This window comes from Sphingobium sp. OAS761, assembly GCF_024168485.1.
Lineage (GTDB): Bacteria > Pseudomonadota > Alphaproteobacteria > Sphingomonadales > Sphingomonadaceae > Sphingobium.
Map to the genome: position 1 here is coordinate 55370 of NZ_JALJVY010000008.1, position 57671 is coordinate 113040.

The 57671-nt window shown below is 64.8% G+C and carries 51 protein-coding genes and 1 tRNA gene (2 of these 52 running past the window's edge); 26 read left to right on the forward strand and 26 right to left on the reverse strand.

What is annotated here, in order from left to right; all coding sequences use genetic code 11:
* The 3 genes in view from J3E64_RS11990 to J3E64_RS12000 are tightly spaced (each overlapping or abutting the next) and all read right to left on the reverse strand, a layout consistent with a single transcriptional unit that may run on beyond the window.
* Positions 1 to 577: the 5' portion of a TadE/TadG family type IV pilus assembly protein gene (locus J3E64_RS11990; RefSeq protein ID WP_253343143.1), read on the reverse strand. 74 nt of this gene lie to the left of the window's left edge; the window shows 577 of its 651 coding nt (coding positions 1-577); its start codon is at positions 575 to 577; its stop codon lies beyond the left edge, outside the window.
* Complete coding sequence (locus J3E64_RS11995) at positions 574 to 1173, reverse strand: TadE/TadG family type IV pilus assembly protein (RefSeq protein ID WP_253343145.1); 600 nt, start codon at positions 1171 to 1173, stop codon at positions 574 to 576. The genes J3E64_RS11990 and J3E64_RS11995 overlap by 4 nt, the downstream gene beginning before the upstream one ends.
* On the reverse strand, positions 1170 to 3146 hold the full coding sequence (locus J3E64_RS12000; RefSeq protein ID WP_253343147.1) for a TadE/TadG family type IV pilus assembly protein: 1977 nt from the start codon (positions 3144 to 3146) through the stop codon (positions 1170 to 1172). Before J3E64_RS12000 ends, J3E64_RS11995 begins: the two co-directional genes overlap by 4 nt.
* A gap of 143 nt (positions 3147 to 3289) precedes the next feature.
* Here J3E64_RS12000 and J3E64_RS12005 point away from each other — a divergent pair, with 143 nt between their 5' ends.
* Entirely contained in the window at positions 3290 to 3937 is a 648-nt protein-coding gene (locus tag J3E64_RS12005; protein WP_253343149.1) for a hypothetical protein, read from the forward strand.
* Between the two features lie 47 nt (positions 3938 to 3984).
* Positions 3985 to 4449, forward strand: a complete 465-nt coding sequence (locus J3E64_RS12010) for an EF-hand domain-containing protein (protein ID WP_253343151.1) — start codon at positions 3985 to 3987, stop codon at positions 4447 to 4449.
* Between the two features lie 18 nt (positions 4450 to 4467).
* Here J3E64_RS12010 and trmFO read toward each other — a convergent pair whose 3' ends face one another.
* The 5 genes from trmFO to J3E64_RS12035 all read right to left on the reverse strand — a co-directional run bounded on the left by trmFO (position 4468) and on the right by J3E64_RS12035 (position 8749).
* Positions 4468 to 5811 carry a methylenetetrahydrofolate--tRNA-(uracil(54)-C(5))-methyltransferase (FADH(2)-oxidizing) TrmFO gene (gene trmFO / locus J3E64_RS12015; RefSeq protein WP_253343153.1) on the reverse strand — a complete coding sequence of 448 codons (1344 nt, stop codon included), beginning with the start codon at positions 5809 to 5811 and terminating at the stop codon, positions 4468 to 4470.
* Positions 5812 to 5872: 61 nt separating this feature from the next.
* On the reverse strand, positions 5873 to 6289 hold the full coding sequence (locus J3E64_RS12020; protein ID WP_253343155.1) for a hypothetical protein: 417 nt from the start codon (positions 6287 to 6289) through the stop codon (positions 5873 to 5875).
* Positions 6290 to 6345: 56 nt separating this feature from the next.
* Positions 6346 to 6717, reverse strand: coding sequence for a hypothetical protein (locus tag J3E64_RS12025; protein ID WP_253343157.1), 372 nt, complete (start codon positions 6715 to 6717; stop codon positions 6346 to 6348).
* 88 nt (positions 6718 to 6805) lie between these two features.
* Positions 6806 to 7363, reverse strand: coding sequence for a GbsR/MarR family transcriptional regulator (locus J3E64_RS12030; RefSeq protein ID WP_253343159.1), 558 nt, complete (start codon positions 7361 to 7363; stop codon positions 6806 to 6808).
* A gap of 84 nt (positions 7364 to 7447) precedes the next feature.
* The gene (locus J3E64_RS12035; RefSeq protein WP_253343161.1) at positions 7448 to 8749 is read right to left on the reverse strand and encodes a dicarboxylate/amino acid:cation symporter; all 1302 of its coding nucleotides are present in this window, start codon (positions 8747 to 8749) and stop codon (positions 7448 to 7450) included.
* Positions 8750 to 8934: 185 nt separating this feature from the next.
* Here J3E64_RS12035 and J3E64_RS12040 point away from each other — a divergent pair, with 185 nt between their 5' ends.
* The 7 genes from J3E64_RS12040 (at position 8935) to J3E64_RS12070 (ending at position 15189) form a co-directional block, all read left to right on the forward strand.
* Positions 8935 to 10296 carry a M20/M25/M40 family metallo-hydrolase gene (locus J3E64_RS12040; RefSeq protein WP_253343163.1) on the forward strand — a complete coding sequence of 454 codons (1362 nt, stop codon included), beginning with the start codon at positions 8935 to 8937 and terminating at the stop codon, positions 10294 to 10296.
* A 145-nt stretch (positions 10297 to 10441) separates the two neighbouring features.
* Entirely contained in the window at positions 10442 to 11395 is a 954-nt protein-coding gene (locus J3E64_RS12045; RefSeq protein WP_253343165.1) for a hypothetical protein, read from the forward strand.
* A complete protein-coding gene (locus J3E64_RS12050) occupies positions 11395 to 11901 on the forward strand; it encodes a DUF2141 domain-containing protein (protein ID WP_253343167.1) in 507 nt (168 codons plus the stop codon). The genes J3E64_RS12045 and J3E64_RS12050 overlap by 1 nt, the downstream gene beginning before the upstream one ends.
* A complete protein-coding gene (locus J3E64_RS12055) occupies positions 11898 to 13079 on the forward strand; it encodes a glycosyltransferase (protein ID WP_367398627.1) in 1182 nt (393 codons plus the stop codon). The genes J3E64_RS12050 and J3E64_RS12055 overlap by 4 nt, the downstream gene beginning before the upstream one ends.
* Positions 13069 to 13248 (forward strand): hypothetical protein, encoded by a 180-nt coding sequence (locus J3E64_RS12060; RefSeq protein WP_253343169.1) that lies wholly within the window; start codon positions 13069 to 13071, stop codon positions 13246 to 13248. Before J3E64_RS12055 ends, J3E64_RS12060 begins: the two co-directional genes overlap by 11 nt.
* 2 nt (positions 13249 to 13250) lie before the next feature.
* Positions 13251 to 14009 (forward strand): DUF2334 domain-containing protein, encoded by a 759-nt coding sequence (locus J3E64_RS12065; protein ID WP_253343171.1) that lies wholly within the window; start codon positions 13251 to 13253, stop codon positions 14007 to 14009.
* A gap of 10 nt (positions 14010 to 14019) precedes the next feature.
* Positions 14020 to 15189, forward strand: coding sequence for a glycosyltransferase (locus J3E64_RS12070; protein ID WP_253343173.1), 1170 nt, complete (start codon positions 14020 to 14022; stop codon positions 15187 to 15189).
* On the opposite strand, the gene leuA is transcribed toward J3E64_RS12070, so the two are convergent.
* The 7 genes from leuA to miaA all read right to left on the reverse strand — a co-directional run bounded on the left by leuA (position 15190) and on the right by miaA (position 22787).
* The gene (leuA, locus tag J3E64_RS12075) at positions 15190 to 16863 is read right to left on the reverse strand and encodes a 2-isopropylmalate synthase (RefSeq protein ID WP_253343175.1); all 1674 of its coding nucleotides are present in this window, start codon (positions 16861 to 16863) and stop codon (positions 15190 to 15192) included.
* Positions 16864 to 17274: 411 nt separating this feature from the next.
* A complete protein-coding gene (locus tag J3E64_RS12080) occupies positions 17275 to 17901 on the reverse strand; it encodes a YceI family protein (RefSeq protein WP_253343177.1) in 627 nt (208 codons plus the stop codon).
* Between the two features lie 129 nt (positions 17902 to 18030).
* Positions 18031 to 19050, reverse strand: coding sequence for a ketol-acid reductoisomerase (gene ilvC / locus J3E64_RS12085; protein ID WP_253343179.1), 1020 nt, complete (start codon positions 19048 to 19050; stop codon positions 18031 to 18033).
* 60 nt (positions 19051 to 19110) lie between these two features.
* Positions 19111 to 19626, reverse strand: coding sequence for an acetolactate synthase small subunit (gene ilvN, locus J3E64_RS12090; protein WP_253343181.1), 516 nt, complete (start codon positions 19624 to 19626; stop codon positions 19111 to 19113).
* Positions 19626 to 19973 (reverse strand): hypothetical protein, encoded by a 348-nt coding sequence (locus J3E64_RS12095; RefSeq protein WP_253343184.1) that lies wholly within the window; start codon positions 19971 to 19973, stop codon positions 19626 to 19628. Before J3E64_RS12095 ends, ilvN begins: the two co-directional genes overlap by 1 nt.
* A 14-nt stretch (positions 19974 to 19987) precedes the next feature.
* Positions 19988 to 21739, reverse strand: a complete 1752-nt coding sequence (gene ilvB / locus J3E64_RS12100; RefSeq protein WP_253343186.1) for a biosynthetic-type acetolactate synthase large subunit — start codon at positions 21737 to 21739, stop codon at positions 19988 to 19990.
* Positions 21740 to 21836: 97 nt separating this feature from the next.
* On the reverse strand, positions 21837 to 22787 hold the full coding sequence (miaA, locus tag J3E64_RS12105) for a tRNA (adenosine(37)-N6)-dimethylallyltransferase MiaA (protein WP_253343189.1): 951 nt from the start codon (positions 22785 to 22787) through the stop codon (positions 21837 to 21839).
* Between miaA and serB the strand changes: the two genes are divergently transcribed.
* From serB to J3E64_RS12120, 3 genes are all read left to right on the forward strand, one after another.
* Positions 22786 to 23661 (forward strand): phosphoserine phosphatase SerB, encoded by an 876-nt coding sequence (gene serB, locus J3E64_RS12110; RefSeq protein ID WP_253343191.1) that lies wholly within the window; start codon positions 22786 to 22788, stop codon positions 23659 to 23661. The genes miaA and serB overlap by 2 nt on opposite strands.
* A 153-nt stretch (positions 23662 to 23814) precedes the next feature.
* On the forward strand, positions 23815 to 24069 hold the full coding sequence (locus tag J3E64_RS12115; RefSeq protein WP_253343193.1) for a hypothetical protein: 255 nt from the start codon (positions 23815 to 23817) through the stop codon (positions 24067 to 24069).
* A 65-nt stretch (positions 24070 to 24134) separates the two neighbouring features.
* A complete protein-coding gene (locus J3E64_RS12120; RefSeq protein ID WP_253343195.1) occupies positions 24135 to 25625 on the forward strand; it encodes a murein L,D-transpeptidase in 1491 nt (496 codons plus the stop codon).
* Here the strand turns inward: J3E64_RS12120 and J3E64_RS12125 are convergent.
* Positions 25622 to 26371, reverse strand: coding sequence for a glutaredoxin (locus J3E64_RS12125; RefSeq protein ID WP_253343197.1), 750 nt, complete (start codon positions 26369 to 26371; stop codon positions 25622 to 25624). The genes J3E64_RS12120 and J3E64_RS12125 overlap by 4 nt on opposite strands.
* 74 nt (positions 26372 to 26445) lie before the next feature.
* Between J3E64_RS12125 and J3E64_RS12130 the strand changes: the two genes are divergently transcribed.
* Both J3E64_RS12130 and J3E64_RS12135 read left to right on the forward strand, forming a co-directional pair.
* Positions 26446 to 26871, forward strand: coding sequence for a MerR family transcriptional regulator (locus J3E64_RS12130; RefSeq protein WP_253343199.1), 426 nt, complete (start codon positions 26446 to 26448; stop codon positions 26869 to 26871).
* A 32-nt stretch (positions 26872 to 26903) separates the two neighbouring features.
* The gene (locus J3E64_RS12135) at positions 26904 to 27269 is read left to right on the forward strand and encodes a hypothetical protein (protein ID WP_253343201.1); all 366 of its coding nucleotides are present in this window, start codon (positions 26904 to 26906) and stop codon (positions 27267 to 27269) included.
* A 3-nt stretch (positions 27270 to 27272) separates the two neighbouring features.
* Here the strand turns inward: J3E64_RS12135 and ruvX are convergent, their stop codons facing one another.
* Together ruvX and J3E64_RS12145 are read right to left on the reverse strand one after the other, a co-directional pair.
* The gene (ruvX, locus tag J3E64_RS12140) at positions 27273 to 27746 is read right to left on the reverse strand and encodes a Holliday junction resolvase RuvX (protein WP_253343203.1); all 474 of its coding nucleotides are present in this window, start codon (positions 27744 to 27746) and stop codon (positions 27273 to 27275) included.
* Positions 27743 to 28864, reverse strand: coding sequence for a DUF3089 domain-containing protein (locus J3E64_RS12145; RefSeq protein ID WP_253343205.1), 1122 nt, complete (start codon positions 28862 to 28864; stop codon positions 27743 to 27745). The genes ruvX and J3E64_RS12145 overlap by 4 nt, the downstream gene beginning before the upstream one ends.
* Positions 28865 to 28989: 125 nt before the next feature.
* Here J3E64_RS12145 and gatC point away from each other — a divergent pair, with 125 nt between their 5' ends.
* The 5 genes from gatC to J3E64_RS12170 all read left to right on the forward strand — a co-directional run bounded on the left by gatC (position 28990) and on the right by J3E64_RS12170 (position 33503).
* Entirely contained in the window at positions 28990 to 29277 is a 288-nt protein-coding gene (gene gatC / locus J3E64_RS12150) for an Asp-tRNA(Asn)/Glu-tRNA(Gln) amidotransferase subunit GatC (protein ID WP_004211845.1), read from the forward strand.
* Positions 29277 to 30761 carry an Asp-tRNA(Asn)/Glu-tRNA(Gln) amidotransferase subunit GatA gene (gene gatA / locus J3E64_RS12155; RefSeq protein WP_253343207.1) on the forward strand — a complete coding sequence of 495 codons (1485 nt, stop codon included), beginning with the start codon at positions 29277 to 29279 and terminating at the stop codon, positions 30759 to 30761. The genes gatC and gatA overlap by 1 nt, the downstream gene beginning before the upstream one ends.
* A gap of 1 nt (position 30762) precedes the next feature.
* Positions 30763 to 32265 carry an Asp-tRNA(Asn)/Glu-tRNA(Gln) amidotransferase subunit GatB gene (gatB, locus tag J3E64_RS12160; protein WP_253343209.1) on the forward strand — a complete coding sequence of 501 codons (1503 nt, stop codon included), beginning with the start codon at positions 30763 to 30765 and terminating at the stop codon, positions 32263 to 32265.
* Between the two features lie 138 nt (positions 32266 to 32403).
* Positions 32404 to 32955, forward strand: a complete 552-nt coding sequence (locus J3E64_RS12165) for a hypothetical protein (RefSeq protein ID WP_253343211.1) — start codon at positions 32404 to 32406, stop codon at positions 32953 to 32955.
* Between the two features lie 32 nt (positions 32956 to 32987).
* Complete coding sequence (locus J3E64_RS12170) at positions 32988 to 33503, forward strand: DUF2846 domain-containing protein (protein ID WP_253343213.1); 516 nt, start codon at positions 32988 to 32990, stop codon at positions 33501 to 33503.
* A gap of 155 nt (positions 33504 to 33658) precedes the next feature.
* Here the strand turns inward: J3E64_RS12170 and J3E64_RS12175 are convergent, their stop codons facing one another.
* From J3E64_RS12175 to J3E64_RS12190, 4 genes are all read right to left on the reverse strand, one after another.
* A complete protein-coding gene (locus J3E64_RS12175) occupies positions 33659 to 36862 on the reverse strand; it encodes an autotransporter domain-containing protein (RefSeq protein WP_253343215.1) in 3204 nt (1067 codons plus the stop codon).
* 99 nt (positions 36863 to 36961) lie between these two features.
* Complete coding sequence (locus J3E64_RS12180) at positions 36962 to 39400, reverse strand: TonB-dependent receptor (RefSeq protein WP_253343217.1); 2439 nt, start codon at positions 39398 to 39400, stop codon at positions 36962 to 36964.
* The gene (locus J3E64_RS12185; RefSeq protein ID WP_253343219.1) at positions 39384 to 40331 is read right to left on the reverse strand and encodes a FecR domain-containing protein; all 948 of its coding nucleotides are present in this window, start codon (positions 40329 to 40331) and stop codon (positions 39384 to 39386) included. Before J3E64_RS12185 ends, J3E64_RS12180 begins: the two co-directional genes overlap by 17 nt.
* 37 nt (positions 40332 to 40368) lie before the next feature.
* Entirely contained in the window at positions 40369 to 40881 is a 513-nt protein-coding gene (locus J3E64_RS12190; RefSeq protein ID WP_253343221.1) for an RNA polymerase sigma factor, read from the reverse strand.
* Positions 40882 to 41131: 250 nt separating this feature from the next.
* Between J3E64_RS12190 and J3E64_RS12195 the strand changes: the two genes are divergently transcribed.
* The 6 genes from J3E64_RS12195 (at position 41132) to glgX (ending at position 51759) form a co-directional block, all read left to right on the forward strand.
* Positions 41132 to 42331, forward strand: a complete 1200-nt coding sequence (locus tag J3E64_RS12195) for a serine hydrolase (protein WP_253343223.1) — start codon at positions 41132 to 41134, stop codon at positions 42329 to 42331.
* Between the two features lie 112 nt (positions 42332 to 42443).
* Positions 42444 to 44912 carry a glycogen/starch/alpha-glucan phosphorylase gene (locus J3E64_RS12200; protein WP_253343225.1) on the forward strand — a complete coding sequence of 823 codons (2469 nt, stop codon included), beginning with the start codon at positions 42444 to 42446 and terminating at the stop codon, positions 44910 to 44912.
* A 22-nt stretch (positions 44913 to 44934) separates the two neighbouring features.
* Positions 44935 to 47094 carry a 1,4-alpha-glucan branching protein GlgB gene (gene glgB, locus J3E64_RS12205; protein ID WP_253343227.1) on the forward strand — a complete coding sequence of 720 codons (2160 nt, stop codon included), beginning with the start codon at positions 44935 to 44937 and terminating at the stop codon, positions 47092 to 47094.
* 33 nt (positions 47095 to 47127) lie between these two features.
* A complete protein-coding gene (glgC, locus tag J3E64_RS12210; protein WP_253343229.1) occupies positions 47128 to 48387 on the forward strand; it encodes a glucose-1-phosphate adenylyltransferase in 1260 nt (419 codons plus the stop codon).
* Between the two features lie 7 nt (positions 48388 to 48394).
* Complete coding sequence (glgA, locus tag J3E64_RS12215; RefSeq protein WP_253343231.1) at positions 48395 to 49843, forward strand: glycogen synthase GlgA; 1449 nt, start codon at positions 48395 to 48397, stop codon at positions 49841 to 49843.
* Entirely contained in the window at positions 49840 to 51759 is a 1920-nt protein-coding gene (gene glgX / locus J3E64_RS12220) for a glycogen debranching protein GlgX (RefSeq protein WP_253343233.1), read from the forward strand. Before glgA ends, glgX begins: the two co-directional genes overlap by 4 nt.
* Here glgX and J3E64_RS12225 read toward each other — a convergent pair.
* From J3E64_RS12225 to folK, 4 genes are all read right to left on the reverse strand, one after another.
* Entirely contained in the window at positions 51698 to 52267 is a 570-nt protein-coding gene (locus J3E64_RS12225) for an NUDIX hydrolase (protein ID WP_253343235.1), read from the reverse strand. The genes glgX and J3E64_RS12225 overlap by 62 nt on opposite strands.
* Before the next feature lie 66 nt (positions 52268 to 52333).
* Positions 52334 to 56353, reverse strand: coding sequence for a calcium-binding protein (locus tag J3E64_RS12230; RefSeq protein ID WP_253343237.1), 4020 nt, complete (start codon positions 56351 to 56353; stop codon positions 52334 to 52336).
* Positions 56354 to 56593: 240 nt separating this feature from the next.
* Positions 56594 to 56669 (reverse strand) — tRNA-Lys (locus J3E64_RS12235).
* 43 nt (positions 56670 to 56712) lie between these two features.
* Entirely contained in the window at positions 56713 to 57222 is a 510-nt protein-coding gene (folK, locus tag J3E64_RS12240; RefSeq protein WP_253343239.1) for a 2-amino-4-hydroxy-6-hydroxymethyldihydropteridine diphosphokinase, read from the reverse strand.
* 23 nt (positions 57223 to 57245) lie between these two features.
* Here folK and J3E64_RS12245 point away from each other — a divergent pair, with 23 nt between their 5' ends.
* A protein-coding gene (locus J3E64_RS12245; RefSeq protein ID WP_253343241.1) for a uracil-DNA glycosylase crosses the window boundary here: on the forward strand, positions 57246 to 57671 show its 5' portion. The gene runs 231 nt beyond the window's last position; the window shows 426 of its 657 coding nt (coding positions 1-426); it begins with the start codon at positions 57246 to 57248; its stop codon lies beyond the right edge, outside the window.

The following is a 57671-nucleotide window of genomic DNA, read 5'->3' on the forward strand; positions in this document are numbered from 1 at the left end:
CGTTGAAGGCGCTGGCGTAGCGGATAACCTTCGCGCCGAAGATCGAATTGGTGATCAGCGGCTGGTAATTATAGGCGACCTCGACGAACATGACCGCGGTGCCGCTCGACGCGCTCACCTTTTTACCTGTCGGTCCCATGCCGCTCGCCATGCTGGACGATGTGGCGCCGTCGCCGGCGACGCCATAGCTGGACGTGAAGCCGCCCGTGCCCCAGCAGCGCTGCCAGCGGATAAATTGGCCCGCATTCGCTCCCGTCTGACCGTTTGGCTCCAGGTCGGACAGGATGATCCGGCCGTTGGTCTTCAGATTGAGCGACGTCGATGAAAGGTCCGCGCCGGTCATGATTTCGTTGACATCGGCTTCGTCGATGGAAGTCCGGACGCGCGATGCATTGTCCGCCACCAGAAGCGCGATCTGGCTTACCCGCAGGTGGGCGAGCGAAAGATTGGCGCATTCCAGCCCGGCCATGCACAGCACTACCAGCACCGGGAGGGAGAAGGCGAACTCGATAAGCGCCAGGCCGCTATCGTCGCGGCGCAGTCGCCGAAAAAGGGTGGAAAGGGGCATATATGTCATGAGCAGCGTATCGTGGGTGTGCCCTGGTTGGCCCAGGGCTGGTTGCGGACCATGGTGGTGACGGTAATGGACTGGTTCGCGCTCCAACCCAGCATCTTGGCCATCGGGAACAGGCGCGGCTGGGTGATCGTGACTTCGTAATAGACGATATCGTCAGCGCTGCCGAGCCCGCTGGAACCGCCCGCTGCGTCGTAGCTGCCGTTGCCGTTGGCGTCTTCGTAGCAGTCGCCGCTATTATAGGTGCCCAGCGGCGCTGTGTCGGACGTGATCTTTTCCGGCTTCCCGACGCGCGAGAAATTATAATAGCTTTTTTTCACGATGGACGGCGGCGATCCGTTCTTGGCGGCGATAGCTGCCATCTGGCTCTGGATATATGCGTCGAACTGGGTTGCGTTGAGTGTGCCGACCGAGGCCGCACGCGCCGCCTTTTCCAGCGTTCCGCGCGCGACCGATCGCAGGTAGGATGTATAGGCCAGGTCGCCGATCCCCATGATGGTGAGGATCAGTGCCGGCGAGATAAGCCCGAACTCCAGCAGCGTCACGCCGCGCCGGTCGCGCCGGAGCCGATGCAGCCATGTTCGCGCGGCACGGATCATTGCGACAGCCTCAATCCGCCGATATTCTTGGCGATGTCCTTGAACTTCTGGCTGAGGGACGCGGAGGTATAGGCCATGGTCCAGTGGTTGGACGATGTCGCGCAGTTCTGAAGCGGCGTCTGGATGTCGCCTTCCGCCTGATTGCGGAACCCGATGACCCAGATGGTGATACCCTTCGACTTGATCGAGTTGCACAGCATCTGAAGCCGCGTGTTGTGGATCGCCGTCAGCCCTGCATTGTCGGTGCTGCCCGACGCCACGCGGGCGTCCAACTGCTGATAGCCATATGCGCCATAGACCTGGTCATACGCGCTCATGTCGCCGTCCGTCATGAAGACGATGTGGCGGGAGATGTTGAAGCCGTTGGGCGCGGTAGAGTTGTCGCTGGCGAAAATGCCGGTGGGGGACAGGAATCGCGCACCCCACAGCATGCCGATGTCGTGATAGGTGCCCCCTACTGCCGCCAGGCCGTTCACATAGCTGTCAAAGCTGCTCGACTGGCCGGTGGGGATCGCAGAACGGCTGCTATAGCTTGAGAGCGTGCGCGCCTGGCTCGGACAGGCCATCCACCCTCCGCTTATCCGGCTGCTGGTGTTGAGCCATGCGCCTGTGGAGGTGTTGCTGCGCGAAAATTCGACATCGGGCCAGTGGGGACGCCACTTGGTTTGCGTATTGGTCGGCAACGTGTCGATTTGCAAATCGAAAGCGTTGGTCGGAATGGCGCTGGTCGAACTGCTCGCGGTGATGCTGCTGTCGGTGTCGCGTTCCTCGATACAGCCGGCCCAGGTCGACGTCGACGATACGGTGTTGCCATAGGAATCCGTTGCCGCGCCGGCCACATAGGCCGGATTGGGTACGGCATTGCCGGTGATGTAGCCGGATACATCCAGCGGATATTTTCCGTACCTCCATGCCCATTGCGGTGTCTGGGTGACGGTATAGGTGCGGCGCTCGACATAATTACTGTATGTCGTCGACGTCCAGTCGCGCCGATAGCGACTACTGGAATAATAGCAGGAGCCGTACGAATAGTCCGTGCCCGTCGTGGTGCGCGTTTCCGTGCCGGTCGTCGTGATGACGCCGTCGCTGTCGGTCGTCGACGATGTGTTGGACGTGGTCGACGACGATGAGGTCGTATCCGACTGGACGCTGGGACAGCTATATCGGTTCGTGTCCTGGCCACTGTCGCTGCTGGTCGACCCGGAGATTTTGGACCAGCTCCCATAGCTTGTGGATGAGGCATAGCTGGCAATATAGCGCTCGCGGGTCTGATAGTCCCACTGTTCACCGCTGGTGCCGCCGACAAGGAAGCTCGCCGGCAACTGATAGCCGACATTCACGGTCGAACTGTAGGGCATGAAGCCGTAGCGGATGCGGCCGGTGCTGTCCGACCCCGCGCCAAGCGTGTCGTAGAAATCCTTGACCGCTTGCTTCAGCGCGGCGAGGCGGGTGGTCGTGCCGCCGGCGCCGTCGTCGATGGCATAGGCCATCGACCCGGTAGTATCGAGCACCAGCATGATGTCGGTGTTGCCGATGTCGAACCGGCTTTCGCAGGTGACCTCCAGCGGCAGGGTCATATATTTGAAGATCTGCATCACGGTCGTCGGCATTGTCGTCTGTGCGGAAACCTGCACCGTGGTGGTCTCGCCAGGCTTGCTCCGGATCGTCGGCGTGAAGTTGGCCGTCCCAAACGTGCCCTGCGGGAAATTGAAATCGAAGAATTTTCTGGCTTCGGTGATATTGGCTGACGTCATCGACGATGTCGTCATCGCGCGACGACCCGCCAGTGCGGCCGCGTCGCAGGCCTGCTGCATACGGGCGCGGGCCATATAGGCACGGCTCATGTCCAGCCCGCCGCCGATGAGGGCGGCCAGCGGAATGATCGCCGCTGCGACCATCGCCATGGTGTTGCCAGCCTGGTTCCTGGCAAGACGCGTCAGAAATCCCATGCCATGCTCGTTTTGCTTGCCCATTTGTTCGCCATCACCCATGTCGCGCCCGTTTCCCCCCACATCGGGCAGGGCAGCCTTTCCGCCTATGCGGGCGCAGTCGTTAGAATGCATATGAGGAACCTGGTTAAGATCATGATAATGCCGTTACGCTTCGGGACCGCGCCGTGACCTCCTCCGACCTTTCGCCGCTGGCCGGATTGCTGGCCGCCCACGCGGGAACGGCGGCGCCCCGGCATCGTGCGCTCTGGGCGTTCGACGCGCGTCTTGCGCATGTCGCGCGGACGACCAGCGAACCTGCGATCGCGCAGATGCGTCTTGCCTGGTGGAATGACGTCATTACCGACGGCGTGAAGGGCCGTGGTGAGCCTGTGGTCGATGCCATGCGGGCTACCGGCGCGATGGCTGCGCCCGGGTTGGCGGGGATGATCGACGGATGGGAAGTGCTGGCGGTCGAGCCGGAAATCGGCCCCGAAGGCTTGCGCGACTATGCGGCCGGGCGGGGCGGGGGGCTATTCCGGGCACTGGCCGACGCGCCGGTGGCGCCGGACTGGCTGGACGCTTCGGGGCAGGTCTGGGCCTTGTGGGATCTGGCCGGGCATGTGCACGACGCCGCGCTTGCGCGCGCGGCGGGCGACCTGGCCCGCACCCTTTTGCCCCAAGCGGACGCTGCGCGCTGGACGTCTGCCCTTCGTCCGCTTCGTATCGCCTACACGCTGGCGCGACAGGATGTGCTGGAGGGCCGGGGAGCGCCAACCGGCATTTCGCGCCGCTTTGCATTGCGGCTGATGCGGATCGCGCTTGTCGGGCGCTAGCCCATCGGGATAGCCTGTCGTTGCAACCCGATGAGGGAGGATATGCGATGGGGCGATTGCTGGCCGGCGGGTTGATGGCGCTGCTGCTTGTGGCGGCGGGCCTGTTCTGGTGGCAGGGAAGGGCGCGCAACGAACCGGTGCCTGAACTTGCCGTCGCGCCTGCGCCGCCGCCATCGGTCGAGCCATTGCCGCAAGGGGACGAGGATGCCGTGGGCGACGCCCCGCCCATGCCGCCGGAGGCCAGCCCGCAGACCCGGGAGCAGAAACGCTTTGCCCGCTACGACCGCAACCGCGACGGCGTCATCACCCGGATCGAGATGATGGGCAGCCGCACCAGAGCGTTCAAGGCGCTGGACAAGGATGGCGACAACCTCCTGTCCTTCGAGGAATGGGCCGTCGCCACATCGGATCGTTTCGGCGCGGCGGATACGGACAGGGACGGCAAGCTCACGCCCGCCGAATTTGCCGCGACCGCGCCGAAGCGGTCCGCGAAACCGAAATGCAAATGCTGACGCGCCCTGCGGCGTGGCTCAGGCGATGGCCATGTCCCGCATCCACAGGCCCAACGACGCGCGGGCGCGGGCGGTATAGGCCTCCTTGCGGCTCTTCTTCTTGACGTCCTCCAAGGTCGGGAAGAGTCCGAAATTGACGTTCATCGGCTGATAGTCCGCGGTTTGCACATTGCCCGTCACATGGCCCAGCAGCGCGCCCAGCGCGGTGTCGGCCGGCGGCGGGCCGAAGGCGTGGCCCAGCAATTCCGCCGCCGCGAAACGTCCCGCGAGCAGGCCGATGGCCGCGCTCTCGACATAGCCTTCGCACCCGGTCATCTGGCCGGCGAAGCGGATATGCGGCATTGCGTTCATGCGCAGCGTCGCATCCAGCAGCTTGGGGCTCTGGATGAAAGTGTTGCGATGCAGCCCGCCCAGCCGCGCGAATTCCGCCTTCTCAAGGCCGGGGATGGTGCGGAACAGGTCCACCTGCGCGCCATGTTTCAGCTTGGTCTGAAACCCGACCATGTTCCACAGCGTGCCGCTGGCATTGTCCTGCCGCAACTGAACCACGGCATAGGGCCAGCGGCCGGTGCGCGGATTATCGAGCCCCATCGGCTTCATCGGTCCATGGCGCAGCGTTTCCGGGCCGCGAGAGGCCATGACCTCGATCGGCATGCAGCCTTCGAAATAGGGGGTGCTGGCCTCCCATTCCTTGAATTCCGTCTTTTCGCCATCCAGCAGCCCCTGGACGAAGGCCTGATACTGGTCCCTGTCCATCGGGCAGTTGATATAATCCTTGCCCTCGCCGCCGCCCGGACCGATCTTGTCCCAGCGATTGGCCATCCAGCACTGTTCCATGTCGATGCTGTCGCGATGGATGACCGGGGCGATTGCGTCGAAAAAGGCCAGATGCTCCATGCCCGCCGCCGCGCCGATGCTGCGCGCAAGGGTTTCGGCGGTCAACGGCCCGGTGGCGACGATGGTCATGCCCTGTGCCGGCAGCGTGTCGATGCGCTCCCGCACGATCTCGACATTGGGATGTCCGGCCAGCGTGCGGGTGACGCCATCCGAAAAGACATGACGGTCGACCGCCAGCGCCGATCCCGCCGGAACCTTCGCCGGTTCCGCCTGCGCCATGATCAGCGACCCAAGTTGACGCATTTCCTGATGCAGCAGGCCCACGGCATTCTTGTCCGCGTCATCGGACCGGAAGCTGTTGGAACAGACGAGTTCGGCAAGGCCGTCGGTCTGGTGCGCGGGGGTCATGTCACCTGATCCGCGCATTTCCGACAGGCGGACGCGGACGCCCGCCTGCGCGAGCTGCCATGCCGCCTCCGACCCGGCCAGCCCGCCGCCGATGATATGCACCTGATGATCCGTCACATTATGTCCCAAGTCTGTATGGAAAGCGGGCGCTCTACCACGGTGCGGGACGGCTGTCAGGTCATTGCCACCGCCCGCACAGCCATCCGCACAGGGTCGAAGTGACAATTAACGCGAAGCAGAGCGGCCCTCCCATTTCTCCGGCCGGAAAGGCGATAAGCGGCAGTGCGCCGATCATCCCGCCGGCCAATGCCCAGAAAATGGACGACCGGAAACCGGCGTGCCATGCGGACAGGCCCTGCATCAGCACCAGACCCGTCAGTATCGGCATGATGGAGAGGGGCACGCCGACCACGACGGACAGGCCGAGCAGCAGCAACGCGTTGCCGAAATGGCCGGGAAGGTCCGTCAGTCGAAACGCAAGGGCATCGGGTAGTCTGAGATACAGGTCGGCAAGGAAATAGCAGCTGATGAAGACCGGACCGGCGGCGACGATGGCAATGGGGATGCCACGACCCCTGCGATTGTCGGCATACATGAGATGTCTCCCTGGAAAGGGTGCGGGCGGCGTCGTGGCCGCCCGCGCTTCGATCGTCAGGCTGCTCGGGGATGTCCATCGGTCAGCCAGCCATTCACCTTTCGCCCGAAATGCGAGATGGCGCCCATGTTGAAGAAGTGCATGCCACCCAGCACGAGCACGGCAAGGCCGATCTTGGCACTGAGAAAGCGGATGGTTTCCGCATAGGTCGCCGGTTCCCGCCCCAGGCTCAATGTCAGGGTGATGAACCCGATGTTGACCAGATAGAAGCCGACCACCAGCAGATGATTGGTCGATGCCGCCAGTTGTTCGTTGTGACCGAAGCACTGGATCAGGAAGACTTCGCCGTTCTTCGACAGGGTCCGGGCGACCCAAATGGTGATGGCGAGGGTGACGAGCAGATAGAGCGCATAGGCAGTTTCAACCATTTTCGTCTCCTTTGGTAAATTCCGTTATTTCGGTAAAAACAGAAATTAATTAGCGAATCAAAACGGCGCATTGCGGTGCGAGAGGTCTCTAATCCTGCTTGGAGGCCTCCGCCTTTCCGCCCGGCAGGAAGCGGGCGATCCCGCCGCCCAGCTTCATCAGCGTTACCAGCGTGGGCTTGGGCAGGACACGGACCTGATCGTACCAGCGGCCGATCCGTGCCATGAAATTATGCATGTGCAATATGCGGTCGCGCACATGGGACGGTGCGCTGTTGTCATGCGCCAGCCGCTGGGCCAGTTCGTCCAGCAGTGCAATGGTAGGGTCGATTTCCCGTCGCTTGCGTTCCGCCACGATACGCGTCAGCATTTCCCACAAATCCAGTTCCGCGACGAAATGATCGCGCCGGTCGCCCTCCATGTGGACGCGGCGGACGATCTGATACCCCTGCAACTCCTTGAGCGCGGTCGACACGTTGGACCGGGCCAGCCCCAGCTGATCGACGATCTCGTCGGCGGGCAGGGGGCGGTCGGACAGATAGAGCATGGCGTGAACCTGGCTGACGGACCGGTTGACACCCCATTGCGTGCCCATCTCGCCCCAGTGCAGTACGAAGGCCTTGGCATCGGGATGGTCGAGCAGCGGCATGACGTTCCTTTCTGTAAAGACAGAAATAACAGTAAGGAATGAGTCGCGCAAGGTTCTAATGCCAGGATTGCGTCGGACGAACGGTCAGGCCGGGGCCGCTTCCGCATCGCCATGATAGGCCGCCTCGTCCAATATGCCCTCGCGCTTGGCGACGATGGTCGCGACCAGGACCTGCCCGGTAACGTTGATCGCGGTGCGGCCCATGTCGAGGATCGGGTCGATCGCCAGCAAGAGGCCCGCGCCTTCCAGCGGCAGGCCCAGCGTCGACAGGGTCAGGGTCAGCATCACGATCGCACCCGTCAGACCGGCCGTTGCGGCCGATCCCACCACCGACACGAAGACGATCAGGGCATAGTCGATGAGGTGCAGCGGCACGCCGTAGAAATTGGCGACGAAGATCGCGGCCAGCGCCGGGTAGATGGAGGCGCACCCGTCCATCTTCGTCGTCGAAGCCAGCGGGATGACGAAGGCGGCATAGCCTTTCTCGACGCCCATGCGCTCCGTCACCGCTTCGGTCACGGGCAGCGTGCCCACGGAGGAGCGCGACACGAAGCCCAGTTGCATTGCGGGCCAGACCTTGGCGTAGAAGGGCAGGGGACGCAGCCCGTTTGCGATCAGCAGCAAAGGGTAGACAACCAGCAGCACGACCGCGAGGCCCAGGTAGACGGCAGCGGTGAAGCCGCCGAGCCGGGCCAGCGCATCCCAGCCATAGGTGGCGATGGCCGATCCTATCAGCGCGGCCGATCCGATGGGGGTCAGCCGGATGATCCAGCCCAGGATCGCGCGCACGACCGCCAGCATGGAGCGGACGAACGCCAGGAATGGTTCCGCCTTCTCTCCTGCCTTGAGCGTGGCAAGGCCCACGGCGATGGAAACGACCAGCAATTGCAGGATGTTGAAGGACAAGTTGGTGGTGGCGCCATTTTCGGACAGCTTGGTGCTGGCGCTCAGGGCCAGGCTGTTACCGGGCACCAGACCCTTCAGAAAGTCGAGCCAGCCGCCATAGGAGTCCGGCTTGCCGATCGGCAGCGCCGCGCCGCGCAATCCGGCCCCCGGCTGGACGATCAGGCCGATGGCGATGCCGATGCCGACCGCGATCAGCGCGGTGATGGCGAACCACAGCAGCGTCTGCCCCGCCAGGCGCGCGGCATTGTCCAGCGCGCGCAGGTTGGCGATCGATGCGACGATGGCGGCGAATACCAGCGGAGGAACGATGGCCTTCAGCAGGGAAACGAAGATCGCGCCGGTCGTCTTGAGCGCAGATGCCAGCATGTTGATGTCGCCGTCCGGCCCTGCGCCCATCGACCGGGCGATCATGCCCAGCAGCATCCCGGCCGCCATTCCGACCAGAACCTGAAAGCCAAAGCTGCGATAATTGACCGACATTTTGACCATTCCCTGGATTGCGACCCGGCGCCCTATATTGGATGCCCGCGCGCGGATTGCGCGCAAGCAAATCTTGTCCGGGCAGCAGCGCCGTTAGCGCGGCCGGAGTGAAGAGGATTGGCGGCGGCGCGCGCCTATGCCAGTGATGACGCGAAGCCGGCAGGGAGTGTGACATGAGAAGAGGCATGGCGTGCGCGTTGACGGCGGCATTGCTGGCATGGCCGCACGGGGCAACCGCGTCCGCCGATGCGGGCGCTGCCAAGGCTATTCTGCTGCGATCGATTGCCTTCCGCACCGTGCAGGGCGAGGGGCAGGTGCCCGGCCTCGCGGCCTATTATGCCTCCATCCTGAAGGCGGCGGGTTTTGCCGAGGGCGATGTCGCGATTACCCCGATGGGGGAAACGGCGACGCTGGCCGCGACGATTCCCGGGCGCGACCCAGCGCTCAAGCCGCTGCTGCTGAGTGGCCATATGGACGTGGTTGCGGCCAATCCGGCGGACTGGACCCGTGACCCGTTCGTTCCGGTTGAGGAAAATGGCTATATTTTCGGCAGGGGCGCGGAAGATAATAAATATGACGTGGCGATGATGGTCGCGACATTGGCGCAACTGCGCCGGGAAGGGTGGCGTCCCCGGCGGACGATCACCCTGCTGCTGTCGGGCGACGAGGAAACGGACATGGTCACGACCCGCGCGCTGGCGGAAAAATATCGGGACGCGGACATGATGCTGAACAGCGACGGTGGCGGCGGCCTGCTGAACGATGACGGGCAACCGGTACTGTATCAGATCCAGGCCGGCGAAAAATCCTACGCGGATTTCGATATCGGTTTCACCGACCCCGGCGGCCATTCCAGTGCACCGACGCCCGGCAATCCGATCTATCGGCTGGCGAAGGCGATCGACCGGATCGCAGCCTACAAATTTCCCCCTATGCGCAATGAACTGACGACTGCGTCGCTCCGCCTGTCGGCCGACCGGGTCGGTGGCGATGTCGGGGCCGCGATGCGCCGCTATGCGGACACGGGCGATCCGGCTGCGGCCGACATCCTGTCCGGGCATCCCGAATTTGTCGGCCAGGTGCGCACGACTTGCGTCGCCACCATGGCGCGCGCCGGTCATGCGCTCAACGCGCTGCCGCAAAGCGCGACGGTCAGCGTCAACTGCCGCATCTTTCCGGGCACGACGATCGATGCCGTCAAGGTGCAATTGACGAGATTGGTCGACGATCCTTCCGCGACGATCACGATCCTGGGCGATCCCACCGCCAGCGACGCGTCGCCCCTGCGCGCCGATGTGATGAAGGTGGTGGGTGATGCTGTCACCGCGCGCGCGCGCGGTGTCACGGTCATGCCCGCCATGTCGGCCGGAGCGACCGATTCGCTCTATTTTCGCGCGGCAGGCGTGCCCAGTTACGGTGTCTCCAGCCTGTTCATGCGGGCACAGGACGGCTTTGCGCACGGTCTCAACGAACGCGTGCCGGTCGCGGGCATCCGCGAATCGCTGGAACAGTGGGACCGCGTGATACGGGCTCTGGCAGGAAGCTGAATGCTGCGCCGCGTCATTCTCCCGTAACCCGATTGTCGCAGAACCGTCGCACCGTCGCACTAGAGAAGTTTTCGTTCTGGAACTGGGGTGCGGGGCCCCGGTCGGCGTCATCCCAGTGTTGCGCCACCAGCAACGGGAAGAATGCATGTCCGATACGGTTTCTGCGCCGGCAGGGCAGGCCGACGCGCTGCTGCGCGACGGTGAACTGCCGCGCTTCATTGATCCGGCGCCGTTGATCCGCCGCGGCCGCGACTGGCCCAGGCTGGTCGGAACGGCGGTCTCCCTTATGATATTGGCCGCCGCCCTGTGGCAGCTGCGCGATCTCGACCGCTCGCTTCTGCGCCGCCTGTGGCCGACCAATCCCCTATTCTGGATGGTCTTCGCACTTTCCTACATCTCTACGCCTCTGTTCGAGTTCTCGATTTTTCGCCGGCTGTGGAAACTGCCGGCCGGTGGCTTCGGCGCGCTGCTGCGAAAGCAGGTCAGTAACGAGATATTGCTGGGCTATCTGGGTGAAGTCTATTTCTACACCTGGGCGCGGCGCCATGCGCGGCTGGTCGCGGCGCCTTTCGGTGCGATCAAGGACGTCGCCATCCTCTCGGCCATCATGGGCAATATCGTCGCCCTGTTCCTGTTCGTCGCGACCGTCCCCCTGCTGCGATCGCTCAGCCTGGGCATCAGCGATCGTACCTATATTCTTTCCGGCGGCGTGATTCTGGGCTCGTCCTTCCTGATGCTGCTGTTCCGACGCGCATTGTTCAGCCTGCCGCGACCGGACCTGCGCTTTGTCAGCCTGATACATGTCGCGCGCATCATGACCTCCATCGCCCTTCTGGCATTGTTGTGGCACCTGTTGCTTCCGGGACAGCCCTTTTCCTTCTGGTTGCTGCTGTCGTCTATGCGGCAATTGCTGGCGCGCCTGCCGCTCGTGCCGAACAAGGACCTGGTATTTGCAGGTATCGCGGGCTTCGTCGTCGGCCAGGGTAGCGCGATGAATATCGCAATCGCCTTGCTGGCGGCGCTGATGCTGGCAACGCACCTGCTGGTCGGGCTCGCTCTTGGTTTGAGCGGCTTGGTCGAAGGGGAGGGGCGGCGCTGATGCTGGCCGCGTGGTTCATCCTCGCCGCTGCCGCCATCGAATCGACCCCCGACCTCGGCACGTCGCAGGGTCAGTGCCGCCCGAACGAAACCGGCGCGGCCTTTCTGGTGGAGGTGATCGGCTTCAAAGACCGACGCGGCCGGATAAAGCTGGAGCTCTATCCCGCCAACGACCGGGATTTCCTGGCCGACGACAATGTCCTGCTGAACGCGGGCAAGGCGTTCGCGCGCGTCGACATGGCGGTCCCGCGCTCGGGACCGGTCGAACTGTGCATCCGCGCACCGGGACCGGGCCTCTATGCGCTCAGCCTGCTGCATGACCGCAACGGGGACAGGAAATTCAACCTTTCGGGTGACGGCGTGGGATTCCCCGGTGATCCGAAACTGGGTTGGTCAAAGCCCCGGGCAGCGGTGGCCGCCGCCCGTGTAGGCACCATGCCCCGGCGCCTGACCATCACGCTGCAATATCGCCGGGGCCTGTTTTCCTTCGGACCGGAAAAGCCATGACCATGCGTATCGTCGACGTCTGCGCCTTCTACGCACCTCAGGGCGGCGGGGTGAAGACCTATGTCGAACGCAAATTGCGCGCGGCGGTGCCGGGACGGCAGCATGTGACAGTCCTGGCGCCGGGGGAAGGGGATGCCGTGGTCACCCGCTTTCCCGGCGGCGAGATACGCACGATGAAGGCGCCGCTTTTTCCGCTCGACGCGCGATACCGCTATTTCAATGACGAAACCGCGCTGCACCGGATGCTCGACCGTCTGGCCCCCGACCTGGTCGAAGCCTCCTCGCCCTGGGGCAGTGCGGCCATGGTCGGGCGCTGGTCGGCGCCGGTGCCGCGTGCGCTCATCATGCATGCCGATCCGCTTGCGGCCTATGCCTATCGCTGGTTCGGCGGTATCGCCTCGCGGCAGGCGATCGACCGGGGCTTCGACTGGTTCTGGCGGCACCTGCGCCGGCTGGACGCGCGGTTCGATATGGTGGTCAGCGCCAATGCGCGGCTGACCGACCGGCTTCGCGCCGGCGGCCTGCGCCACTGCCATACGATAGCGATGGGCGTGGAACCCGGCCTGTTTTCGCCGCTCCGGCGTGACGAAGCCCTGCGGACGCGGCTGCTGCGGCGTTGCGGCCTGTCACCCGACGCTATGTTGCTGGTGGCGCTGGGCCGGCATTCGAGCGAGAAGCGCTGGCCGATGGTGTTCGATGCGGTGCGTGCTGCGGGCTACGACCGGCCGGTCGGGCTGGTGCTGTTCGGGGACGGTCGCGAACAGGGCAAGGTCGTTCGATCCGCCGCCGGAAATCCGCATATCCATCTGGCCGCGCCGGTGACCGATCGTCCCGCACTGGCCGCTATCCTCGCGAGCGCCGATGCGCTGGTCCATGGGTGCGAAGCGGAGACATTCTGCATGGTCGCGGCGGAAGCAAAGGCGAGCGGCCTGCCCGTGATCGTTCCCGACGAAGGCGGCGCGGGCGACCAGTTCCGCCCTGGACTGGATGAGCGTTATACCGCGACCAGCGGTGCCGCGCTCGCCGATGCGATCCGGCGCCTGATTGACCGTCAAGGGCCGGCTCTGCGGGACGCCACGGTCCGCGCGGCGGCGGACGTGCCGGGCATGGATGCGCATTTTGATCGTCTTTTCGCACTTTATGCGGCGCAGGCTGGGGAGGTTGCTCATGCGGCATGACATAATGACGGACGAAAGGGCAGTCGCGCCACCGTCCGAACCATCCCGTCCGGTGGTACAGCCGATGCCGTCCTGGCGGACCGGGGGGCTGATCGCCCGTGGCGGCTGCGACTGCTGGTCGATCGTGACCTGGCTGGTCTGCCGGATACTGCGCTCGCCGGATGCCTGACGATGGGGACGACCACATATGCCGATGCGCCGCGGCGCGATCTGCTGTGCGCGATCCATGACGTAGGGCCGCGCTCGCGCGATGCGGTCGATCGGCTCCGCTTCCTGATGGCCCGCCACGTCGATCCGGCGAAGATCGCGCTGCTCGTGGTACCGGATCATTGGGGTGAGGCACCGATCCGTCCCGGCACCGCCTTTGCCGCCTGGCTGCGGGATCGCGCGGGCGAAGGCGCGGAAATATTCCTGCACGGCTGGTATCATCGCGATGACAGCCGTCATGAGGCCGGTCTCGCGCGGTTCAAGGCGCGGCACATGACGGCGGGCGAGGGCGAGTTTCTCGGGTTGGATCGCGCGGAATGCGTACGACGGATGAAGGCCGGTCGGGCGCTGCTGGAGGATGTCACCGGCGTGCCCGTGGCCGGCTTCATCGCGCCTGCCTGGCTGTACGGGCCGGGCGCCATGGCCGCGCTCCACGATGAAGGCTTCGCGCTGGCAGAGGATCATATGAAGATATGGCGCCCGCAAACGGGCGAGTCGATCCGGGCCGGTCCCGTCCTTACCTGGGCAAGCCGCAGCCATTGGCGCGCAGCCTCATCGCTGCTCGCCGCCCGCCTGCTTCCGCGGGTTCTGGCGCGTGCACCGGTCGTGCGTCTGGCGACGCATCCGGGCGACATCACCCGCACCGTGCTGACCGCCAGCATCGACCGCGCGCTGGGGCGGCTGGCCCAGCATCGGCGGACGATCCGCTACGCCGACCTGTGATACTCCTTCCATGCGTGTCCTGACGTTCCTGCACAGCTTCGGTCCTGGCGGCGTGGAGCGCGTCGCTTTGCGGCTGATCGCGCGCTGGCGCGAACAGGGGATCGACGCGCCGCTGCTCATGGGACGCGCCGCCGGACCGCTGGCCGCCGATTTGCCCGAAGGCTTCGTCTATGACGTCCCGCATCAGCCGCCATGGGGCACGGCCTGGTGGGAAACATTGTGGATGGTCATGCGACTTCCGCGCGAGATCCGCCGGACGCGGCCCGACCTCCTCTTCTGCGCGGGCAACACCTATGTGGTGGTCGCGGTGGCGATGAAGCTGCTGCTGGGGCGCGCCTGTCCACCGGTGGTGGCGAAGATCAGCAACGACCTTCGCCGGGCCGATCTGCCCTGGCCGGCGCGGGTCGCCTATCATCTCTGGCTGCGGGTGCAGGCGCCTTTTCTGGATCATGTCGTCGTGATGACCCGCGCGGCGGCCGACGATGTCGCGGCATTCATGGGACGCGGTGGGATGGACATAAGGGTGGTAGCCAACCCGGTGCTGCCCGATGCGCTGATCGACATGATCGGAAAGACCGGTTCGACAGCGCGAAGGGATGGCGGCGGCCGGCATTTCCTCTTTGTCGGGCGGATGGAGCGGCAGAAGAATCTGCCCTTGCTGCTGCGCGCCTTCGCCGCCGGTTCGGCGCCTGCCGACCGGCTGACACTGGTCGGCGACGGTCGCCACCGGGCCGGTGCGGAACGGCTCGCCGCTCGCCTCGGCATTGCCGACCGGATCGCCTTTTCAGGCCATGTCACCGATCCGATCGCGCATATGGCGCGGCACGACGCGCTGTTGCTGTCGTCCGATTATGAAGGCCTGCCCGGCGTCGTGATCGAGGCGATCGCCAGCGGCCTTCCCGTCATCGCGACCGATTGCACCGGCTGCATGGCGGAATTGCTGGGCCACGGGCGCTTCGGGATGCTGGTGCCGCGCCGGAACGTCGCGGCGATGGCTGCCGCCATTGCCGGCCATCGGCGCCGCGCTGCCGATGCGGATGCGATCCGCGAACATGTCAGCGCCCATAGTTTCGCGCGCGCCGCGGCCGATTATGCGCGCCTGTTCCGGCGCGTTGCGGACGGACGGAGACCGGCCGCCGCCGCCGGACCCTCGGCCCGGTCGGCGACGCGGTGTTCCTGATCAGCGGACGGCGGTGATCGCATTGGCGGCCGACAGCACGGCCTTGACCGAAGCCGTCGCCACGTCGCTGTCCATGCCGATCCCGAAGACGATCCGGCCATCGGGCGTGCGGCATTCGACATAGGCGGCGGCATTGACGTCCGTGCCCGCGCCGATGGCATGCTCGCTATAGTCGGCGATTTCCAGATCGATGCCGAGCTCGCCACGAATCGCCGCCAGCACCGACGAGATGAGGCCGTTGCCGCGCCCGGAAATGGATCGCTCGCCGCCCTTGTGCGCGATCTTGCCGGTGAAGATCCGGTCGCCTGCGCTGCCGCCTTCATGATAATCGATCAGGCTGTAGGCCTGGTCGCCCGCCAGACAGTAATGATCCTCGAACGCCGTCCAGATGTCGGCGGCATTGAGTTCGCGGCTCGTGCTGTCGGCCAGCGCCTGCACCACCTTCGAGAAATCCGCCTGCATCCGCTTGGGCAGTTTCAGCCCCTTGTCCTGTTGCAGGACCCACGCGACGCCGCCCTTGCCGGACTGCGAATTGACCCGGATGACCGCCTCGTAATCGCGGCCGAGATCCTTGGGGTCGATGGGCAGATAAGGCACGTCCCAGATCAGGTCGTTGCGCGCATCCTGTGCGGCAAACCCCTTCTTGATTGCGTCCTGATGACTGCCGGAAAAGGCCGTGAACACCAGTTCGCCCGCATAGGGATGGCGCGGGTGCACGGGCAGCTGGTTGCAATATTCGACCGTCTGGATGACGTCGTCGATGTCCGAAAAATCGAGGGCGGGGTTGATACCCTGGGTGTACATGTTGAGCGCGACGGTCACGATGTCGCAATTGCCGGTCCGCTCGCCGTTGCCGAACAGGCAGCCCTCTACCCGGTCCGCGCCCGCCATCAGGCCCAATTCGGCCGCCGCCACCCCGGTGCCCCGGTCATTATGCGGGTGCAGCGAAATGACCACGCTGTCGCGCTTGCTGATGTGGCGGCACATCCATTCGATCTGGTCGGCATAGATGTTCGGCGTCGCCGCCTCGACCGTCGCGGGCAGGTTGAGGATCAGCGGCCTTTCGGGCGTCGGCTGCAATATGTCCATCACCGCCTCGCAGCATTCGAGGCTGAAATCCAGTTCCGCCGTGGAGAAGGTTTCCGGGCTATATTCGAAATGCCATTCGGTATCGGGCATGGCGGCGGCATGATCGCGCAACAGCTTGGCGGCGTTGATCGCGATTTCCTTGATCTCCGGGCGTGCCATGCCGAACACGATGCGACGCCATGCCGGCGACACCGCGTTATAGACATGGACGATCGCCTGCTTGGCGCCACGCAGGCTTTCGAAGGTGGTGGCGATCAGGTCGGCCCGCGCTTGCGTGAGGACCTGCGGCATCACATCGTCGGGGATGCGGCCGGACTGGACCAGGCCGCTGATGAAGTCGAACTCGGTCGCGCCTGCCGACGGGAACCCGACCTCGATCTCCTTGACGCCGACTTTCACCAGCAGGTCGAAGAAGCGGCTCTTTTTTTCGGCGTTCATAGGATCGACCAGCGCCTGGTTGCCGTCACGCAGGTCGGTGGACAGCCAGCGTGGCGGTGCTGTGATGACACGGCTGGGCCATTGGCGGTCCTTCAGGTCGACCTGAGGGAAAGGGCGGTATTTCTGAGAGGGATCGGTCAGCATCATGGGATCAAACTGCTTCCTGCGACGGGGCGCGTCCACGCTCCCGGTAGAATGACTTGACTGTGATGAATGCCCTTAGGCGAACAAGACGCTGCCCTTAGCCGGAAGGCAGCCCAAAAGCCACGCCTAAGGGCGTGTAAGTCGTAGCAGGAGAAGAAACGCGCGGCTCTGCATGATGCCGCTTCCATAGACGCAGGCCCAGGCGCGCGTAAAGCCATTTCTGGCTTTCATCTGCCCTGACGGAGCAGGTGGCTCAGGAAAGACCGCCGTCGTCATGGCGGATCGGGTGTCCCGGACGAACCCGCTCCCGGTCGCGTCAACGACCGGGACTGGACATGAGCGGGCGCCGCATCCGCCGGCACGAACGCCGCCATGCCCGCAAGCCGGGACGTGCGCGCCGGGGTAGCGGATCGCCTATTGCTTCTGGAACCCGGCGATGATCTTGAGTTCGATCACGTCGCCAACCATGGGCACGCCATAGCTCATGTTGAAGTCGCTCCGCTTGATAGATCCCGTCGCGACGAAACCGACATTCTCCTTGCCGCCCATCATGGCGGGCGTGGTGCCGGCACCATAAAGCTCGGCGTCGAGCGTCACCGGCTTTGTCACACCCTTGATGGTCAGATTTCCGCTGATTTCGGCGCCGGTCGGCCCGTCGGGCTTGACGCTGGTCGATTCGAAGGTCGCGGTCGGAAACTTCTCCGCGTCGAAGAAATCGGCCTTCATCAGATGCTCGTCCAGCTTGGCAACGCCGGTGCGCAGGTTGGCGATCTTGAATTCGACCGACACCTTCGACGCTGCCGGATTGGCCTTGTCGAGGACCAGCGTGCCGGTCGGTTCGGCGATGGTGCCCATATTGTTGGTGAAACCCATATGATCCCAGGCGAACACGACCTGGGTATGGCCGCCGTCAATGCCGTAGGTGCCGCCTGTCACCTTGGCCGCGTCCTTCGTGCCGGGGGGAGACGGCATCTGGGCGACAAGGGCGGAGCCGCCGGCCAAAGCGGCGAGGGCGGCGGCGGAAATCAGGAATGTGCGCATGACTCTAGACTCTCCCGGAAACGGTCAAGGGGCGCCGCTACAATAGCGACGCCCCCGCCAAGCGCCAGAGCCGTGGCAAGAAACGGATCGTTCCCGATCCGTCACTTCACGGCGAAATATCCCGTGCGATCAGTTCTTGGCCTTGTCGACCAGCTTGTTCGCGCCGATCCACGGCATCATCGCGCGCAGCTCCGCGCCGGTCTTTTCGATCGGGTGCAGTCCCTGCAACTTCCGCTTCGCCTTCATTTCGGGATAGCCCGCCTTGATGTCGGTCATGAACCGCTGGACGAACTTGCCTTCCTGAATGTCCTTCAGGACGCGTTTCATTTCGGCTTTGGTTTCGTCCGTGATGACGCGCGGGCCGGTGTGATAGTCGCCATATTCGGCGGTGTTGGAAATCGAATAGCGCATGTTGGCGATACCGCCTTCATACATCAGGTCGACGATCAGCTTGGTTTCGTGGAGGCACTCGAAATAGGCCATTTCGGGTGCATAGCCCGCTTCCACCAGCGTCTCGAAGCCTGCCATGATCAGGTGGGAAATGCCGCCGCACAGCACGGCCTGCTCGCCGAACAGGTCGGTTTCGCACTCTTCCTTGAAATTGGTTTCGATGATGCCGCTGCGTCCTCCGCCCACCGCGCTGGCGTAGGACAACGCCACGTCGTGCGCGTTGCCGGTCGCATCCTGGTAGACGGCGATCAGGCAGGGGACGCCGCCGCCGCGCTGATATTCGCTGCGCACGGTGTGGCCCGGACCCTTGGGCGCGATCATGATCACGTCGACGTCGGCGCGCGGCTCGATCAGGCCGAAATGGACGTTGAGGCCATGGGCGAAGGCCAGCGCGGCGCCGGGCTTCATGTTGGCGTGGATGTCGGCGGCATAGATGTCCGCCTGGTTCTCGTCGGGAGCCAGGATCATCAGCACGTCGGCCCATGCGGCGGCATCGGCGTTGGACATGACCGTGAAGCCGGCACCCTCGGCCTTTTTCGCGCTGCCCGAACCCGGGCGCAGGGCGATCGCGACTTCTGCGACACCGCTGTCGCGCAGATTCTGCGCATGGGCATGGCCCTGACTACCATAGCCCAGAATGGCGACCTTCCTGCCCTTGATCAGGCCGATGTCCGCGTCGTGATCGTAATAAACCTTCATGACTGTCTTTTCCCTTTTCCTATCCCGCCGGTAGTCCGTCCGGACGACCGGGCAATGCTGTCAAACGGCTTCTTTTCCGCGCATCAGCCCGACGACGCCGGTGCGGCCGACCTCGATCAGGCCGATCTGGCGCATCAGGCCGACGAAATTGTCGATCTTCTCGGTCGTGCCGGTGATTTCGAAAATGAAGCTTTCGATGGTGGTATCGACGACCTTGGCCCGGAACACATCGGCCAGACGCAATGCCTCGATCCGGTCCTCGCCCACGCCCGCGACCTTCACCAGCGCCAGCTCGCGTTCCACGAACGGTCCGGCCTCGGTCAGATCGGTCACCTTGTGCACCGGCACCAGCCGTTCGAGCTGGGCGATGATCTGGTCCACCACCTTGGGCGGGCCGCTGGTCACGATGGTGATGCGGCTGATCGCATGATCGGCGGTGATGTCGGCCACCGTCAGGCTGTCGATATTATAGCCGCGCGCGGTGAACAGCCCGGCGATGCGCGCCAATATGCCCGCCTCGTTCGAAACGGTCAGCGACAGGACGTGCCGCTGGCTCAATTCTTCCTGGATATGCATTATTTGCTCGTCCCGTTTTCGTCCGGTGCCTTGTCGTGGCGCTCCGAGATCATTGCGCCGAAGGCATAGTGCCAGCCGCCGTCCTGCCGATGGGCCACGCGGACCGGGAAACCGGCAACCGCGTCAAACATGCGGGTCATATGTTCGCCGACATAACGGGGGCTGACCAGCAAGGTGCCGATATGCCGCTCGTTATACTCGAAGCCGTGATCCAGATGCACTTCCCAGTCCTCATTGTCCGGATCGGCATGGTCGACCGTCCATCCCGTCAGTTCCGCGGACCCCGCGGATCGCTCGAAATCCCACGGCTCGCTCACATGGATGCGCAGTTTGAGATGCCCTGTCACTGGCCGCCAGTCCCTTACACCAGCGCCTTGGCTTCGTCCGACATGACGCCCGCGATCTGCTTGGGGTCCAGCAGCATGTCGGTATGCGACGCGCCGGACGGGATCATCGGGAAGCAATTGGACAGCTTGGCGACGCGGCAATCGACGATCACCGGGCCGGGCGTGTCGATCATCTCTCGCAGGCCCGCTTCCAGTTCATCCGGCCGTTCGATGCGGATGCCAGCCCAGCCATAGGCTTCGCCCAGCTTCACGAAGTCGGGAAGGCTGTCGGAATAGCTGTTGGAATAGCGGCTTTCATAGGTCAGTTCCTGCCATTGGCGGACCATGCCCATATATTCATTGTTCAGGATCAGGATCTTGACGGGCAGGCGATATTGCGTCGCCGTGCCCATTTCCTGGATGTTCATCTGGATCGACGCGTCACCCGCGATACAGACGGTCAGGCTGTCGGGATTGCCCATCTGCGCGCCGATGGCCGCGGGGAAGCCGTAACCCATGGTGCCAAGACCGCCGGAGGTCAGCCATTTGTTCGGCGCCTCGAATCCGAAATGCTGGGCCGCCCACATCTGGTGCTGGCCGACCTCGGTCGTGATGATCACGTCCTTGCCGGAGGCGGCGCACGCCTTGTAGAGGTCGGCGATCGCGCGCTGCGGCATAATGTCCTTGCCGTCCTCGGCATAGTCCAGGCTCCTCACGGCGCGCCAGCCCTCGATCCGCGCCCACCATTCGCCCAGCGCGCTCGCCCGGTGGCCGCGCTGCTTCCACAGCGCGATCATGTCATCCAGCGCGCTGGCGACATCGGCGACGATGGGCAGGTCGACGTCGACTGTCTTGTTGATGCTGCTGCGGTCGATGTCGATATGGATCTTGCGGGCATTGGGCGCAAAGGCGTCGAGCCGGCCGGTGACCCGGTCGTCGAAGCGCGCACCGATGCACAGGATCAGATCCGCCTGGTTCATCGCCCAGTTGGCTTCGTAGGTGCCGTGCATCCCCAGCATCCCCAGCCACTGGTCGGACGATGCGGGGAAGGCGCCCAGGCCCATCAGCGTCGACGTCACCGGCGCGCCGGTCAGCGCCGCCAGTTCACGCAGCAGCGCCGATCCCCGCGGCCCGGAATTGATCACGCCGCCGCCGGTATAGAGGATCGGCCGCTCCGCCGCCGCCAGCATCTCGACCGCGCTGTCGATCGCCGCCGCGTCCGCCTTGGTCTGCGGACGATAGCTCGGATGAACCTTCAGTTCCGGCTTGCGATAGGGCGCCGTTGCGATCTGGACGTTCTTGGGGATGTCGACGACGACCGGGCCGGGGCGGCCGGTCGTGGCGATATGGAACGCCTCGTGCACGACCTCGGCCAGCTTGCCGGGCGTCTTCACCAGATAATTATGCTTGGAGCAATGGCGCGTGATGCCGACCGTGTCGGCTTCCTGAAAGGCGTCCGTGCCGATCAATTGCGTGGGAACCTGCCCGGTGATGACGACCATCGGGATGGAATCCATCAGCGCGTCGGTGATGCCGGTGACCGCGTTGGTTGCGCCCGGGCCGGATGTGACGAGCACGACGCCGGGCCTGCCGGTCGATCGGGCATAGCCCTCCGCCATGTGGGTCGCACCCTGTTCGTGGCGGACGAGCACATGCTTGATCGTGGGGTGATTGTAGAGCGCGTCATAGATCGGCAGCACCGCGCCGCCCGGATAACCGAACACGACTTCGACGCCCAGATCGACCAGGCATTCGACCAATATGTCGGCGCCGCTCTTTTCGGCCACGATGTTCCTCCTTGTGTGCAAGCGACGCCCTTTGCGCCACCTCACCCGATATGGCAAGGTGGACGCCACTAATGGACATAAAATGGCTCGTCAACCGTCAATACAGTAATTTTATTACGAGTTCGTTGGCCAATTTATCATCTATTTGTCGAAATTCCCTCGGCCAATGGCCCGGCGGTTGACGGGAGAACCAGGTATATTGCCGCTTGGCATAGCGACGCGTGGCGATCCGGCCGCGTTCCCGGCTCTGTTCCAGCGTCATATCGCCGGCCAGAAACGCCGCGATCTCCGGCACGCCGATCGCCCGCATTGCCGGCAGCGCCGGGTCGAGCCCGCGGGCGAGCAGCGCCTCCACTTCCGCCAGCGCGCCGCCTTCCAGCATTCCGTCGAAACGCCGGTCGCACCGTGCGATCAGCCAGTCGCGCGGCGGCAACAAGAGGATCGGCGACAGGTCGATCCGGTCGCCGATCCCGCCCTGCCGGTGCCGTTGCCAATCGCTCAGCGTGCGGCCGGTAGACCGGATGACTTCCAGCGCGCGCGCCACACGCGTCGTGTCGGCCGGGGCGAGCCGGGTTGCCGCCTCGGGATCTTCGCGGCCCAGCGCGTCGTGCGCCTGCGTCACCGGCATGGCGCGCACCTCGGCACGGATGTCGGGATCGATGTCCGGCACGGGGGCGATGCCGTCCAGCAGGGTGCGCAGGTACAGGCCCGTTCCGCCGACCAGCACCGGCAGCCGCCCGGCCGCGTGGGCCGCGTCTATTTCCGCGCGCGCATCGGCGGCCCAGCGCACCGCCGTGCAGGCCTGTGCGCCGTCGATATGGCCGAACAGCCGGTGCGGCACGCCGGCCATCTCGTCTGCGGTGGGCCGGGCGGACAGGATGGAAATGTCCGCATAGACCTGGCTCGCATCGGCATTGATGACCGTACCGCCTGCCGCCTGGGCGACGCGGACGGCAAGGGCGCTCTTGCCGCTCGCGGTCGGCCCGGCAATAAGCGCGACGGGCGCGCGGGATTCGCCGCCGGCGGTTTGTGGTTCTGGAGTAAGCATGTTCGTCGCGACCTTAGTGGCTAGTGGCTCGATGGGGCAGGGGGATATTGCCGAAGCGGCCGATCGTCTGCGAGATGCCGGCTGCGGTCCCAGCGACGCATCCTGGCTCGACCTTAACAAGGCGTCGGATCTTTTCTTTTCCGCCGACCCGGTTGCTGCCCGCGCGGCGCTGAACGGTCTGGGGCAGGGGATCGACATCATCGTGCAGGCGACGCGAACCCGCCTGAAGAAGCTGCTGATCGCCGACATGGATTCGACCATGATCACCGTGGAGTGCATCGACGAACTGGCCGACTATGCCGGCATCAAGCCGCAGATCGCCGAGATTACGGAACGGGCCATGCGCGGCGAACTCGACTTTGCCGGCGCCCTGCACGAACGCGTCGCCTTGTTGCGGGGGCTGGAGGACAGCGCCATCGACCGCTGCCGGGTCGAACGCGTGACGATCATGCCGGGCGCGAAGGCGCTGGTCCGCACGATGAAGGCGCGCGGCGCGCGTGCATTGCTGGTGTCGGGCGGCTTCACCCGTTTCACGGGGCCGGTGGCGCAGGAGATCGGCTTCGACGATGCGGTGGCCAATGTGCTGGACATTGCCGACGGTGCGCTTCTCGGCACCGTGGCCACGCCGATCGTCGATGCCGCGCGCAAACGGGCAGAGCTGGAAGCGGCGATCGCTGGCGGGATCGACCGTGCCCTTACCCTGGCGGTGGGGGACGGCGCCAACGATATTCCGATGATCGAGGGGGCGGGGCTGGGCGTCGCCTATCATGCCAAGCCCAGGACCCGCGCGGCGGCAGCGGCCGACATCGTCCATGGCGACCTGTCCGTGCTTCTCTACGCCCAGGGTATAGCGGCTTCGGACTGGGCCGCCTAACGGTTCGGCGCCGCCAGGCCACGGCTGGCCGTCATTGCGATCAGGTAATGGATTGAATCGGCACCTTGGGCGTTTGGATCGAACCGCACGCGTCGCGGTGAGAGGTCTAACGGCGCATGGCGATTGTCCGCCCACCGCGTCCAGGGAGAAGGTATGAAATTCAGAAATCTGGCTATCGCCGCTGGCGGTCTGCTTGCGCTGAGCGCATGCGCGAAGAACGAAGCTCCGGTAACGAGCGCCCCCCCGGTCGGTCCCGGCGCCATCGCCGGCACGGTCGCTGCGGATCGCGACGGCGACGGCTATGTCGACGGCTATTACACGGCCGACGGGATCTATCATGCCGTCCAGGGTCCGCCCTGCCCGCCGCCGCCGCCGCCTCCGGCCCCACGCGCGGGAGAACGCGGCTGATCCTCCGTCCTGTCGAGGCGCGGCATCCCAGCCGCGCCTCCCTGTTTCGTCCGCTGCTGGCTCCCATGCTGCTGCTGGGTACTGCCGTTCCCCATCTGGCGTTCGCACAAGGCGGCGATATGTCGGCCGCGCAATCCAGTGTCGGTACGGAAATCCGCGCGCAGGTGGGCGGCAAATATCGCGACTTCTACGCGCGGCGCGGCTACTGGCCGATCTGGGTGGAGAAGGACCGCATCGGGCCGCAGGCGGATGCGCTTTTGGCGGTGATCGCCGACAGTGCCGCTGACGCTCTCGACCCTGACGATTATGATCCGCGCGACCTGACACGACTGGTGGAGGAGTCGGACGCGAGCGGATCGCCCAAAACGCTGGCGCGCGCCGAACTGGCGCTGTCACGGGCGCTGGCCGATCTGGTCGCCGACATGCGCCGGCCTTTCCGGGCGGTCCGGATGCGCTACCTCGACAAGGAGGTGGAGCCGTCGCAGCCCGATCCGACCGAGATATTGCGTGCAGCCGCATTGGCACCCTCGCTCGCCGACTATGTCCGCACGATGGGCTGGATGAGCCCGCTCTACCTGCAACTGCGACAGGCGAGCACGCGCTATGACGACATATGGGCGGACCTGCCGGCCATTCGTGTGGCCGAAGGCGTCCGGATGCGACCGGGCGGCCGGAGTGCCGAAATCGCGGCTCTTCGCCATCGCCTCGGCCTTCCGGACGGCGATGCCTATGACAGGGCGTTGGCGGGTAAGGTCAGGGATTTCCAGGCCGATCATGGCCTCAAGCCCGATGGCGTCGCGGGCACGATGACCATCGCCGCGCTCAATATGGGCCCCGGCCATTACCGGCGCGTCCTGTCGCTCAATCTGGAGCGCGCGCGCCTGCTTCCCGGTCCCTGGACCCGGCATGTGGTGGTCGACGCGGCGTCGGCGCGGCTATGGTACTACAGCAAGGGCGGGCTGGACGGCACGATGAAGGTCGTCGCCGGCACGCAGGCTACGCAGACCCCGTTCATGGCAGGCATGATCCGTTACGCCACGCTCAATCCCTATTGGAACATCCCGCCCGATCTGGTGCGGAACAAGGTCGCGCCGAAACTTCTGAACGGCGGCTCGCTCAAGGCCATGAATTACGAGGCTCTGGCGGACTGGAGCGCCAATCCCGCGCCGCTGGCGCAAAGCGCCGTCGACTGGAATGCCGTGGCGGCGGGCCGGCAGGAGGTGCGCGTGCGCCAGCTTCCGGGCGGCGGCAATGCCATGGGGAAGGTGAAGTTCATGTTTCCCAACGACCTTGGCATCTACCTGCACGACACGCCGCAACGCAATCTCTTCGCCCGGGACGACCGTCATTTCAGCAATGGCTGCGTTCGGCTGGAGGATGCGCAGCGGCTGGGGCGCTGGTTCTTCGGCGACGCGCCCAAGGCCGACGGGGACGCGCCCGAACAACATGTCCCGCTTCCCCGGCCGGTGCCGGTCTATCTCACCTATTTGACCGCCGTGCCGACGGCGCAGGGCGTGCAATTCCTGCCTGATGTCTATGATCGCGACGGCGATTAGAGCACCCGCGCCAGCATCCATAACGCCATGGCGATCATCATCACATTTTCGGTGAGCGACACGAAGCCCAGCGGCACGTTGCTGCCCCCGCCAACGCACGCGCATTTGAGTTCGCGGCGGTCGATATAGACCGCCTTGAACACCGATGCCGCGCCGATTCCGCCGATGAACAGCGCCACGGGAATCGACAACCAGTCGAACAGGTGCATCAGCATCAGCAGACCCGCGCCCAGTTCCAGCACCGGATAGGCATAGCCATAGGGCACGAACCGACGCGCCAGCAGGTCATAATTCAGGAACATCGTGCTGAACTGCTCGACATCCTGCAATTTCAGCATGGCCAGCAGCATCATGGCGATGGCGATGAACCGCTCGGGCAACAGCAGAGAGAGGACCGGCGCCCCTGTGAGCGAGTTGACCGCGCCCGCCAGCAGTGCGGCGACCGCGAACACGGCGATCACCGGCGTATAGCTGGTGCCATCGGGATCGCGCACGGCCAGACCGAAATGCCGCCGCAAATCGTCATAGCCGCCTATCCTTTTGCCATCGATGAAGGTCTGGGGCGTCGTCCTGACGTCATGCCCCGCCTTGAACATGTCCGTCGCCGCGCGCGTCGTCAGCCAGCGATCGTCCACGCGATAGCCGCGCCGGCGCAACAGCCAGCGGGACTTGATGCCATAGGGGCAGATGTGGCTCGGCATCACCATGCGGTACAGGGTGGCGCTTCTGGCGGCGGGGTCGGTCATCGGGCATCCTCGGACATGGTTCCTTAAGCGGATGCCACCCATATAGGGTCCGTACCATGGTACGGAGTCAAGGGATGCGCATGACGATTTCCGGTCTGGCCCGGTCGGCGGGCGTGCACGTCGAAACGGTGCGCTATTATCAGCGGCGCGGCCTGCTCGTCGCGCCGGACAAGGTCGGCGGAATCCGCCGCTACGGCGACGAAGCCGTGCGTCGGTTGCGGTTCATCCGGGCGGCGCAGGCGGCCGGTTTCACGCTGGATCAGATCGGCGAGCTGTTGCACCTTGACGCCGGGCAGGATCGTGCCCGCGCGCGTGAACTGGCGGCGCAGCGGATCATGGCGCTCGACGCGACGATCGCGGAACTGAGCGCCGCGCGCGGCGCGCTCGAACGGTTGGCCCGGCAGTGCGATGCCCGCGACGAGGGGCCGTGCCCGATCATCGCTGCGTTCGAGGGAGAGGAGGAGAGCACGGAAGATGACTTCCCGCACCGCACCGGCTAGACTGGCGGCGCGCCATACCGGAAAGGCTTGCGATGCCGCACTTTCTTGCCGTCTATACGATGAAGGCCGAGGATCTTTCCCGCTTCCGGGCCATGCCCAAGGCCGAGCAGGACGCGGTTGATGCCCTCGGCCTTCCGCAATGGAACGCCTGGGAAGAGGCCAATACCGCCTTGATCCCCGATCGGGGCGGCATGGTCGGCAAGACGATGCGCGTTACCCGCAACGGCATCGGTCCGTCCTCGAACGACTTTTGCGGCTATGCCGTGATAGAGGCCGACACTATCGAGGACGCAGCGCGCCTGTTCGAAGGGCACCCGCATTTCACGGTTTTTCCCGGCGACGGCGTGGACATCATGCCCTTTCTCGCCGGTCCCGCTTCGTGCGAAGTCAATCGCTGACGCCTATTCCATCCCGGCGACCAGTCCGTCGATGGCACCTTGCAGGATATAACTCGCCGCCAGCTTGTCGACCAGTTCGTCGCGGCGCGCGCGGCTGGCATCCGCCTCCAGCAGGGTCCGGGTGACCGCCTGTGTCGACCAGCGTTCGTCCCACAGCAGGATGGGAAAGCCAAGGTCCGTCAAATTCTGCGCGAAGGCGCGGCTCGCCTGCGCGCGCGGCGACATGCTGCCGTCCAGGTTAAGCGGCAGGCCGATAACGATGCCCCTGACCTGCTGCTGTTCGATGAACGCGGCGAGTGCGATCTTGTCCTTGCCGAATTTTCCCCGGCGCACCGTATGGGCGGGGCTGGCGATCGACCATCCCGCGTCGCACAGGGCCAGGCCTATGGTCTTGCTGCCGACATCCATGCCAATCAGGCGCCCGCCTTGCGGCAGGGCCGCGCGGAAAGCCGGGCGTTCCATCGTCAGCAGGTTCATTGTTTCAGAAAGGCCGACAGGCGCTGCCGCGCATCTTCGCGGACATTTTCCCAGAAAAGGCTATAGTCGTAGACGTGGTAATTGTTGCCGGGCAGGGTGAAGGGCCCCATGTCGACAGGCTCCCCGATCATCAGGATGCCGCTCGTGTCGCAGCGGGCCGGGACGATGCCGGTCAGCAGGTGCGGCGGCCTGCCTTCCTCCCTGCTGTCGAGCGTGCCCTTGTTGGCGCTCGCGGGCGCCTTGCCGTTGAAGGCGCCGGTAATGGGGTTGGTGCACAGCATGTGCGTGCCCTTGCGCGGCTCGCCGGTGAAGCCGTTCTTGCTTTCGAACGACTGGAGTACTGCCGAAGGATCGGCCGGCTCGGCGTAGCTCTGCCAGCTGACGATGCAATGCGCCTGGTCGCGCCGGGCGCAGGCGGGCAGGCCCAGCGCTGGCAGGTCGGCTTCCACCGATACCGGCGAACCGACGGCATAGACCGCGGCGATCCGGTCGGCAACCGGCTTGCCCGCGACATGATCGCGCACCAGTTGCAGCAGGTGGCGCGACCCCTGGCTGTGCCCGGCCAGGATCAGCGGTCCGTCCGGATTGGCCTTCAGGAACGCCGCGAAGGCCTGTTCCACATCGCCATAGGCGGCATTCAACGCCTGTTCCCCGGCGGGCTTGGATGTCAGGAACGCACCATAATTGGCCTGCCGGTAGCGCGGCGCCCATACATTGCCGGTCGCGTTGAAGGCGCTGGCCTGCCCCATTACGAAACGGCGGGCGGTGCCATCGACGTCCCTGTCGCCCAGCCGGGCATTCCAGTGGGCGTCGCCCAGGGTCGTGATGTAGCTGGTGGGGTGAATGAAGAATATCGCGGCGGGCGTCGCCGGCGCCGGCAGGGGCGTCGCGCCCTGCGGAACCCACAGCGCCGGGTTGTCCTTCACCTTGTCCGGCCGGGCGATCCACATGGCCGGGTCGTCATAAGCATTGGCGGGCAGGGGCGCGATCTGCGTGAAATCCTCGCGCGGCACCATCACCATTCGGATCAGTTGCATGCCCCATATCGCGTAGATGGCGAGCGCGGCTATCACCAGCACCACCAGCGCAGCGATGATATACAGAAATTTGCGCGCCACCCTTGCTCTCCGATCGTCGGGCGCACTGCGCCCCCGTCACGCCACTGTCTGGCGCATGGGCACGATGCGCGCAAGGGGCGCGAAAGCTGCTTGAAGCAGGCGTGAGCGGATGGTAGCGGCGGCCCATGTCGATAGACCTTCAAACCGTGAAAAAGATCGCCAGCCTTTCGCGCATTTCGGTGACCGACGCCGAAGCCGAAGCGATGGTGCCCGAACTCAACAACATCCTTGGCTGGGTGGAGCAACTGGGCGAGGTGGACGTGACCGGCGTGCAGCCGATGACGGCCGTCATCCCCAACCATCAACGCCTGCGCGATGACGTCGTTACGGACGGCAATGTCCGCGACAAGGTGCTGGCCAATGCGCCGCAGGCCGAACATGGCTTCTTCGCGGTGCCCAAGGTGATCGAATAATGACCGAACTGACTGATCTTACCGTGGCTGAAATCCGCGACGGTTTCCGCGCGGGCGATTTTTCGGCGCGCGAAGTGGCGGAAGGCTTCAACGCCAATGTCGCCGCTGCAAAGGCGCTCAATGCCTTCATCGTCGAAACTCCGGAAAAGGCGCTGGAAGCGGCCGATGCCGCCGACCGGGCGAAGGCCGCCGGTGAGGCGCTGGGCGCTCTGGCCGGTGTGCCGATCGGCATGAAGGACCTGTTCTGTACCCAGGGCGTGCAGACCACGGCAGCTTCGCACATGCTGGAAGGCTTCGTGCCGACCTATGAATCGACCGTGTCGGGCAAGCTCTGGGCCGCAGGCGCGGGCATGCTGGGCAAGCTCAACCTCGACCAGTTCGCCATGGGCTCGTCCAACGAGACCAGCTATTATGGCAATGTGATTTCGCCCTGGCGGCGCAATGACGGCGGTAACGCGGCGCTGGCTCCGGGTGGCTCTTCGGGCGGTTCCTCCTCGGCCATTTCCGCACGGCTCTGCCCGGCGGCGACCGGCACCGACACCGGCGGCTCGATCCGACAGCCCGCCGCCTTCACCGGCATTTCGGGGATCAAGCCGACCTATGGTCGCTGCTCGCGCTGGGGCATTGTGGCGTTCGCGTCCTCACTGGATCAGGCCGGGCCGATGGCACGCACGGTGCGCGACAATGCGATCCTGCTGGAGGTGATGTCGGGCTTCGATCCCAAGGATTCGACCAGCCTCGACCTGCCCGTTCCGCAGTGGGAAGCCAATTTGTCGAGCGACCTCAAGGGCAAGACCGTCGGCATCCCGAAGGAATATCGCCCCGATGGGCTGAACGCCGAAATCTCCGCCATGTGGGATCGCGGCATCGAATGGCTGAAGGACGCAGGCGCGAATGTGGTGGAGGTGTCGCTGCCGCATACCAAATATGCGCTGCCGACCTACTATATCATCGCACCTGCCGAAGCGTCGTCCAATCTCGCCCGCTATGACGGCGTGCGCTATGGTCAGCGTGACCTGCCCGACGGGGCAGGCTTGCAGGACATGTATGCCGCGACCCGCGCCGCCGGTTTCGGACCGGAGGTGAAGCGCCGCATCATGATCGGCACCTATGTGCTGTCGGCGGGCTTCTACGACGCCTACTACACGCAGGCGCAGAAGGTCCGGGCGCTGATCGCCCGCGATTTCGAACTGGCTTTCGAGAAATGTGACCTGCTGCTGACGCCGACCGCGCCCAGCGCCTCCTTCGCGTTGGGCGAAAAACAGGCCGATCCGCTGGCCATGTATCTGAACGACGTCTTCACCGTGCCGGCGTCGCTGGCCGGACTGCCTGCGATGGCGGTGCCGGGCGGGCTGGATGCGGCGGGGCTGCCGATCGGCCTCCAGATCATCGGCAAGGCGCTGGACGAGCAGACGGTGCTGAATGCCTCGCTCGCAATCGAAGAACGCGCTGGCTTCAGCGCACGCCCGGACAAGTGGTGGTAAAATGACTGAATCAACCTATCGCATCCAGGGCGCAACCGGCGAGTGGGAGGTCGTGATCGGCCTGGAGGTCCACGCGCAGGTGACGTCGAACGCAAAGCTGTTTTCCGGCGCCGCGACCGCTTTCGGCGCGGAACCCAATACGCAGGTGTCACTGGTCGACGCGGCCATGCCCGGCATGCTGCCCGTGCCGAACCGCGAATGCATCCGTCAGGCGGTGCGCACCGGCATGGCGATCGATGCGCAGATCAACAAATGGTCGCGCTTCGACCGGAAAAACTACTTCTACGCGGACCTTCCGCAGGGCTATCAGATCAGCCAGCTCTATCATCCCATCGTGGGCGAGGGGCAGATCGCGATCACGCTCGACGAGAAGAATCCCGAAACCAGCACCAAGGTCATCGGCGTCGAACGCATCCATGTCGAGCAGGATGCGGGCAAGCTGATGCACGATCAGCATCCGACCAGCTCCTATGTCGACCTCAACCGGTCGGGCGTGGCGCTGATGGAAATCGTGTCGAAGCCGGACATGCGTTCTCCTGCCGAAGCAGGGGCTTATCTCTCGAAGCTGCGGACCATTCTGCGCTATGTCGGCTCGTGCGACGGCAATATGGACCAGGGGTCGATGCGCGCCGACGTCAACGTGTCGGTCCGCAAGCCCGGTGAGCCGTTCGGCACTCGAACCGAAACGAAGAATGTCAACTCGGTCCGCTTCGTCATGGCGGTGGTCGAGCATGAGGCGAGCCGTCAGGTGGATGTGCTGGAAGCCGGTGGCAAGGTGGTGCAGGAAACGCGCCTGTACGATCCGGATCGTAACGAAACGCGGTCCATGCGGTCGAAGGAAGATGCGCACGACTATCGTTACTTCCCCGATCCCGACCTGTTGCCGCTGGAACTGGACGACGCTTTCCTGGAGGACTGCCGCCAGTCATTGCCCGAACTGCCCGATGCCAAGCGGGCACGCTATGAGGGCGACCTCGGCCTGTCCGCCTATAATGCCGCAACCCTGACCGCCGACGCCGACACCGCGCGCTGGTTCGAAGCGCTGCTGGCGGAGGCTGCGCGCATTCAGAAGAAGGGTGAAAGCGATGTTGCAAAGGCATCCGCCAACTGGCTGCTGTCGGAACTCTACGGCGCGCTGAACCGTCTTGGAAAATCGCTTGAAGAGAGCCCAGTAAGCGCTGGAGAAGGCGCCGAATTGCTCGCGCTTGTCGCCGACGGCACGATCAGCGGGACGATTGCCAAGCAGGTGTTCGAGATCATGCTGGAAACGGGCGACAAGCCTGGCAGGATCGTCGAGGAAAAGGGCTTGAAGCAGACGTCGGACACCGGCGCCATCGAAGCGGCGGTGGCCAAGGTGCTGGCCGACAATGCCGACAAGGTCGAACAGTATCGCGGCGGCAAGGAAGCCTTGTTCGGCTTCTTTGTCGGTCAGACGATGAAGGCGATGCAGGGCAAGGCCAATCCGCAGGTCGTCAACGAACTGGTGAAGAAGGCGCTCGGCTGACAGATTTTTCGCACGCCGCCTGTCCCGGTACCGGGGTGCGAAAATCCCGCTTGTTTTCCCCTCCGGAATTGAACACACACGCAACAGGCCGCGGCCGGGTCACGGGGGTGGACTCGCCGGTCTGGGGGGGATGCGCGGTTGCGGTTCGTTGCTATTCTGGGCGCGCTGGCCGCGTCCATGCCCTTCGCGGCGCATGCTGGCCCGCTTCAGGACACTCCGGACCCCGTTGTCGTGGCGTTCGCCGGCACGACCATCCCGGCCGGAACGGCCGTGGATTTTCAGTTCGTCGACCATGTGAATTCGAAGACATCGCATAACGGCGATCATTTTCGTATCCGCACGACGAAGCCGATCCTGGTCGATGGTGTGGAAGCCGTGCCGGTTGGTGCCGAGGGCGAAGGGGAAGTCATCCACGCCGCGCGTGCGCGGGCCGCGGGAAAGGCCGGTGAACTGATCCTGGCCGCACGCTTCATAGAATATCGCGGGCAGCGCATTGCGTTGCGCAGCTTCCGGTTCGGGGTATCGGGCGACAGCAAGACCGATGAAGCGATTGCGCTCGGGCTCATCGTCGCCGGGCCGCTCGCCTTCCTCGTCGTCGGCGGCGAAGTCGATGTGCAACCCATGACCGATGGCCACGCCAAGGTTGCGGCCGACACGATTGTCACGCCGGCCGATCGCCAAGGTCATTAATCAGCCACTGCATAGGAAAGGGAAATGAGTATATGAAGAGATTGTGGGTCGCCGTGCTGGCATGTGCCGCATTTCCGGCGACGCTTCTGGCGCAGGACACGGTGCCCGCGCCGAGCGCGGATACGGTCGTGGAGCAGGCGCCGCCAGCCGACAGCGCGTTGACCGAGGTTCCTGCGACCGTCCAGCCCGTGGTCGACGACATCATGCCGCCACCCGAAGGCAAGGGGCAGATCATCTTCTTCCGCAAGGGGGGCTTTGTCGGGTCCGCCATTTCCTGTGCAGTCCATGAAAATGGCGCGAAGGTCAGCAGCCTGCCGCCGGGCCGTTATTTCGTGCATGTCGCCGAGCCGGGTATCCACGAATATTCGGTGAAGAGCGAGGCGACCGATACGTTGCGCATGGAGATTGAGCCGGGCGAAACCTATTATGCGAAATGCGCGATTGCGATGGGGATCATGGCGGGACGCCCGAACCTTTCGCCGGCCGACAAGCAGACCTATTTCGGCATGAGCAAGAAGCTCAAGCTGGTCGAGAACAAGCCGGAATAGGCGATCTGGTTCGTGTATGGGGAAGGGGCGCCGCCGGGGGGACCGGCGACGCCCCTCTTTCATGTCCGGCGCCCTTGGGGAGGGTTTTGTGCCGGATCGGAAGGGACGGACCGGAGGGTCTTTGGGGGGTGGCCCGTCCTTTCATCGTCAAGACGTCACAGCACGAAATTAACCGTCGCCCGGAACGAGATGGCGACATGATTTTGCTGTTCCTCCGCGCCGAACTCGCCGCCGATCCGGAAGGTGTCGGTACCGCCGTACAGCCGTGCCCGGCCGGTCCAGCCATTCGTGCGGTCCTCGGCCCCCAGCGTGAACGGGTCGCCATCCTTGAAATAGGCGACCGTGTCGCCCAGCGATCCGCCGACGATCTGGCGCCGGCCGCCTTCCAGTTCCAGCCGAACCCAGCCATCTTCCCGATTGAGGCTGCCAAAGTCGTAGCCAGCCGTCACCGTGCCGTTGGCGGTCAGTTCGTCACTGGTCCGGCCGAGCACCGTCAGGTTGAAGGCATCGCCGCCACCCGCCTCGCTATAGCCGTCCTCCTTCAACCGGTAATAGTCGATGCCGACCGCCGGGCGCAGGCTCATCCGGCCCCATTGAAGCTGGTAGGCCGCACCCGCCGTCGCGGAATAGAGCTTGCCGTTCCATTCCCCGCCGGCGGTGCGGGCCACGTCGCCATAGTCGAAATGGCGCGTTCCGGCGAAGTCGATGCTGGCCGCCGACAGCCGGGCGAACGCCAGCAGCGGTCCCCATTGCCCACGCCAGTGTGCGGCCAGTTCATACTGGTCGGAATCCACCGCATTGTTCGACCCGCCACCTGAATCGCTGCCGTGGATATAGGCGAACGACCCGCCGAACGCGCCCAGCCCGGTCAGATATTCGACACCCCCGCCCGCGCCCCAGCCGTTGATGTCGTACGATGCCGTGCTGCCGACATTCTTGGCGCTGCCAAAGGCGACCTGTTGCAGCCAGAAGCCAAGCCGTCCGTCCTTGGCCCTGTATATGCCGTTCGGGTCGGACAGGATGCGCGCGGTCGCGCGGGATCCGGACGTCACCGCCTCGAACGTGCCGCCGGCATGATCGGGCAGCATCTGCCGCAGGGTGGCGTTCAGGGTCGTGCCGTCGACGATGCCCAGATAGGCGTTGGCCACCGAAGGGTCTTTGTCGAGCGCGTTGAAGACGGCATCATAGGCGCGCGCGACCGATCCGCTGAGGCCCAGTTCGGACACGGTCTTGGCCGCGATCGACAGGGTGACGGTTCCCGCCGACGTGTCGCTGACGATGCTGCTCTTGAACATATAGGGCAGCAGCGTATCGCTATCGGGCGCGGGTGTTCCGCTCAGGGCACCTGCCTGCACGATGACATAGTCGCCTGCCGAACCGGATATCTGCGCCAGATGCACGCGCACCTGCGATCCGCTGGCGAAACTGGCGGCACCCGCGACATCGTAGAGCGTGTGCGTGCCGTCGCCCGCGTCGATCGTCACGCCGATGGTCGAATTCGCGCTCGCCGCCAGCGATGCCAGTCCGATGGTGCCGGTGTTGGTGGCGTCCAGCGTGCCGCCGTTCAGCACCACCGCGATGCCGCCGCTGTTGCGGATCGCCCCGTTGAGGACCGATGCGCCGCTCAGGCTCAGCGAGCCGGTCCCGCCGCCGAAATCGACGTCCCCGGTCACGCTGGCGCTGTCGCTCAGGCTGAGCGTCGCACTGCCGCTGCCATAGGTCAGGTCGCCGATCAGTCCCGATTCACCCGAGAACGCAACGCTGCCATTGCCCGCGCCCAGGTCAATGTCGCCTGTGATGCTGCCGGCCGACACGGCGACGGCGTCGTTCCCGGATCCCAGCCTGATGTCGCCGATGATCGACGGCGCATCGGCATCCTCGTCGGCCAGCGCCTGCGTCAGGGTGATGCCGCTGCTGTTGGCGCTCAGGTCGATAGCGGTGTTGGTGGCCCCCCCCGACGCATTGATGGCGCCGCTGTTGGTCAGCGTCGACACCGTGCCCGATGAATCGAGGATGGCGATCGCCGTCCCGCTTTCGTCATCCAGCGCGACAGCGCTGACCGCGCCGCCGATGTCGATCCGGTCGACGGCTGCACCGGCATCGATGACGATGGCCCGCGCCGCCGTTCCCGCTTCCGACGATCCCGTCGCGCCGACCGTGCCGCCGACGGAAATGATGCCGACCGTCGCACCCGACCCGAGCCGCAGCGCGGTTGCGTTGCTGTCATAGGATACCGCCCCGACCGTGCCGTCGATTGACAGGCCCTTGGCTATGTCGACATTGCCGCCCAGGCCGCCGATGACCAGGGCGTTGGCGTCGACTCCGTCATATATGCCATAGGCACGGATGCCGCCGTTGACGATCAGGCCATAGCCCGAATCGTCGGCGGCCACTGCGCCGATGGTGGTATCGGCGTCCGCCGCGCCGATCCGGACCGCTGCCGCCGATCCGTAGGTCACGACCGATGCCGTGCCTTCGGTGCTGTCGGTCAGACCGTCGCCATCGACGTCGTCATCGTCGTCGTCCAGCGTGGGAGGAACGTCGAAGATCACGCCGCCCGTCACGTTGCCGGCGATCACCACCGCGGACCCGCCCTGCAACAGGTCGTCGGCATCCAGGTCGTCCGTGTCGGTCGGCCGGGTCGTGGTCCGGTAGCCCGTGCTGACGATCGCCCCCTGAATCTTCAACGCGCCGTCGATATCGCCCAGCAGCGCCGCGCCGACGCTGTTCTTCCCCACCACGGTCGTCGAACCCCGCAACGTCACGTCGCCGGTTACGTCGTTGGCCAGCACGCCATGGCTGTTATCGCCGATGACGGAGATGGTCCCGCTGGTGGACAGGTCGCCCGTCAGAGTGCCGTCCAGGCGGATGCCCGCCGATTCATTGCCTTCGATGGTGATCGTGCCGCTATGGAAGATGTCGCCGACATGACCCGTGCCGGACTGGACCCAGATGCCCTTCCGGTTGCTGCCCTGCGCAAAGGGGCCGTCGACATCATTGTCGTCATCCTCGTCCTTCGCGGTGTAATTCTCGGTCAGGCTGATGGTGCCGCTGTTGCTGATGTCGCCGTTGGTGCCCGGCGCGACCAGGATTCCGGTCGCATCGTCGGCATCGTTGATGGTGATCGTGCCGGCGTTGGCCACGTCATTGTCGCTGTCCGCGGTGACGGCGGTGCCGCTCGTCAGTGTGATCGATCCGCCCGATGCGATCTTGATGTCGTCCGCCGCGCCGCTGGCGGCGGTGGACGTGCGGATCGGGCTGGTGGTCGCGGTGCTGATGGTCGTTTCCGCCGCGGCGTCGGCCAGCGAAAGTGCCGCCAGAACCGGCGCGATGGCCGTGCAGGCGAGTAGGTGTCGCATGATGTCTCCTCTGCGTATCGCGCTGGTTATTCTGTGCGCGCGTGGGCATGGGACGGTGCCGATGGCCGCGACCCGTCGCCTTTTGCGACGGGCGGAGGATCAGAAGGCGAAGTCGATGCCGACACGCAGCGTGCGCGGGCGCAGCGGCGTGTAATAGTCGGTCCGCAGGTCGAACGGCGTGCCCAGTGAAAAGCGGTTGCCGTTGCTGTCCAGCAGGTTCGTGACGGACAGCGAATATTGAATCTGACCCCGGATCAGGCTGGCCGACAGGCTGGTATCGACATAGTTGCCCTGTGTCTGGCCCAGGATAGGCCCGACGCCGAGCCGCGACTTGCCGACATAGCGGGCCGCGCCGTTCAGATGGACATCCATGTCCGCATCGACGGGTGCGCGATAATCGAATGCCAGACGTCCACCCAGGTCGGCGACATTGGGCAGGGACAGGGTTTCGTCCCGATCGAGCAGGGCGCGGACCAGCATGGTAGGGCGCGTCAGCCGGCTGTCATTGTAGATAATGCTGCCGTCCAGCGTGAACCGGGGCGTGGCGCGCGCGACGATGCGGCCTTCGATCGTATATATGCGCCCGTCGCCGATATTGGCAGTCGCGGGCAGGCCCGCGCGGTCGGTAACGTCGGCCTGGATGTCACGCCAGTCGGTATAGGCGACATTGGCGCTCAGCGCGATCGTGTCGCGTCCCGGCACGCCTTTGCGGAAGCCCGCTTCGACCGTGGAGATGCGGTCGTTCCGGAACCGGCGGATACGCTGGTCGTCCACCGCCAGCCCGCCGGGGCGGAACCCCTGCTGGAAGCGGGCATAAATCGTAACCCCCGGAATTGCGTCGGTCAGCAGCGATGCGGAGGGCAGGAACATGGTTTCGCTGCGGTCCGCCTGCGCTTCGGCGCGGGCGAGATCGGTCGAGGACAGGGCGGCCGTCGGATCTATCGCCTCGCCCGACAGGCGGCTGTTGGTCAACCGTCCGCCGACAGTGGCGATCACTCCGCGCAGCGGCTCGAACGACGCTTCGCCGAACAGCGTCGCTTCCTTGATGCCGTTGCGCACGCCGGTCGCGCTCGCCGGACGCCCCAAGCCATAGACGGGCACGCCGGGGATCACCTCCGGCAGGTCCGGGCCCGGCCCGAAGGACGTCAGCGATCGCTCGATGTCGGACGTGCTCTGAAGGTAGGACATGCCCAAAATCCAGCCCAGGCCATTGTCCAGGTCGCGCACCAGACGGTTCTCGGTCGAAAAAATGTCGACGCGGTTGCGCTGATGAAAGGTTGCGGGCGCGTCGCCCGGTTGGGTCGCGTCGTAGGTTTCCGACAGGATATGCCGGACCAGGCCGGTGGACGACACGAAACGCAGATTGTCCCATTGCCGTTCGATGCGGACATTACCCATCAGATAATCGGCATAATAGGGCTGCGCGACCGACGAAGCGCGCTCGAGCGTGCCGGCGGACCTTATTGCATATTGGGCGTCGTCGCCGTCGATATGCTGGTAGACGCCGGTCAGGTCGATGGTCCATTCGTCGTTCGGCGAAATACGCAGCGCCGCGCGACCGCCCCAGGTGCGGACCCGGTTCACATCGTGCTCGTCCCTGCGAATATCGTCGATATAGCCGCCTTCCTGCACGCCATAGCCTACGATCCGCAGCGCAACCTTTTCCGAAAGGATCGGCAGGTTCAGCGTGGCGGACACGTCGCCGCCCGGATCGCCATGCTGGGTGGCGGACAGGCCCGCCGAAACCTGTCCGCCAAATTCCGCCAGGTTGGGGACATTGGGCATGATGCGGACGATGCCGCCCAACGATCCCGCGCCGTAGAGCGTGCCCTGCGGACCTTCCAGCACCTCCACCCGTCCGACATCATAGAGCTTCAGGTCGGGGTCGGGCGCTGCATAGTTGAGCCGCATGTCGCCGAAATACTGGCCCGTGGTCGACTGGGTCGGGCCGGCGACGCCCGAATCCGCGATGGCCCGGATGAACAGCTTGTTGCGGCCGTTGCCCGCATGCGTCGAACTCAGGCTGGCGACGCGGGCGAGCAGGCTGGCGGTCCCGTTGGCGGCCTCGCCGGTGGTGAAGATCCGGCTGTCCAGCGCATCCACCATGCCCGCGTAGCGCAGCAGCGGGGTATCGCGCTTGGATGCGGTCACGATGATCTGCGGTTCGGGCTGCGCGGCGACGGGGACGGCCGGAGCGGGGCGGGAAGGGGGCGCCGTACCGGGCCGCGCGCTCGGGGGTGCCCGCTCGATGCGCCAGTTTCCGGCGGCGATGCGCCGGGCGCGCGTGCCGGTGCCGTTCAGCAGGCGGCGCAACGCTGCCTCGGTCGCCAAATGTCCCTGAACGCCGCCGGTCGGGATCGCGGCGAGCGACTGGTCCGACATGCCGATGCTCGTGCCCGTCTGACGGCCGAGCGCGATCGCCGCCTCGCCCAGCCTTCCGGGGGCGATGCTGATACTGTGTCTGTCCGCCCCATATGCAGGCGTTGCGCTCGCCGAAACGAGGGCGGTGACGATCAGAAGATCAGCTCTTTGGCCCATCCCCTTCCTTCAGCAGCCATCCGTCACCCTGCCGGACGGCGGTCAGGCCCATCAGCGGCGCCGCGCCGTTGAAAAATCGCGCCGGATCCCTGTCGATCAGGATCGTGCCTGTGAACCGCATCGCGCGTGCGCCGGCCGAGGTGTTCACCTGGATGCCCAATGTGCGGGCGATGTCTTCGGCAATGTCGCCGACCGGCATGTTGCTGTAGGTCAGCCGACCCTCGCGCCAGCTGGCGACCGCACTTGGGGCGATGTCCGTCATCCGCAATCCCTGCGCATCGTCGGCAAGTCCGCGGCCCGCCGGCAGGCTGATCGCCTCGGCGCTCGGGTTGTAGATCACCCTGCCTTCCGACACGCCGATCCGTGTGGCCCGGCTGGTGTGGACGATGTTGAACATGGTGCCCGCGTCCTCGAATATCGCGTCGCCCACGGTGACGCGGAACGGGTCGGCGGCATCATGTCGCACGGTGAAAGCCGCTTCGCCGCTGTCCAGCGCGGCAAAACGCGCGTTCCTGTGATCCAGCCGCAGGGTGGTCGCGCCGTTCAGGTCGATCCGTGTGCCGTCATCCAGCGCGATGGTCCGGCTTTCGCCCGGGCGAGTCTGGACCGTGTAGATGTCGCTGCGGTTCATCATGCCGACGGACAGGGTCGCGACGAGCGCCGCCGCGATCGCACCACCGCCGATCCAGCGCCAGGCAGCGCGCCGCCCGACCCCCGCGTCGTTGGCGGCGACCGGCATCGCCACCGGCTCGGGCGGGATCAGGCTGTCCAGCCCATCATCCGCCGCCATCAGTGCGTCATAGGCCTCGGCCCGCGCGGGATCGCCCTCCAGCCAGCGGGTGAAGGTCTCCCAATCGGTAAAGGCAGGGTCGCGCGTGCGGATCACCCACGCCAGCGCCTCCTCGTTCATCGTCGCTCCAACCCCGTTCATCTTATGCCCCTTGCAGAGCCTGACGCCGCCGACCCGTTCATTCCGTATCCAGTTTCTGCTTGAGTGCCAGCATCGCGCGATATGCTCTTTGCAGATCCTTCTCGACCGTGGTCAGGCTGACGCCCAGTTCCTCGGCGATCATCTTCTGCCCGACGCCCTCGATCCTGAAACGGCGGAACACCAATTCGACCCGCGGGCCAAGATCGCGCAACACCGCACGCGCCTGGTCCAGCCTTTGGTTGAGGATCATTCGCTCGTCGACCGCCACCTGTTCGGCCGGGTCCGCCATCACGCCGCCGGCGCCGCCCGCCCAGTCCTGCTCGCGGCGTTCTCGCCGGATGGAGGAACGGTAACGGTCCAGTACCAGGTTGTTGGCCATGCGATACAGATAGGGCAAAGGATCGGCGACCGGGCCCAGATCCTTGGCCTCCAGCTTCATCCACATGTCCTGCAACATGTCCTCGGCGTCCTCTCCCGCGCCACGAGCGCGCAGGAACCGCAGCAGTGCGGCGCGGTTGGACATGAATATCGCGGAAAGGCCGGTGGCCATGCCTGTCTCGGGTCCAGTTCTGGCAAGTCAGGGACGTTGCCATAGAAGGGCGAACGGGGTTTTGGCAATCGGCAAGCTGTTTACCTGTCCCCGCGCCTGTTCTAGTGGTTCGATTCTGACATTCGATACCGTTCGAGGCCAAGTATCGCTCGAATGCCACAATCTTTTCGGGCCACTGGAAATATTTGATTCTGGTGGATTTCAATCCACTGGCGCGGGGATGGACACGGGTGGAAGACGGGCGGGGCGCATGACGGAAGGTCTGGACAGGGCGGCGGCACAGGCGGCGGGCATGGACCCGGACCGCCTGGCGGCGCTGATCGACGGACTGGACGCGCGCTACATCCTGTCGGGCAAGCTGCCCCACATGCATTTTACCCTGTCCCGCGACGAACGGCCGCTGGTGGCGGTCACGCGTGGGGCTGGCCGCGCCACCGGCGCCGCCCTAGCCGACGACGCGCTCTATCGCATCGCCTCCATGACCAAGCCGGTGACGTCCGTCGCGTTCATGATGCTGGTGGAGGACGGACGGGTGGCGCTGGACACGCCGGTTGCCGACGTCATTCCCGAATTTGCCGATCTCCCGGTGGGGCCGACGGCGCGGCGTCGCCCTCGTCGGCCGATGCGCATGGTCGACCTGCTGCGTCATACCTCAGGGCTGACCTACGGGCTTCAACGCCAGACGGCGATAGACGCGCGTTATCGCGACCTGGGCCTGGACGATTTTCAGCAGAAGCGGACGTCGGACGATTTCGTGTCGGACCTGGCCTCGATACCGCTGGAATTCTCGCCGGGCGAACGCTGGAACTATTCGGTGTCGACCGATGTCCTTGGCGTCGTGGTGGAACGGCTGTCGGGATGCGATCTGGGCAGCGTGTTCCGCAGCCGGATATTCGATCCGCTCGGCATGGCCGACACCGGCTTCGTGCTGCCCGATGACAAGGCCGATCGAATGACCGATGCCTGGCGGCTCGATGAAGAGGGGCAGATGTCGGTGGCCGACCTCGGCGCCCGCAGCGGATGGCGGCGGCAGGGCCGGTTCCTGTCGGGCGGCGGGGGCCTCATATCCTCGGTCGCCGACTATCAACGCTTCGCCCGGATGCTGTTGCGCGGCGGGGAACTCGACGGCGCGCGCCTGCTTCGGCCCGAAACCATGGCACAGATGCGGGCCAACGCCCTGCCGCGCGGGCGCGACCTCGCCGCCATGTCGAACGCCATGTTCAGCGAATCCGATTATCAGGGCGTGGGTTTCGGTCTGGGCTTCGCGGTCGAACTGGGCAGCGGCGAATATTATTGGGGCGGGGTATTCTCGACCTATTTCTGGATCGACCCGGTGGAAAGGCTGATCGGCATCTTCATGACGCAATTGCTGCCGTCCAGCGCCTATCCGGTCCGGGACGAGCTGCGGCAGGGCGTATCGCAGGCGATCGCGACGTCGCGCCGCCCCTGACGCTGCCCTCTGCCGTCCAGACATAATTTCCTTGCTGCACTGCAAAATGGCGTGGCGCGGTCGGGGGCGCTGTGTCATCATCGCCCATGACTCACGATAGGGATGGTGCCGCATGAATCTCAAGGGCGAAACCAGGCTTCCCCGGCCCGCGCCGCGGCAGGTCGATCCGGAAGTTCTTGCCCATGAGATCGTGGAACGGCTGACCTATCGCATCGGCAAGAACGCCGCCGCCGCCAAGCCGCACGACTGGCTTCATGCCGTCATCCTCTCGATCCGCGACCGGGTTATCGACGCATGGATCAAGTCGACCCAGAAAACCTATGAGGAGGAAGGGCGCCGGGTCTATTATCTCAGCCTGGAATTTCTGATCGGGCGGCTGATGCGCGATGCCGCGTCGAACATGGAAATGCTGGACGACATGCAGGCCGCGCTGGCGTCGCTGGGCGTCGACATCGACATCATCGCCGCGCTGGAACCCGACGCTGCGCTGGGCAATGGCGGCCTGGGACGGCTGGCGGCCTGTTTCATGGAAAGCATGGCGACGGTGGACGTGCCTGCTTACGGCTACGGCATCCGCTACGTGAACGGCATGTTTCGCCAGGAAATCAGCGACGGGTGGCAGGTCGAACTGCCCGAAAACTGGCTGGCGCACGGCAATCCCTGGGAATTCGAGCGGCGCGAGGCAAGCTATGAGGTCGGGTTCGGCGGGCGCGTCGATCCGGCGGAGGAAGAGGCGGCCGGTCCCCACCAGATGCACTGGAAGCCGGCGGAGCGCGTCATCGCCACCCCATATGACACGCCGATCGCGGGCTGGCGGGGCAAGCGGGTCAACACGTTGCGCCTGTGGGAAGCGCAGCCGATCGATCCGATCCTGCTCGACAAGTTCAACGCCGGCGACCATCTGGGGGCGCTGTCCGAAAGCAACCGTGCAGAAGCGTTGACGCGCGTCCTCTATCCTGCCGACTCCTCGCCGGCCGGGCAGGAACTCAGGCTGCGGCAGGAATATTTCTTCTCCTCCGCCTCGCTTCAGGACATCGCGCGGCGGCACATGCAATATTTCGGCGTGATCCAGACACTGCCGGACAAGGCCGCGATCCAGCTCAACGATACCCACCCCGCCGTCGCCGTCGCCGAATTGATGCGCATCCTGCTCGACGATCACGGGCTGGATTTCGACGAGGCCTGGGACATCACCCGCCGGACCTTCAGCTACACCAACCATACATTGTTGCCCGAAGCGCTGGAAAGCTGGCCGGTGCCGTTGTTCGAACGGCTGCTGCCCCGGCACATGCAGATCGTCTACGCCGTCAACAGCCGCCTGCTGGCCGAGGCGCGCCGCTCTCAGAAGTTCGATGACGGCGCGATCGGCGCGATTTCCCTGATCGACGAAGGCGGCGACCGGCGGGTGCGCATGGGCAATCTGGCCTTCGCCGGTTCACACAAGGTCAACGGCGTGTCCGCGCTGCACACCGAACTGATGAAGGAAACGGTGTTCGCCGACCTGCACCGGCTCTACCCCGCACGCATCAACAACAAAACCAACGGTGTCACCTTCCGCCGCTGGCTGATGCAGTGCAATCATGGCTTGTTCGAACTGATCCGCGAAGCTATCGGCGACGCGTTCATGGACGATGCCGAAAAACTGCGCGAGCTTGATCGGTTCGCCGACGATGCGGCCTTTCGCGAGAAGTTCGTCGCGGTGAAACGCGCGAACAAGGCGGCGCTGTCGGACCTGCTGCGCAAGCGGGTGAACGCGCGGATCGACCCGTCCGCCCTGTTCGATATCCACATCAAGCGGATCCACGAATATAAGCGGCAACTGCTCAACATTATCGAGGCGGTGTCGCTCTACGACCAGATCCGGTCCCATCCGGAAAAGAACTGGGTGCCGCGCGTCAAGCTGTTCGGCGGCAAGGCTGCTCCCAGCTACCATAATGCCAAGCTGATCATAAAGCTGGCGAACGACGTGGCCCGTGCGGTCAATCACGATCCTGCGGTACAGGGCTTGCTGAAGGTCCAGTTCGTGCCCAATTACAACGTGACCATGGCGGAAATGATGATCCCGGCCGCCGATCTTTCCGAACAGATTTCGACCGCGGGTATGGAAGCGTCGGGCACCGGCAACATGAAGTTCGCGGTCAACGGCGCGCTGACCATCGGCACGCTGGACGGTGCCAATGTCGAAATGCGCGATCATGTGGGCGAAGACAATATCGTGATCTTCGGCCTTACCGCGCAGGAAGTGAACGAACGGCGCGCCAGCGGCTATGATCCGCGCGCGGTCATCGCACAAAGCCGCGAACTCGGGCAGGCGCTCGACGCAATCGCGGGCGGCGTCTTTTCGCCCGACGATCCGGATCGCTACAAGGCGTTGATAGAGGGCATATATGACCATGACTGGTTCATGCTCGCCGCAGATTTCGACAGCTATTCGGCGGCGCAGCGATCGGTGGACCGGCTGTGGAGCGACGAGACGCTGTGGGCGAAGAAGGTGATCCACAATGTCGCGCGCATGGGGTGGTTCTCGTCCGACCGGACGATCCGCGAATATGCGCGTGACATCTGGAAGATGACGGCATGACGGTGAAGCGAGGTTAGGCGATATGCTGACGCCGGAGCAGATCGACCGGCTGGTGCAGGGGCGCGAGGACGATCCCTTCTCCACGCTAGGCGTGCATCCGGCGGGTACCGGCTTCACGGCCTGCGTCCTCATGCCCGACGCGTCCAGCGTTACCGCGCAGACCCTGGCGGGCAAGGCGGTAGGCGACCTGGAACGGGTCCATTCCGATGGCCTGTTCCATGGCAAGGTATCGGTGCGCAAACGCCAGCCGCTGCGCTACATCGCCCGCTATGCCGACGGCAGCGATTATGCGCTGGTCGACCCCTACGGCTTCGGCCCGGTTCTGGGGCCCATGGACGATCATTATTTCGCGCAGGGGTCGCATGCCCGGCTGTTCGACAAGATGGGCGCGCATGTCATCACCCATGACGGTGTAACCGGTACGCATTTCGCGCTCTGGGCGCCCAATGCGCGGCGCGTGGCGGTGGTCGGGGACTTCAACCGCTGGGACGGGCGCCGCGGGCTGATGCGCCATCGCGCCGATGCCGGCGTCTGGGAGATTTTCGTGCCGGAGGTCGGCGCCGGCGCCACCTACAAGTTCGAGATTGTCGGCGCGGACGGCGCCCTGCTGCCGCTCAAGTCCGATCCCTTCGCCTTCCGGTCCGAACTGCGACCGTCGACGGCCTCGATCGTCGCAGCGCCGCTCGATCACGCCTGGGGGGACGAACGGCATCGCGCTTTCTGGCAGGGCGCCGATGCCCGGCGCCAGCCCGTGTCGATCTACGAAGTCCATGCCGGATCGTGGCAGCGCGACGATCATGGGCAGTTTCTGGACTGGGATGCCCTTGCAAACCGGCTGATCCCCTATGTGGTGGGGATGGGGTTCACCCATATCGAATTCCTGCCGGTCAGCGAATATCCCTATGACCCGAGCTGGGGCTATCAGACGCTCGGACTTTATGCGCCGACCGCGCGCTTCGGCGATCCTGCCGGGTTCGCCCGCTTCGTCGACGGCGCGCACAAGGCGGGCGTGGGCGTCCTGCTGGACTGGGTGCCCGCGCATTTCCCAACCGACGAACATGGTCTTGCCCGGTTCGACGGCACCGCGCTCTACGAACATGCCGACCCGCGCAAAGGCTTTCATCCCGACTGGAACACCGCCATCTACAATTTCGGGCGGCGGGAAGTGGCGCAGTTCCTGCTCAACAACGCGTTGTTCTGGGCGGAGCGCTATCATGTCGACGGTCTGCGCGTCGATGCGGTCGCATCCATGCTCTATCTCGATTATTCGCGCCAGCCCGGCGAATGGGTGCCAAACGCCCGGGGTGGACGGGAAAATGAGGAGGCGGTCGATTTTCTGCGGCAGATGAACCGGGCGCTCTACGGCACCCATCCCGGCGTCATGACGATCGCGGAGGAATCGACGAGCTGGCCCGGCGTGTCGCGCCCGGTCGACGGTGGCGGGCTCGGGTTCGGGTTCAAATGGAATATGGGGTTCATGCACGACACGCTGCGCTATCTGGCGCGCGATCCGGTGCACCGGTGCCATCATCATGACGACATCACCTTCGGCCTGCTCTACGCCTTTGACGAAAATTTCGTCCTTGCGCTCAGTCATGACGAGGTGGTGCACGGCAAATCGTCGCTGCTGCACAAGATGGCGGGCGACGACTGGCAGAAATTCGCCAGCCTGCGCGCCTATTACGGGTTCATGTGGGGCTATCCCGGCAAAAAGCTGCTGTTCATGGGACAGGAATTCGCGCAGCGGGCGGAATGGGATGAGGGCAAGGCGCTCGACTGGCCGCTGCTCGATCATGCGCCGCATCAGGGCGTGCAACGGCTCGTTGCCGATCTCAACCGACTCTACCGCTCGCGCACCGCGCTCCACGCGCGCGATTGCGAGCCGGAAGGGTTCGAATGGGTGCTGGTCGATGCGAAGGCGGATTCGGTGTTCGTCTGGGTCAGGCGCGCTCCCGGCACGCGGCCAATCGTGGTGATCAGCCATTTCACGCCGTTGCTGCGCCACGGATATCGCCTGCGCCTGCCTTCGGGCGGGCGGTGGCGCGAGATATTGAACAGCGACGCGGCCGTTTATGGCGGCTCCGGCGCGGGAAATATGGGCATCGTCGAAGCGGATGAGGAAGGATGGGCCAGTGTCACCATCCCGCCGCTGGCAACCATGATGCTCGAACTGGATTATTGATACAAACGGGCGCGCCAGGGAGACGATGTCGCAATGCAGAGCAAATACCAGCCTATCGCGCGCGACGCGATGGCTTATGTCCTGGCCGGCGGGCGCGGTAGCCGTCTGGCCGAACTGACCGACCGGCGGGCCAAGCCCGCCGTGCATTTCGGCGGCAAGGCGCGCATCATCGATTTTGCCCTGTCCAATGCGCTGAACAGCGGCATCCGCAGGATCGGCGTCGCCACCCAGTACAAGGCGCACTCGCTGATCCGGCATCTCCAGCGCGGCTGGAACTTCTTTCGCACCGAACGCAACGAAAGTTTTGACATCCTCCCCGCCAGCCAGCGCATTTCCGAAAGCCAGTGGTACGAGGGGACGGCCGACGCCGTATTCCAGAATATCGACATCATCGAAAGCTATGCGCCCGAATATATGGTCCTGCTGGCGGGCGATCATGTTTACAAGATGGATTATGAACGCATGCTCCAGCAGCATGTGGACAGCGGCGCGGACGTGACCGTCGGCTGCCTGGAAGTGCCGCGCGCCGACGCGAGCGGCTTCGGCGTGATGCATGTTGACGAAAAGGACGTGATCACCGCCTTCGTCGAAAAACCCAAGGACCCGCCGGCCATCCCCGGCCAGCCGGGCGTGGCGCTCGCCTCCATGGGCATCTATGTCTTTCAGACCCGGTTCCTGATCGAACAGTTGCGCCGCGATGCGGACGATCGCGACAGTCGCCGGGATTTTGGAGGCGACATCATCCCCTATATCGTGCGGCACGGAAAGGCGGTGGCCCACAGATTTTCCGACAGTTGCATCCGCGCCGAAAGCGAGCGCGTGCCCTATTGGCGCGATGTCGGAACCATAGACGCCTATTGGCAGGCCAATATCGACCTGACCGATGTGGTCCCTTCGCTCGACCTCTACGACCGCAGCTGGCCGCTCTGGACCTATTCGGAAGTCACGCCGCCTGCCAAGTTCGTCCATAATGAGGACGGACGGCGCGGGTCGGCGACCTCCTCGCTGGTTGCTGGCGGATGCATCGTCTCAGGCTCATCGCTCCATCGCAGCCTGCTCTTTTCGGGCGTGCGCACGCACAGCTTCTCGTCGGTGACGGAAAGCGTGATCATGCCCAATTGCGAGATCGGGCGCGGCGCACGCCTGCACAAATGCGTCGTGGATTCGGGCATCATCATCCCGCCGGGCCTGATCATCGGGGAAAATCCGGATCAGGATGCACAACATTTCCGTCGCACCGACAGCGGCATTTGCCTGGTGACGCAGCCCATGATCGACCGGCTTTCCGCCTGATGCTTCCATGACCATGAAGCTGCTGTCGGTCGCCTCCGAAATCTATCCGCTGGTCAAGACCGGCGGGCTGGCCGACGTGGTCGGCGCGCTGCCGGGTGCGCTGGCGGGAGAGGGCATCGAAAGTCGCACCCTCGTGCCAGGCTATCCCGCTGTCCTTGCGCGCCTGGGCAAGGCAAAGCCGGTGCGGCGCTATTCCGACCTGTTCGGTGCCGCCGCGTCCCTGCTGGCTGCCCATGTCGGCGGGCTCGACCTTTTGGTTCTCGACGCGCCCGACTTCTTCGCGCGAGACGGCGGCCCCTATGGCGATCAGGGCGGTAACGACTGGCCGGACAATTGGCGCCGCTTTGCGGCCCTGTCGCGCGTCGGCGCGGATGTGGCCGAAGGGTCGCTCAAGGGCTGGCGCCCCGACATCGTGCATGGCCACGACTGGCAGGCGTCCCTGACCGCCGCCTATATGCGCTTCGGCCCGGCCCGGGCGGTGCCGAAAGTCGTGACGATCCACAATCTCGCCTTCCAGGGGCGTTACGCCGCCGAGATATTCCCCGCGCTGGGGTTGCCGGCGGAGGCGTGGGGCGTCGACGGGGTCGAATATTATGGCGGTGTCGGCTATCTCAAGGCAGGGCTGGTTTCCGCCGATGCGATCACCACCGTCAGCCCGACCTACGCGCAGGAAATCCGGTCGCCGCTGCATGGCATGGGCCTGGACGGCCTGATCAACGGGCGAGTCGACCGGCTTCACGGCATATTGAACGGGATCGATACCGCGATATGGGATCCGTCGGCCGATCCGCTCGTGCCGCGCGCCTATGGCGGCCGGTCGCTCGGCGCGCGCGCGGACAATCGCCGCGTCCTGGAACGGCATTTCGGACTGGACCGGGGCGACGGCCCCATCTTCATCATCGTCAGCCGCCTGACCTGGCAAAAGGGCATGGACCTGATGGCCGACGCCATCGATCATCTGGTCGGGCTCGGCGGCCGACTGGCCGTGCTGGGGTCGGGCGATCATGCGCTGGAAGGCGCCTTTCTGGCGGCGGCGGACAGGCATCGCGGACGAGTCGGGGTGCGTATCGGCTATGACGAGATACTCTCGCACCTGATGCAGGCGGGCGGGGACGCCATCCTCATCCCCTCGCGCTTCGAACCGTGCGGCCTGACCCAGCTTTATGCACTGCGTTATGGCTGTGTGCCGGTGGTGGCGCGGGTAGGCGGCCTGGCCGACACGGTGATCGACGCCAATGAAGCCGCGCTCGCCGCCGGAGGCGCGACCGGCCTCATGTTCGCGCCCGACGATCCGCTCGCCTTGCACGGGGCGATCGGCCGCGCCATCGCGCTGCACGCCGACCGGGGGCTTTGGCAGGGGATGCAGCGCGCGGCGATGCGCGCGGATTTCTCCTGGACGCGCAGCGCCGGGCGCTATGCGGCGCTTTACCGCGCGTTGCTGGCCGACCCGGCGTGACCGACAGGCCGGGCTCGCCCCGTATTACGGCATCCGGCGTGACATTCAGCGTCCATGCTCCCGATGCCGCCGGGCTGTGGCTCTGCCTGTTCGATGGTGATGACCGCGAAACCCGGCTCCCCATGCGCGCGCGGGACGGTGTCTGGCATAGCGACGTGCCGGGCCTGCGCGCCGGCGCGCGCTACGGCCTTCGGGCGGACGGTCCCTATGATCCGGCCGCCGCGCTCTGGTTCGATCCCGAAAAGCTGCTGCTGGACCCCTATGCCACCGCGATCGACCGTGCCTTCGCCTATGATGCCGTGCTGGCCGCGCCGCGCGGGAAGGGGGGCGACACCGCGACCCTCATGCCAAAGGGCGTTGTGGAAAGGCCGTTGCCGCCTGTTCCGCCGCAGCCCGCCCGTCTGACGGAAGGCGGACTGATCTACGAACTCCATACGCGCGGTTTCACCATGCGCCATCCCGACGTGCCGGCCGAACAGCGCGGGACAATCGCCGCGCTGGCGCATCCGGCCGTCATCGATCATCTGCGCAGGCTTCACGTCTCGGCCATAGAACTGATGCCGGTCAATGCCTGGATCGACGAACGGCATCTCGGGCCGCTCGGCCTGAGCAACTATTGGGGGTACAATCCCGTCAACTGGTTCGCGCTCGACCCGCGGCTGGCCCCCGGCGGCATGGCGGAACTGCGCGACAGCGTCGCCGCGCTGCATGATGCGGGGATCGGCGTGATATTGGACATGGTCTATAATCACGACGGCGAAAGCGACGCGCTGGGGCCTATCCTTTCCTTGCGCGGGCTGGATGCCCGCGGCTATTTCCGGCACGAACCTGACGGGCGGCTGATCAACGACACGGGAACCGGCAACAGCATCGCCTGCAACCGGCCGCCGGTGCGTGACATGATCCTCGCCTCCCTCCGCCATTTCGTGGCTCAGGCCGGAATTGACGGCTTCCGCTTCGATCTCGGCCCGGCGCTCGGCCGCCTCGATGGTGGCTTCGATCCCGGGGCTCCCCTGCTGGACGCGATGCGAAGCGACCCGGTGCTTGGCGACCGCATCCTGATCGCGGAACCGTGGGACATCGGCCCGGGCGGCTATCAACTTGGCCGTTTCGGGCCGGGCTGGCTCGAATGGAACGACCGCTACCGCGATGACATGCGCCGTTTCTGGCGTGGCGACGCGGGGATGCTGGGCGCCTTCGCCACGCGCCTTGCCGGATCGTCGGATATTTTCGGCGCCGACAGGACGCGCAGCGTCAATTTCCTCGCCGCCCATGACGGGTTCACCCTGGGCGACCTGACCTGTTATGCCCGGCGCCACAACGAAGCCAATGGCGAGGATAATCGCGACGGCCATGGCGAAAATTTCAGCTGGAACCATGGCGTCGAGGGGGCCTGCGACGATCCGGCGGTGCAGGCCGCGCGCCGTCGCGACGTCATGGCTTTGCTGTCCACCCTTTTCTGTTCGCGCGGGGCGATCATGCTGACCGCCGGCGACGAATTCGGCCGGACCCAGCATGGCAACAACAATGCCTATGCGCAGGACAATGCCATCAGCTGGGTCGACTGGGACGGGCGCGACCTTGAGGTGGAAGCCCATGCCTTCGCGCTGGCGGCCCTGCGCGCCCACCAGGCCGACCTGCGCGGCACGGCGATGCTGACCGATGCCGATGTCGAATGGCTGGACGAGGCGGGGCAGGGCATGACGGCCGCCCGGTGGGAAGAGCCGGGCCGTCGCCGCCTTGTCCTGCGCTATCGCGGCAGCGGGCTCGCCCTGTGCATCAACGGCGAGGACGACGCCTGCGCCTTCCATCTGCCGGACGAAACCGTCACGGTGGCGGCGCGCAGCCTGTCGGTCATTCCACCGGCACGCCGAACAGGTCCGGCCGCCGCAGCCGCAGCGCCATCAGCAGGATAGCCAGCTTCCCGTCGGCGATCTCCTTGCGCGCCATCATCGTCCACAGCATGTCCAGCGACAGTTCGTGGACGGTGATATTCTCCTGCTCGTCGGGATGACCGCCGCCATCCTCGATCCTGTCGTCGGCGCGATATTCGGCCAGGAAATAGTCGATCTTTTCGGTAACGACGCTGGGGATGCTCCAGATCTGGCCGATATGGGCCAGCGCGTCGAGCCGCACGCCCGCTTCCTCCAATGCCTCGCGCCGGGCACAGCTTTCGGCCGTCTCGTCGATCAGGCCCGCGATCGCTTCCATCATGTCCGGCAATCCCGCCAGCGTCACCGGCGCGCGGGGCATCGACACGGTCAGCGCTACCCTGCGCTCCGCGTCATAGGGCAGGACCGCGATCGCCGGGCGCATCTCCACGACATGCCGTTCGAACATATCGCCGCCCGGCGCACGGACATGCGCCATGACGACATTGAGCCAGCCCCGATAGACAGGGCGGGTAGACAGTATCTCGGTCATGCGGCCCAGCCTAGGGCAGGGCGGCGATGGGGGAAAGGGGGGCGTGCGCCCCGCGAACGATCCGCTTCAGGCGACGACCTGGAAATTATCCGCCGACAGCACGACCGGATAATCGAACGTCGCGAACAGGATCGGGGCTATCGTACCGTTGCCGTCGGCGTCGTAATAGAGCCTGCTCTCGACCTGATTGAAGAGGATGCGGTCCTGCGCATCGAGCGCCACCGATCCCGCGTGGAAGGCCGCTGGGTCGAGTGCGCCGATCGCGCCTACCTGCGTGAAGATCGACGCTGACAAGGCGATGCTGTCATCCGCCTGCGAAAAGTCGGCGATGGCATCAATGTTACCGGACCCGATCGCCGAGCTGAAACGGAAAATATCCGCACCCGCCCCGCCGGTCATCTTGTCCTTGCCGAGGCCACCGTCCAGCAGATCCGCGCCGTCCCCGCCTTTCAATTCGTCGTCCCCAAGCCCGCCGTAAAGCATGTCGGCATCGGCATTGCCCTCCAATCGATCGTTGCCGCTGTCTCCAAATAGCTGGTCCGCTCCCGGGCCGCCGGTCAGAAAGTCATTACCCTCTTCGCCACGCAGAATGTCCGCGCCAAAATTTGCGGCTATCCGGTTGTGCAGGCTGTTGCCGGTCAGCGTCTGGCCGGTGGCTGACGTGCCCGTAAGATTTTCGATATAGTCGCCGAGCGTGAAGGAGGAGAATGCCGTCATGATCGCATCGTCATTGCCACCACTCGCGATCTCGATCACGCGATCGCCAACATTGTCGATAATATAGGTGTCATTGTTGCGTCCGCCGGACATGATGTCCGCGCCCGCGCCGCCATCAAGCCAGTCGTTGCCGGCGTCATCGGTCAATATATCGTCACCGGCGCCGCCGATCAGCCGATTATTATAAGGATTGCCGATCAGTTCCTGCCCATCATTGGAAAGGGCGATCAGATTTTCCATGCTGTTGGGCAGCATATAGCCATTGATACTGGTATATACGGTGTCGGAACCTTCGACGTCGTCGATTACGTCGCCGACATTGTCGACATAATAGGTGTCGTCGCCATAATAACCGACCATCAGGTCCGCGCCGGCGCCGCCGTCGATAACGGCGCCCCAGCCTTTCGCTATGATGATGTTATCCATCGCATTGCCGGTGGCATGGATCATCGCGCCGACCTGTTCGGTATCGGGTGCTTCGATGGTCAGATTTTCGATATTGTCCGGCAGCGCGTAGTTCAGCAACCGGGTATAGATCGTGTCGTTGCCGGCGTCGGGATTCTCGATCACGATGTCACCCGTTGCATCAACCACATAGATGTCATCGCCGCCGCCGCCGGCCATCCGGTCATCGCCCGTCAGGCCAAGCAATATTTCCGCCTCTGAAGTGCCATTCAGTGTGTCGGCATCGCCGGTGCCGGTTATTACGGGCCGGTTAGACGTTATGTCGAGCGCTTCGCCGAAAGCGGCATGGTTACGGATATTTCCGACCGTCAGGACGGTGCCGTCCTCCATGGCAAAGAGCTGAATGCTGTCCTGGCCACCGCTGAACGACCAGTTACCGATCATGCTTTGGTCGAAATTGGTGAGCGAGGTATCGCCCACGTCGAAGCGCGCCTGGGGCAAGTGTCCGCTCAGCAGCAAATGCGGCTGCCATGCGCTGCCCGCGGCGTCCGGGTCGATGTAGAGGCCATCGCGCAGCGACAGATAGCCGGCCGTGAACGGGTTGGTAACGCCATCCCAGCCGATCAGGACGTCGCGTAGATAGTCCCGGATATAGATGTAATCACTCGATTTGCTGAAATCAGGCAATTCGATCAGCGTGCCGGGTTCGAATGGGGCATAAGTGCGCTGGAGCACAACCTTGTCACCGCCACCGCCCAGGGTGATGGTCTGATAGCGGCTGCGTGGATCGACGATCACAACTTCGTTTCCGGCGCCCAGTTGGATGTCGGCACGCAACACGGAACCGACATAGACCCAGTCTTCGCTCCCGCGCACGGTCACACTGTCCAGATAGCGGTTCTGCGCATCGAATATGATGACATCGCGTCCTGATTTGCCATCGAGCAGGATCGTGCTGGGCGCCATGTCGCCCGACCGCGCGACATAAAGTTCGTCATTGCCCCCGCCGCCGAGAAGTTGGTCATCGCCGCCGAAACGGTCGACCAGCAGGTCGCTGCCAGGGCCCCAATAATAAAAACCCTGTCCGACGTTGCCGCTGCCGTTCAATATATCATCGCCGACATTGCCCATCAGCGTGTCGGAACCGCCTGCGCGCCCGCCCGACAAAATATTTCCGCCAGGACCGGCCTGAATGAAGTCGTTGCCGCCCCCGCCGTCGATGAAGTTGGCACCGGTGCCGCCCGGCAGCCATTCCGATACCCCCTCGCCCGAGTAAATATTTGTGTAGCCGTAATAGCTGTAATTGCCCTCTATTCCTGCCGGATCGAGGCCGATATTGTCGGTGGTGAGGGACGATGCGGCCACATTCCGGAAAGTGATCAGTGTTGCAAACCCGTTGGAATTGCCGCTCCCGTCACGATCCATCTCCAACAATGTGTCGGCTCCGGACTGGACCACACGCAGATAGCCGGCGCTGAACGGGTTGTCGCCGAAATCCCACCCGGACAAACTGTTCACCAGAAACTGGATCAGTTCGATCCGATCCGTACCGACATCGAAATCCTGGATCGCCAGCGTGCCGGCGGTGGGCTGTCCGGCTTCTCCCGGCGCCAGCCTCACTGTGTCCGCCCCGCTACCCAGTGTGACTCTATGGCGGCCGCCTGACATGTCGATCGTGACACTGTCGTTACCGCTGCCACCGTCGACGTTGCTCGACGCCACGCCCCCTATCAATATCGTATCGCCACCCGTGCCGCCGCGAACGGTGAGCGTATCGACGTGGCGACCGATCGCTTCGAATATCAGGCTGTCGTTGCCGCTGCCGCCATCCATGACGATATTGCTGGGCGGCGGCGCGGTTCCCCGGTACACTTCGATCAAGTCGTCGCCCGCCTCACCGTACAGCTTGTCGTTACCGCCTGCATTGTCGCGAAGGATGTCCAACCCATCCGTGCCGTTATTTGCCGCGGTGTTGCCGAACAACACGTCGTCGCCCGGCCCGCCATTCATGATGTCGACGCCAGCGCCGCCCTCTAATATGTCGTTGCCCGGGCCGCCAAACATCCGGTCATCCCCGGCAAGGCCGCGCAGGAGGTCGTCGCCGCTCGTGCCTTCAAGCCGTTCGCTCGCGTCGGTGCCCGGGACGATATTGAGGCTGGTAGCCTGTAACGAAAAGGAAGCGGGTGTGTCGCCCGTGATGCCCAGATAATAGGTGCCGCTCGTGGCGACGGTGAAAGGCATGGTGCCGTCGCCCGACACGAAGCTGGTCAGGCGGTGCCCGGCCTGGTCATAGATGTCCAGGCGGGCGCGGCTGGCTCCGGCAAGCAGGATGTCGAAACGGATGTCCTGCCCCGCATTCAGTGCGACCGCATACCAGTCGCGATCGCCAGTCCGGTCGATGGCGCCGAAAACTTCTTTGCCAACGGCCAGGGTATGATCGGTCTGTTCGCGGCCGAAGAGGTTGTCGCCTGCCCTTCCTTCGGAAAATCCCTGCGCGACCCAGTGGGCGAGCGCGCCCTCCGCGCCCAGCCCCCGTGCACCCAGATCCCCGTTGCTGAGCAGATAGGCGACAGCATCGAAACTGGTCTTCCGTCCCTCGCCCGAACCGTAGGTGATGAAGTGGCGCGTCGCTGCGGCGGCGTCGGTGCCGAATGCGACGATCAGGTCGCCATAGGTCGCGGTATAGCGCAGCGCGTCGAAGCTTATGGAGCGCCCTTCGCTCGCGCCATATTGGATGAAATGGCGTGCGGCCGCCGCCTCGTCGGTGCGGAACGTGGTGATCAGGTCGCCATAGGATGCGGTATAGGCCAACGCGTCGAAGCGGATGGTGCGGCCTTCAGCCTCGCCATAGCGCGCATAATGGTCCCGGCCCTTCTGCGGGTCGGCACCCAACCCGATCCGCAGGTCAGCATAGGACGCGATGTAGCGAAGCGCCTCGGCATCCGTCCAAGTCGAACTGTCCACGGCAATTGTCCTTTCCGGCATTGCGATCAGAATAAAGTGCAGGGTGAGCAACCTTAATTCTTCGATCTATGCGAATTCATCCCTGTCGGAACTGTAGGGTCGGCTATTTCGTGTAGCCACTGTTATATTTACCCGTCGGGGTGCAGCGATGATCCGTGCCATTGTCGCGCCGGGCTGAGCCGCATTGATGCCGCAGCCCTGAAGGGGGCTTTGTCAGGCGGCTGTGCGGGGCGGCAAAGATGGTGAGTCCAGCTGGGCTCGAACCAGCGACCTACTGATTAAAAGTCAGTTGCTCTACCGACTGAGCTATGGACCCATCCAGACGGTGCCGGACCCCCTAAAGAGGGCGGGCCGCATGGTCAACCTCTTGTCGTGACCTTGGCGCGCGCTTTTGCGGCACGCGCGCGCAAATGCGTGATCCGCAGGCCCGTTTCGGGGTCGCGCCCGTGCGGATGGATCGCGTGGGCCGGCGCCAGCACGAACGGCCGCGTGCGAAAGGCGGGATGGGGGACGGTCAGCCCGGCACCGCGCCAGCGCCCGCCCGACCACAGGATGATGTCGATATCCATGCTGCGCGCGCCCCAGCGCCTGTAGCGCCGCCGTCCCAGCCCCGTCTCGATCGCCTGGCAAAGCGCCAGCATCGCGGGCGGGGGCAGGGGGCTTTCGACCAGCAGCGCGCTGTTGGCGAAGCGCCGCGAAGACGGACCGACCGGCGCCGTGTCGAAAACCGGCGCCTGCGCGACAATCCTTGCCCGCGCGCCGATCAGTGCCGCCGCTTCGGCGATCAGGCGGGCGGGCGTGCGCGCCGCCGACAGCGGCCGGTTCGATCCCAGCGCCAGAAGATAGAGGTGCGCGCTTGCCTGCATCATGACTTGGCGCCTATCTGCCCGGGATGACCGTGACCAGCCCCTTGCCCGCCACCGAACCTCCGCGCGATTGCCCGCGCTGCCCGCGCCTGGTGGACTATCGCCATGCCTGCCGCGCGGAATTCCCTGACTGGTGGAACGCGCCGGTGCCCGCCTTCGGCGACCCGGCGGCGCGCATCGCGATCGTCGGCCTCGCGCCCGGAAAGCATGGCGCCAACCGCACCGGGCGGCCGTTCACGGGCGATTATGCCGGCGACTTGCTGTTCGCGACGCTGGCAAAATTCGGCCTGTCCGAAGGTCAATATGACGCGCGCGCCGACGACGGCCTGACCTTGCGCGACATCATCATCCTCAATTCGGTCAAATGCCTGCCGCCGCAGAACAAGCCGCAGCCCGACGAAATCCGTGCCTGCCGCCCGTTTCTGGCGGATGGCGTGGCGGCACTGCCCAAC

Coding starts and splice junctions, on each gene's coding strand:
- J3E64_RS12055 (WP_367398627.1), top strand. CDS start 11,898: ATGACCATGCGTATCGTCGACGTCTGCGCCTTCTACGCACCTCAGGGC.
- J3E64_RS12050 (WP_253343167.1), top strand. CDS start 11,395: ATGCTGGCCGCGTGGTTCATCCTCGCCGCTGCCGCCATCGAATCGACC.
- J3E64_RS12030 (WP_253343159.1), bottom strand. CDS start 7,363: ATGCCGCTGCTCGACCATCCCGATGCCAAGGCCTTCGTACTGCACTGG.
- J3E64_RS12010 (WP_253343151.1), top strand. CDS start 3,985: ATGGGGCGATTGCTGGCCGGCGGGTTGATGGCGCTGCTGCTTGTGGCG.
- J3E64_RS11995 (WP_253343145.1), bottom strand. CDS start 1,173: ATGATCCGTGCCGCGCGAACATGGCTGCATCGGCTCCGGCGCGACCGG.
- glgC (WP_253343229.1), top strand. CDS start 47,128: ATGCAGAGCAAATACCAGCCTATCGCGCGCGACGCGATGGCTTATGTC.
- J3E64_RS12195 (WP_253343223.1), top strand. CDS start 41,132: ATGACGGAAGGTCTGGACAGGGCGGCGGCACAGGCGGCGGGCATGGAC.
- gatB (WP_253343209.1), top strand. CDS start 30,763: ATGACTGAATCAACCTATCGCATCCAGGGCGCAACCGGCGAGTGGGAG.
- gatA (WP_253343207.1), top strand. CDS start 29,277: ATGACCGAACTGACTGATCTTACCGTGGCTGAAATCCGCGACGGTTTC.
- J3E64_RS12175 (WP_253343215.1), bottom strand. CDS start 36,862: ATGCGACACCTACTCGCCTGCACGGCCATCGCGCCGGTTCTGGCGGCA.
- glgB (WP_253343227.1), top strand. CDS start 44,935: ATGCTGACGCCGGAGCAGATCGACCGGCTGGTGCAGGGGCGCGAGGAC.
- J3E64_RS12070 (WP_253343173.1), top strand. CDS start 14,020: ATGCGTGTCCTGACGTTCCTGCACAGCTTCGGTCCTGGCGGCGTGGAG.
- J3E64_RS12020 (WP_253343155.1), bottom strand. CDS start 6,289: ATGTATGCCGACAATCGCAGGGGTCGTGGCATCCCCATTGCCATCGTC.
- J3E64_RS12080 (WP_253343177.1), bottom strand. CDS start 17,901: ATGCGCACATTCCTGATTTCCGCCGCCGCCCTCGCCGCTTTGGCCGGC.
- J3E64_RS12185 (WP_253343219.1), bottom strand. CDS start 40,331: ATGAACGGGGTTGGAGCGACGATGAACGAGGAGGCGCTGGCGTGGGTG.
- J3E64_RS12225 (WP_253343235.1), bottom strand. CDS start 52,267: ATGACCGAGATACTGTCTACCCGCCCTGTCTATCGGGGCTGGCTCAAT.
- serB (WP_253343191.1), top strand. CDS start 22,786: ATGTTCGTCGCGACCTTAGTGGCTAGTGGCTCGATGGGGCAGGGGGAT.
- ruvX (WP_253343203.1), bottom strand. CDS start 27,746: ATGAACCTGCTGACGATGGAACGCCCGGCTTTCCGCGCGGCCCTGCCG.
- J3E64_RS12000 (WP_253343147.1), bottom strand. CDS start 3,146: ATGGGCAAGCAAAACGAGCATGGCATGGGATTTCTGACGCGTCTTGCC.
- J3E64_RS12025 (WP_253343157.1), bottom strand. CDS start 6,717: ATGGTTGAAACTGCCTATGCGCTCTATCTGCTCGTCACCCTCGCCATC.
- gatC (WP_004211845.1), top strand. CDS start 28,990: ATGTCGATAGACCTTCAAACCGTGAAAAAGATCGCCAGCCTTTCGCGC.
- J3E64_RS12200 (WP_253343225.1), top strand. CDS start 42,444: ATGAATCTCAAGGGCGAAACCAGGCTTCCCCGGCCCGCGCCGCGGCAG.
- glgA (WP_253343231.1), top strand. CDS start 48,395: ATGACCATGAAGCTGCTGTCGGTCGCCTCCGAAATCTATCCGCTGGTC.
- J3E64_RS12170 (WP_253343213.1), top strand. CDS start 32,988: ATGAAGAGATTGTGGGTCGCCGTGCTGGCATGTGCCGCATTTCCGGCG.
- miaA (WP_253343189.1), bottom strand. CDS start 22,787: ATGCTTACTCCAGAACCACAAACCGCCGGCGGCGAATCCCGCGCGCCC.
- ilvN (WP_253343181.1), bottom strand. CDS start 19,626: ATGCATATCCAGGAAGAATTGAGCCAGCGGCACGTCCTGTCGCTGACC.
- J3E64_RS12045 (WP_253343165.1), top strand. CDS start 10,442: ATGTCCGATACGGTTTCTGCGCCGGCAGGGCAGGCCGACGCGCTGCTG.
- J3E64_RS12065 (WP_253343171.1), top strand. CDS start 13,251: ATGGGGACGACCACATATGCCGATGCGCCGCGGCGCGATCTGCTGTGC.
- J3E64_RS12040 (WP_253343163.1), top strand. CDS start 8,935: ATGGCGTGCGCGTTGACGGCGGCATTGCTGGCATGGCCGCACGGGGCA.
- J3E64_RS12120 (WP_253343195.1), top strand. CDS start 24,135: ATGCTGCTGCTGGGTACTGCCGTTCCCCATCTGGCGTTCGCACAAGGC.
- J3E64_RS12060 (WP_253343169.1), top strand. CDS start 13,069: ATGCGGCATGACATAATGACGGACGAAAGGGCAGTCGCGCCACCGTCC.
- folK (WP_253343239.1), bottom strand. CDS start 57,222: ATGATGCAGGCAAGCGCGCACCTCTATCTTCTGGCGCTGGGATCGAAC.
- J3E64_RS12135 (WP_253343201.1), top strand. CDS start 26,904: ATGCCGCACTTTCTTGCCGTCTATACGATGAAGGCCGAGGATCTTTCC.
- J3E64_RS12115 (WP_253343193.1), top strand. CDS start 23,815: ATGAAATTCAGAAATCTGGCTATCGCCGCTGGCGGTCTGCTTGCGCTG.
- J3E64_RS12125 (WP_253343197.1), bottom strand. CDS start 26,371: ATGACCGACCCCGCCGCCAGAAGCGCCACCCTGTACCGCATGGTGATG.
- J3E64_RS12035 (WP_253343161.1), bottom strand. CDS start 8,749: ATGTCGGTCAATTATCGCAGCTTTGGCTTTCAGGTTCTGGTCGGAATG.
- ilvC (WP_253343179.1), bottom strand. CDS start 19,050: ATGAAGGTTTATTACGATCACGACGCGGACATCGGCCTGATCAAGGGC.
- J3E64_RS12190 (WP_253343221.1), bottom strand. CDS start 40,881: ATGGCCACCGGCCTTTCCGCGATATTCATGTCCAACCGCGCCGCACTG.
- J3E64_RS12180 (WP_253343217.1), bottom strand. CDS start 39,400: ATGGGCCAAAGAGCTGATCTTCTGATCGTCACCGCCCTCGTTTCGGCG.
- leuA (WP_253343175.1), bottom strand. CDS start 16,863: ATGATGCTGACCGATCCCTCTCAGAAATACCGCCCTTTCCCTCAGGTC.
- J3E64_RS12130 (WP_253343199.1), top strand. CDS start 26,446: ATGCGCATGACGATTTCCGGTCTGGCCCGGTCGGCGGGCGTGCACGTC.